The organism is Micromonospora sp. LZ34 (assembly GCF_052981855.1).
Window position 1 is genome coordinate 1 of record NZ_JBRIQN010000004.1, and the last position, 54771, is coordinate 54771.

The window sequence follows — 54771 nt, forward strand, 5'->3', positions numbered from 1 at the left end:
CCCCGGGCGCAGGCCGGCCGACCGCCGACGCGGCCCCGCACGCACCCGCGGGGGCGCCGGCGGAGGCGGCGGCCGTCCCGTCGCCGGAGCCGGCGGCCGAGGTCGTGCCGGTGGCCGTGCCGACCCGGTCCGGCCTGCCGGCGGCCACCGCCGCCGTGGAGGCCCGGTGACCGCCGAGCCGGGTCGCCGTGACAACCGAACGGCCGGCCCGACGCGTCCACTCCTCGTGCGGCGGGACGAACTGGAGCGTGCGGTGCGGGAGAGCCTGACCCGCCAGGTCGCCGTGCCCCGTTCGCTCGCCGTCGACCCGGCCGGGCTGGCGATCCGCCGCGCCGACCGGATCCGCCGCCGGCGCACGGTCGCCGGGCTGGCCCTGGCCACGGTGACCACGGCGCTGCTCACCACCGGGATGGCGCAGCTCGGCGAGGAACCCGGGCCGCCCACCAACCCGACCGTGGTGCTCGGTGACCCGTACGCCTCGCCGCTGCCGGAACCGACCCCGGCCGCGACCGCGCCGGTCGGCCAGGACCGCGGCGAGGTGGACCTGATCGTCGGGACCACCCTCGCCGCCGCCGACGGCGGACGGACGCCGTTGCTCGAGGTCGGCCCGGCCGAGCGGGCGCAGCGGCTGCCCGACGGCGGCGGCTGGCTGGTGGTCGGCGCCCCGACCGCGGCCGGCCGGTCCCTCTGGCTGGTGCCGCCCCGCGGCGCGGCGCAGGTGCTGCTGGCCGGCGCGGAGCAGATCACGCTCAGCGACGACGCGCGCCAGGTCGCCTGGCGGGAAGGTGCGGAGCTGGTGGCGGCCGGCATCGTCGGCGGCCAGCTCGTCGCCACCGTCCGCACGCCGGTGCCGGCAGCGGTGGAACCGGTGCGGTTCGTCGGCGACAGCGTGCTCGCTCGCCTCGACCCGGCCCGGCCCGGACACGCCCTGTGGCGACCGGGCAGCGAAGCGCTCGTCCCCGCCACCGAGGACACCAGCACGCACGTCTACGGCAGCCTGCCCGACGGCCGGCTGGTCGCCCAGGTCACCGCCGGCACGCCGCGCCGACCCTGTCTCGCCCTGCTCGACCCGGGGCTCACGCCGCTGCGTACCGCCTGCGGGCCGACCCTGGCCGCCGACGGACGCGGCGCGGTCTCCGCCGACGGCCGGTGGCTGGTGGTCAACGGACGGGCCGGGGGCGCGGACACCGCGCTCCTGGTCGACCTGGGCGGGCTCGGCTCCGGGGCGGTGACCGCCCGACCGGCCGGGCCGCCGCTGGCCGGGGCGGTGGCCTGGACACCGGGGCGGACCGCGGTCTACCCCGACGCCAAGGGCGGCCTGGTGCGGGCGGCGGTGGACGCGGTGCTCGCCGGCGAGCGGGCCACCCCGGTCCCGGTCCCCGGCGTGCGGTCCGGGGAACGGCCGGTGGTGGTCACCGGGTGACCGGGTCGGGCCGGCCCGGGTAGCGTCGGGCGGTGAGTTCCCGCCCGCGGATCGACCTGCACACCCACTCCACCGCCAGCGACGGCACCCTCGGCCCCGCCGAGCTGGTGCGGGCGGCCGCCGACGCCGGGCTGGACGTCGTGGCGCTCACCGACCACGACACCACCGCCGGCTGGGACCCGGCGCTGCGGGCGCTGCCGTCCGGGCTTCGCCTGGTCCGCGGCGCCGAACTCTCCTGCCGCTGGTACGACGCCGAGCCGGCGGTGCCGCTGCACCTGCTGGCGTACCTCTTCGACCCGGACTCCCCGGCGCTCGCCGCCGAGCTGGCCCGGGTGCGGCTCGCCCGGGAGGTGCGCGCCGAGCGGATCGTGGCGCTGCTGCGGGCCGACGGCGTCGACGTGAGCTGGCCGGAGATCCTCGCCGCAGCGGCCGGTGGCACGGTGGGCCGGCCGCACATCGCCCAGGCGCTGATCCGGGCCGGCCTGGTGGCGAGCACCACGGAGGCGTTCGGGCCGGACTGGCTGGGGGAGCGCTACCGCCTGCCCAAGGAGGACATCGACGTCTTCCACGCGGTGCGGCTGGTCCGGGCGGCCGGTGGCGTGCCGGTCTTCGCCCACCCCCGGGCCACCCGGCGGGGGCGGATCGTGCCGGACGAGCTGATCGCCGACCTGGCCGCGGCCGGCCTCGCCGGCCTGGAGGCCGACCACGAGGACCACTCGCCGGCCGAGCGGGCGCACGTGCGCGCCCTCGCCGCCGAGCTGGGCCTGCTGGTGACCGGGTCGTCGGATTTCCACGGCACGCACAAGACGGTCCGGCTCGGCGCGTTCAGCACCGACCCCGAGGCGTACGAGCGGATCTTCGCCGAGGCGTCCGGGGTGACCGAGGTCGCTTCCGGCTGATCCGCGTTTTCGCCTCCGGCGCCACGGCTACCTTGATCGCGTGGATGTCAAGCTGTTCGGCGAGGTCTTCGTGACCCTGCTGGTGATCGTCGACCCGCCGGGCATGATGCCCATCTTCCTCGCGCTGACCGGCCCACTGCCGGCCCGCGACCGCAACCGCGCGGCGTGGCAGGCGGTCGCGCTGGCGCTCGGCGTGATCGTCGTCTTCGCGGTGGCCGGGCAGACCATCCTCGACTACCTGCACGTGGACCTGCCCGCGTTGCAGGCGGCCGGCGGCCTGCTGCTGATCCTGGTCGCGCTGGAGCTGCTGACCGGCAAGACCGACGACCCGAGCCAGCAGACCACCTCGAACATCGCCCTGGTGCCGCTGGGCACGCCGCTGCTGGCCGGACCGGGTGCGATCGTGGCGACCATGCTCTTCGTGCAGCAGGCCGACGGGGCGACGGACTACACGGCCGTGGCCGCCGGAATCGTGGCGGTGATGCTCGCCGTGTGGATCGTGCTCCGGTTCTCCGGCGGCATCGTCAAGATCCTGCGGCCGGGCGGGATCGAGGTGCTCACCCGGATCGCCGGCCTGCTGCTCGCCGCCATCGCGGTGCAGCTCATCGCGGACGCGGTGGCCGCCTTCGTGACCCAGTACACGACCATGGGCTGACCGCCGTACCGGTTCTGTCGGGGCCGGGTGGCAGGATCCGGGTGTGCGACGAGCCTCTTCAGCCGGACGACCCGCCGCGGGCGGCCGGGCGCCCCGACCGCGCGACGCCCAGCCCGAGCAGCTCGGCTTCGACGGCATGCCGGAGCGGCTTTTCGTCTGCACCCCGAGCAAGCTCGGCGCCTACGCCGACTGCCCCCGGCGCTACCGCTACTCCTACGTCGACCGTCCCGCCCCGCCCAAGGGGCCGCCCTGGGCGCACAACTCGCTCGGCGCCAGCGTGCACACCGCCCTGCGCAACTGGTACGCGTTGCCAGCCGAGCGACGCCGGCCGGAGGCGCTGGCCGCCCTGCTCAAGGGCACCTGGGTCCGCGAGGGCTACCGCGACGACGAGCAGGAGCGGTCCGCCTACCGGCGGGCGCTGAGCTGGCTGGAGTCCTACGTGGCGAGCCTCGACCCGGCGGACGAGCCGCTCGGCGTGGAACGGGTGGTCGCGGTGAAGACGGCGGTGCTGGCCCTCAACGGTCGGGCCGATCGGATCGACTCCCGCCCGGGGCCGGACGGCCCGGAGCTGGTCATCGTGGACTACAAGACCGGCCGCACCGGGCTGGACGCCGACGACGCCCGCGGCTCGCAGGCGCTGGCCCTCTACGCGTACGCGGCCGAGCGGGTGTTCCGCCGGCCGTGCCGCCGGGTGGAACTGCACCACCTGCCCACCGGCACCGTCGCCGGGCACGACCACACCGTCGAGTCGCTCGCCCGGCAGGTGTCCCGGGCCGAGGAGACCGCGCGGGACATCATGGCCGCCGAGCGGGCCGTCGCCGACGGCGGCGATCCCGACGAGGCTTTCCCGACCACCCCGGGCCCCCGCTGCGGATGGTGCGACTACCGGCGCAGCTGCCCCGCCGGCGCACAGGCCCCGGGCAAGGAGCCGTGGGCGGCCGTCGAGCGCGCCGCCGACCCGCTCCCCGGCCAGGGCTGACCCTGTCCGCCCGGCGCCCCGGAGTGGACCGTGGTGGTCGGGAGCCGATCAGCCGGCCACCGAGGTGCCGGTGAGCCGGGCGGCCCGCTCCTTGGCCGCCTGCTGCATCGGCCCCTCTCGGTAGCGGCGGGGCAGCGCGGCCAGGGCGAGGCGTAGCGCCCGCACCGTCAGGTCCGCCGAGAGCGCGGTGGTCGGCAGGCCGAGCCCGCCGTACATCCGCCGGGCCCAGGCCGGCAGCAGCGCGAGCGCGGTGCCGGCGATCCCGAGGTACGCCCACCGGGGCGGGCCGAGGTTGAGCCCGACCCGGACGGGCAGGCTGAGCTTCCACGGCAGCGGTGGCGCGGTGAGGAAGAGCGCGGTCTCCGCCGCCTCCCGGGTCATCCGCAGCTCCGGCCGGATCCGCCGGTAGTACTCGGCCACCTCGGCGGCGGTGCCCGGCACGGTCTCCGGGTCGAGGCCGACCAGGGCGGCGGCCCGCCGCTGCTCGGTGTAGTAGCCGTCCACCTCGTCGTCGGTCAGCGGCAGCCCGGCCCGGCGTGCGGTGTCGAGGAACGACTCGACCTCGGTGACGTGCACCCAGCGCAGCAGGGCCGGGTCGTCGACGCGGAACTCCTCCCCGGTGGTCGGGTCGGTGGCCCGCAGCCGGGCGTGCAGTCGGCGCAGCCGCAGCCCCGCCGCCTCGGCCTCGGCGGTGGTGCCGTAGATGGTGGTGCCCACGTAGTTGGCGGTGCGGACCAGACGGCCCCAGGCGTCGGTGCGGTAGTTGCTGTTCTGCGCCACCCCGGCCATCGCCCGCGGGTGCAGCGCCTGGAGGTAGAGCGAGCGCAGGCCGGCGACGAGCAGGATCGGCTCCTCGTGCACCTTCCAGGTGACCGAGCCGGGACCGAACAGGCCGACGTCATCGGAGTCCACCGACCAAGAGTGCCATGCCACCGGGACGGGCCGGCGCCGCGCCGAGAGGGCGGGTCAGTCGTCGGCGGACCGGCGGGCCTGGCAGGTCGGGCAGAGGCCCCAGAAGGTCACTTCCGCCTCGTCCACCTCGAAGCCGTGGGCGACGACCGGGTCGAGGCAGGGTGCGGAGCCGACCGCGCAGTCGACGTCGGCGATCTCGCCACAGCCCCGGCAGACCACGTGGTGGTGGTTGTCGCCGACCCGGGCCTCGTACCGGGCGGGGCTGCCGGCCGGCTCGATCCGGCGGGACAGGCCGGCCCGGGACAGCGCGCCGAGGACGTCGTAGACGGCCTGGGTGGAGACCGAGTCGAGGCGCTCGCGCACCCGCCGGGTGATCTCGTCCACCTCGAGGTGGCCGCCGGCGGCCAGTACGTCGAGCACGGCGAGGCGCGGCCGGGTGACCCGTAGGCCCCTCGACCGGAGCAGCTCCTCGCCACCGGACATGTGCCAATGACAGCACGGGCGGGAGGGACCGACAACCGAGGCCGACCCGAGGTGGCCCCGGCCACAGCCCGGTGACCAGCGTTGATCTTTCGAGGAAGATCGTCGCGGGTCCGGTGAACCGGACCCGTCGGGCGTGCGTGTGACCCGGTGAGGAGTCCAGGGCGGGTCGACCGGCGCACTACGCTGGCATCCCGCGACCGCGAACTGCCCCGGAGGTTGTCGATGTTCTTGAAGGTGCTGGGTCTTCCAGTACACACGCTGGTGGTGCACGCGGTCGTGGTTTTCGTGCCCCTGCTGGCGCTGCTCTCCGCCGCGTACGTGGCGCTGCCCCGGTTCCGGCCGCGGCTGGACTGGGCGGTGGCCGTGCTGGCCGTGATCGCGCCGCTGACCGCGTGGGTGGCCGTCCAGTCGGGGGAGGTGCTCACCGACCACCAGGTGGCCCGGGGCTTCCAGGGCGAGATCCTCGACAAGATCTTCGAGCACTCGAAGTACGGCGACCTGCTGTTCCGCTACACCCTGCCGCTCGGCGTGGGTGCCCTGCTGCTGGTGGCGCTGACCAGCGGGCATCCCCGGGTGCCGCGACTGCCGAACTGGGCCGTGCCGGCGCTGTCGGTGGTGGTGGTCGCGCTCGGGGCGGCGTCCCTGGTCTACGTCTACCTGACCGGGCACTCCGGGGCCGACGCCGTCTGGGGCAACACCTTCTGACCCGGGTCAGAAGAGGACGCGCGAGCAGAGCAGGCAGGACAGCACCACCAGCACCACCCCGGCGACCACGCCCACGCTCCAGGTGACCCGCTGCGCCCGCTGCTCCGCCGCGTCGAGCCCGACCATGTCCTGCGCAGGCAGCGGCCGGGGCGGTGGCGGTTGCAGGTGCACCGGCGGCCGCCAGCCGGCCGGGGGCGGGACGGTCGGCGGGGGACCGGCGTACCCGCCCGCGGCGGGGGCCGCCGGCCCGGGCGCGGTCCATGCCGGTCCGCCCGGCGTTGCCGGTGGCGGGGTTGCTGCCGGTCCGTTCGGCGTCGCTGCTGGCGGGCTCGGTGCCGGTCCGCCCGGCGCAGCCCACGCTGCCTCGCCCGGCGCCGGCGGTGCCGCCGTGCCGGCAGGTTCACCCTGGGCTGGCGGGGTGCGGCTCGGTTCATCCTTGGCGGGAGGGGTGGGGCTCGGTCCGACCGCGGCGGCCGAGGGCTGGGTCGGCGATCCCTCCGCGCCGGCGTCGGGTCGTCGCCAGTAGTCGTCCGGGGAGTCGCCGGAGCTGGGGGTCGTCACGCCGTCCGACGCTACCAACGCACCGGCCCCGCGGCCGGCGGACGCGGCCGGTCGCGCCGGCTCGGTGGCGGTCGACCAAGACGCGGTTGCGTTAGTCTTGCCGCTCGTGAGCACCGAGGACCCCGGGACGGTACGCGGCGACGACGACCGCACGGTCGACCTGAGCGACGACTTCGTGGTGCTGCCCGAGCAGACCGCCGACGACACCGACCGGGGCTGGGGCGAGCGGACCGGCGGCACCGACGACTGGCTGCTCGCCGAGCGCCCACCGCACTGGGACTGACCCGCCCGGCGGAGCGCCCACCGCATTGACCCGCCCGGCATGGTTGGGGGGCGCCGGTGGCGGCGTTCGTCGGAGATCGACACCGTGTCGGCGATATCGGGGTGTCGCCGCCGCTCGGTGACCGCCATATCGGCGACACGGAGTCGATCAACCTCGGCCCGTCGGCCACGCGTCGTGAACCCGGCGCCGGGTGGCAGCCGATCAACCTGGGCCGGCCGACCCCGCGCAGTGGACGTGGCGATGCGCCGGGCGGACGCGGACACCGGCGACCGGGCGCGGGCGGCGGCCACTGGGCGCGGGTTGCGGCGACCCCATGTGGCAGGCGGCCAGGTGCTGGTCATTCGCGTACCACGATGGCGAAGCGGCTGCCCTCGGGCTGGCTGACGGCGCGGCGGGCCTGGTCGGGCGGGAGCGCGAGGTAGAGCGCCGCGCCGGCGTCGAGCGCGTCCGCACCGACCACGTCGAGCACCAGCGCCCGGGAGGCGAGCAGGGTCCCCGCCCCGCCGGCCGCCGGCACGGCGAGCAGGTCGACCCGGGCCCCCGGACGCAGCACCGCGAGCGCGGCCGGCTCGGCCAGCCGGACCGGCACGCCGACCGCGCCGCTGGGCACCGGGAGGGGCGCCGGCCGCCCGCCCGGGGCGGCGCCCTCGTCGCCCCATGGCCCCGGCCCGCCGGGGCGGCCTGCGCCTCCGGGCGCCGTCCCGCCGGACCGGTCTTCGCCCGGTGACGCCGGTGGCGGGCTGGCGTCGCCGCGCGCCGGCCCCGTGGACCCGTCACCGCGTCCGGCCCCCGGCCCGTCCGCGCCCGAGGTATCGGCGCCGGCGGCCGGCCCGCCGGCTGAGCCGGCCGGTAGGCCGGTGGGCGCTGGCCGGGATCCCGGCGCCGCGGGTGGACAACCGGCCGGGGTGTGCAGGACGGCCGCCGCCAGGCCGAGCAGCGCGGCGGCCAGCCCGGCCCGGAGCAGCGTGTGGCGTCGCGGCAGCCGGGGCCGGCGCAGCGGACGTAGCGCTCTCGCCGAGACCGCGCCGCCGGTCGCCATGGCCGCCTCCCCCGCCTGGACCAGGCGCCGGTTCCGGCACCCGTGGGCAGCAGGTTAGGCGGCGGAACGCCGACCGGCGGGTCCACCGCCGGCAGCCTGTGGACAACCCGACGGCCTGTGGACAACGCCCGCGCGACGGTCCGTTCTGCTAGGCCCCCGACCCCGACCTGACCGTTGCGCGATCGTGGTCCGGCAGGTCACGGTGTGCCTGAGCCGCCGGTCGGGTCATCGTGCCGCCCGCGCCCCGGTCAGCCGCCGGGGCCGGCCGGCCGCCGACCACCAGCCCGGTCGGCGGATGCCGCGACCTGCGGCACACCGAGTCGATCAGCCAGCCACGGTGGCGGACGGCCGCCGCCGAGCCCGGTCGGTCAGGACGAGGCGGCGGTGCTGGCGGCCGGGGCCTTGCTGGTCGACCCGCCGTTGGACGAACCGGACGAGCTGGACGAGCCGTTCGACGCCGACGTGCTCGAACCGTTCGACGAGCCGGAGTCGCCCGAGGAGGACGAGTCGCTCTTCGCCGGCTTGCTGGCGCCGTTGCTGGCCGTGTCCGAGCCGGACGAGCGGGAGTCGGTGCGGTAGAAGCCGGAGCCCTTGAAGACGATGCCGACCGAGTTGAAGACCTTCCGCAGCCGCCCCTCACACGCCGGGCACTCGGTCAGCGGCTCGTCAGAGAAGGACTGCACCGCCTCGAGCTGGTGGCCGCACGCGGTGCAGGCGTACTGGTACGTGGGCACGTTCTCCTCCGGATCTGGCACGGCCGGTTGGCACTCGACGTATTCGAGTGCCAATGGTGCGTCATGCCCCCCGGATTCGTCCAGCGGAAGTGTGGGGCGCGACACCTGGCTCGATGCCTGACGCGGCGTCCAGCGTACGCAGGCCGCCGGTCGGGGTGACCACCGCGCGTACCGGGCGGTCGTGCGGCTCGGCGGGGACCGCCTCGACCAGCTCGCCGTCGTGCAGCGGCACCACGGTCAGCGCGGTCGCCGGCACCCGGGCCAGTGCCCGGTCGTACGAGCCGCCGCCCCGGCCCAGCCGCAGCCCCCGGCGGTCCACCGCCAGCGCGGGCACCACCACCAGCTCCGCCCCGGCGACCGCCGTCACGCCGAGCCGTGGCCCGGCCGGCTCCCGCATCCCCCGCCCCGCCGCGACGAGCGCGTCCGGGCCGGTCCAGGCCGCCCAGTCCAGGTCCAGGTCCGCCCGCAGCACCGGCAGCAGGAGCTCACCCCCCGGCGGCAGCGCCGCGGCGAGCACCGCGGGCAGCTCCGGCCCGCCCGGCTCGCTCCCCACCGGCACGTACGCGGTCATCCGGCGCGGGCGCAGCCGGCGTACCAGGGAGACCAGCTCGGCCTGGACGCGCGCCGCGGCGGCGGCCCGCTGCGGCCCGGTCAGCGCCCGGCGGTGGGCGAGCAGCGCGGTGCGGGCGTCCCGCTTGGCCACATGTGCCACATCGGCCGCTTCCGCTCCATCAGAAAAATCCACCACGCAACACTCCTGACGCAACGCCTGTCACCTGGTCGCTCTGTGTCAGCATCGCAGCATCGGAGGCGGAACTTCCGGGGGGACCGAGTGACGCTACGCGGGCGGTTGACCACAGCCTTCCTGGCGGTGGTGCTCGGCCCGGTCCTGCTCGGGGCGTTCTTCGTCGCCTCGACGGTGGCGTCCGTCGACCGCAGCCGCTCCACCGAGCGCCTCGCCGTGGCGGCGGCGACCGTGCGTACCGCGGTCGACGCCCTCTGCCAGCAGCTGCGGGCCGCGGCCGACGCGGTCGCCCTCACCCCCGACCACGCCGGCGCCGCCGGCCAGGTGGTCAGCCGCGGCCTCGCCGCCGGGGTGCGGGTCACCGACGTGGCCGGCCGGGTCACCTACGCGACGCCGGGCGCTCCGCCGGCCCCCTGGCGGGACTGCGCGGGGACGGGCCCGGCGTTCGGGCCGGTGTCGGCCCTCGCCGTACGGGTGGACCTGCGCGACCCGGCCGGCACCGCGCTGGGCGCGGTCGCCGCCGCGCAGCCGGTGGACCCGGCCTTCGTGGCCCGGCTGGCCGCGGTCACCGGCGTGGCGGTCACCCTGCTCGACGGGGCCGCGGCCCCCGCCCGGGTCGCCCACACCACCGAGGCCACCGGGGTACGCGACGCCGTGCTGGCCGCCGCCGGCACGGTCGACGGCGAGCGGGTCACCGAGACCGCCGAGGGCCGGTACGTCCGCCGGGTCGGCCCGGCCTCCGGGCAGCCGCTGCCGCTGGTGCTCTCGGTGCCCAGCGACCAGCCGCCCGGCCTGCACGTCGCGCTGGTCGGCGCGGTGCTGCTGGCCGCCCTGCTGGCGGTGGCCGCCGCCTGGCGACTGACCCGGGTGACCACCCGGCCGCTGGTGGAGCTGGCCGGCGCGGTGGACCGGGTCGCCGGCGGCGACCTCGGCACCCGGGTCCCGGTGCGCAGCCGCGACGAGATCGGCCGGCTGGCCGGCGCGTTCAACCGGATGACCCGGGAGACCGGCAGCTACGTGGCGGCGTTGACCAGCAGCCGGGACCAGCTGCGCGGGCACCTGGCGGTGCTCGGCGACACCCTGGCCAGCACCCACGACCTGCAACGCATCCTGCGGGTCATCCTGCACAGCGCGATCGCGGCGACCGGCGCCCGGGCCGGCGCCGTGCTGCTGCTGGACTCCGGCGGTGTGCTCGTCGCGCAGTGCACCGAAGGGCTGGACGAGCGCTGGCCGGCGGACGACCCGCCCGGTTCGGCGCCGCTGCGGGTGCCGGTGGGCACCGGGGTGGTCGGCACGGTCGCGGCGACCGGCGAGCCCCGGCGCGGCCGGGTCGAGCCTTCCGCCGTCCCGGTGGGGGAGCCGCGCTGCCAGACGTACGTCGCGGTGCCGTTCGCGGCTCCCGGCGCCGCACCGGCCGAGCCGCCCGGACGCGGCGCGGAGACCGCCGCCCGCCCCGGCGACCCGGCCGCGCGCCCGGGCCCCGAGCCGGCGCCCGCGACCGGCGCGCTCGGCGTGCTGGTCCTCTACGACCGGGTGGGCGCGGACGAGTTCGACGACGACGACCTGACCACCCTGCGCACCTTCGCCGGGCACGCGGCGGTGGCGGTGGACAACGTGCGGGTGCACGAGGAGGCGCAGCGGCTCTCCCTCACCGACCCGCTCACCGGGCTGTGGAACTACCGCTACCTGCGCGAATCGATGCGCCGGGAGGTGGAGCGGGCCAGCCGGTTCGGCCGGATGCTCAGCGTCCTCGCCCTCGACCTCGACCGCTTCAAGCAGGTCAACGACACCTACGGGCACCCGGCCGGGGACACCGTGCTGGCCGAGTTCGCCCGCCGGGTGCGCGGCGAGATCCGCGAGGTGGACCTCGCCTTCCGCCAGGGTGGCGAGGAGTTCGTGGTGCTGCTGCCGGAGACCGACGCGCGCGGGGCGGCGATCGTGGCGGAACGGCTCGGCGCGGCGATCCGCGGCACCCCGATCGCGGTGCACGGGCACGGCGGCACCCCGGTGTCCATCGGGGTCACCGTCTCGATCGGCATCGCCGTCTACCCCGACCACGCCAGCACCGGGCAGCAGGTGCTGGACGCCGCCGACGACGCCCTCTACGCGGCCAAGGACGCCGGCCGGGACACCTGGCGGATCGCCACCGCGCGTAACGCGCCGCCGGTGCGGGAGATCCCGGTCCCGGCGGCGGCGGTCAGCCCGCCGGACGGGTTTCCCCGGGCCGGCGCCGGCCCGCTGCCGGCTCGGTCGGCCGTCGAGCCGGCGCCCGGGGAGCCCGAGCCGTGCGCCGCCGCCCCGGACGCCGGGGCGGCCACCGGCCGGACCGGACCGCCCGGCGGCGCGTCTTCCGGGCCACACCCGCCAAGGCAGACCCGTGGCCGATAGTCTCGCGACATGTCGGAGCACTCAGCGAAGCCCTCCACGGCGACCGCCGCAACCGGTCGCTCCCGCGCGGTCAAGGCCGTCATCCCGGCCGCCGGTCTGGCCACCCGGTTCCTGCCGGCCACCAAGGCGGTGCCCAAGGAGCTGCTCCCGGTGGTCGACCGGCCGGTGCTGCAGTACATCGTCGAGGAGGCCACCCAGGCCGGCATGAACGACGTCCTGCTGATCACCGGTCGGGGCAAGACGTCGATGGTGGACCACTTCGACCGCCGCCCCGACCTGGAGGCCCGGCTGGAGAAGAAGCCGGACATCCTGGCCGCGGTGCAGCGCCCCAGTGAGCTGGCCGACATCTACACCGTCCGGCAGCCCGAGCAGCTCGGCCTCGGCCACGCCGTCGGGTACGCCGAGTCGCACGTCGGCGACCAGCCCTTCGCGGTGCTGCTCGGCGACGAGTTCGTCAAGCTCGACCAGCCGCTGCTGCCGGCCATGCTGGAACTGCAGGCCCGCACCGGCGGCGTGGTGCTGGCCTTCTTCGAGGTCGACCCGGCCGAGACCAGCCGGTACGGGATCGCCTCGGTCGCGCCGGCCGAGGCGGAGCTGACCGACATCGGCGAGGTCGTCAAGGTCACCGGCATGGTCGAGAAGCCCAAGCCGGAGGACGCGCCGAGCAACCTCGCGGTGCTCGGCCGCTACGTGCTCCCCGGCGCGATCTTCGACGCGATCCGGCGTACCGAGCCCGGCAGCGGCGGCGAGATCCAGCTGACCGACGCGATGGAGATCCTGCGCAACGAGGGCGTCCCGGTGCACGCGATCGTCTACCGGGGCACCCGCTACGACACCGGCATGCCGCTGGGCTACCTGCAGACGGTGGTGCAGATCGCCGTCGAGCGGGAGGACCTCGGCGCCGAGTTCCGCAAGTGGCTGGTCGAGTTCGTCAACGCCGACACGGCGGGCGGATCTGGTACATGACAGCGACGGCCGACGCCGAGGCGGCCGCCAACGAGTTGACGCCGCTCGCCGACTACCTGGGCAGTGTGCTGCGCAGGTTGCGCGCGCTGCCCCCGCTCGACCTCGACCTCACCCAGGCGCACGGCAACGTCCTCGCCGAGGACGTGGTCGCGCCACACGCCTTCCCGGCCTTCGACCAGGCGGCGGTGGACGGCTACGCGGCCCGCTGGGAGGACATCGCCGGGGGTGGCCGCGGCGCCGGCTACGTACCCGCCCAGGCCGGGTCGCCGGGCGGGCGGAACGTGCGGCTCAACGTGGTCGGCGACCTCGGCGCGGCCAGCTGGCGGCCGGTCCGGCTCACCCCGGGCTCGTGCTTCTCGGTCGCCGCCGGGGCGCCGCTGCCCATCGCGGCCGACGTGGTGGTCCCGGTGGAGTGGACCGACCAGGGCATGGCCGCCGTCGAGATCTTCCGCGTCCCCAAGCGGGGGTACGGGGTGCGCCGGGCCGGTGAGGAACTGCCGGCCGGCGCCCTGCTCGCCCGGGCCGGCACCTACGTCTCGCCCGCCCTGGTCGCGGTCTTCGCCGCCACCGGCATCGGGCACGTGGTGGTCCGGCCCAGCCCCCGGGTGGTCATCGTGGCCACCGGCGACGAACTGGTCGACGTCGGCCGGGGCAGCCAGCCCGGTCAGGTGGTGGACGCCAACTCGCACGCGCTGACCGCCGCCGCGGCCGAGGCGGGCGCGCTGGCGTACCGGGTGGGCATCTGCGACGACGACCCGGAGGGGCTGCGCGGGCTACTGGAGGACCAGACCCTGCGCGCCGACCTGATCATCACCACCGGTGGCACCGGCACCGGGCCGGGCGACATGGTCCGCCGGATCCTGTCCCGTCGGGACGGCGGCCGGGCCGGGCCGGTGACCTTCACCGAGGTGGCGCTCTATCCCGGCACCGCGCTCGGCTTCGGCACCGTGGGCGCCGAGGAGGTCCCGGTGGTCTGCCTGCCCGGCGACCCGGGCGCGGCGCTGATCGGCTTCGAGGTGCTGGCCCGCCCGGCGATCAACCTGCTGGCCGGTGCGGAGCCGGTGTTCCGGCCCAGCGTCCGCGCGCATCTGCTGGAGACCATCTCCTCCCCGGCCGGGCTGCGCGAGTTCCGGCCCGCGCACGTCGCCGAGCGGCGCGGCGGCGGCTACACCGTGCAGCCGCTCAGCGGCGGGCCGTTCACCCTCTCCGGGCTGGCCGAGGCGAACGGGCTGATGGTGCTCGGCGAGCGGGTCACCACGGCGGCCGCCGGCTCCACCGTGGACGTGCTGTTACTGGATCGACGTCGGTGAGCCTGCGGCGTGCCCTTCCGAGGCCCGCGCTCGCGGGCGTAGGGTCCGCCCGGTGAGTCTCTTCAACCCCGGACGGGCGCCCGGCTGGCCGGCCGTGCTGGTCGACGGTCCGGTGCTGCTGCGGCCGTACCGGCGCTCCGACGCGGCCGCCTGGTCGGAGGTGCGCCGGGCCAACCAGGCCTGGCTGGCGCCCTGGGAGTCGTCGCTGCCCGGCGGCTGGGACGAGCTGAACTCGCCGGCCGCGTTCCGCTGGGTGTACCGGGACCAGCGGCGCTCGGCGCGCACCGGCGAGGGGATGCCGTTCGCGGTCTGCCTGCGCGAGGGCGGGCGGGAACGGCTGGTCGGCCACCTCAACGTGGGCAGCATCGTCCGGCGGGCGTTCTGCTCCGGCTACGTCGGCTACTGGGTGGACTCCAGAGTGGCCGGTCAAGGGATCATCCCGACCGCGTTGGCACTCGCCGTCGACCACGCGTTCGGCCCCGGTGGACTGCACCGGGTGGAGGTGAACATCCGGCCGGAGAACGGGCCGTCGCGCCGGGTGGTGGAGAAGCTGGGCTTCCGCGAGGAGGCGTACCACGTGCGCTACATGCACATCGACGGGACCTGGCGCGACCACATCGGATACGCGATGACCAGCGAGGAGATCGCCGCCGAGGGCGGGCTGCTGGCCCGCTGGCACCGGATCCGCGCCGCCGCCGGGTGAGCCGTCCCACGCACGGGATCGGCGCGGCGCGTCAGCATCGGGGCAGGTGGCCCGTAACCTCAAGTAACTGCAAGCTATGGCAAGCGCTGTCCGCCCGTACGATCCACGCACCCGAGCCCGATCGGCGGAAGATCCTGCGGTCGGTCAACGGTTGCTCCGAACTCGGTGACGGGAGGGGTGAGGGTGCCGACGTCGGTGCTCCTCGCCGTCCTCGCCGCCGCCGGCCTGCTCGCCCTCGCGCCGGCGCTGGTCCGCCGGTACGACGCCACCGAGCGGCTGGTGGCGGAGCGGGCGCAGTCGACGGCGCGGGTGCTCCAGCGCCGCCGGCGGCGCCGTACTGTCCCGGGCCGGCGGCCGGTCAACCCGTCCCGCAGCCTCGTCGTCACCCTCAGTGAGAGTGCCGCCACGGGTGGCCTCAGCGCCCCGGTCTCCGGGCCGCCGGCGTCCCGCCGGTCCAACCGGCTGCGCGCCGTCCCACCCGCGCCGAAACGGGCCCGCCGCCGGCCGCCGCCGCGCCGGCAGCACACCCCGGCCGTCTACCGGCGCCGCCGGGTGCTCGCCGCGCTGCTGCTGCTCAACTTCGTCGAGCTGATCGGCGTGATCGTGGTCAGCCCCGGCTTCTGGATCAGCTTCTCGGTGACGGCCGCCCTGCTGGTCGCGTACGTCGTACACCTGCGCAGCCGGGCGGTGGCGGACCGTCGGCGGCGGCGGGCGCGGGCCCGGGAGGCGGCCTGGCTGGCCGCCCGGCAGGCCGAGGTGCGGCGGGAGCAGGCCCGCCGGGCGGCGGCCCGCCGGGAGGCGCAGCGCCGGCTGGCGGCCCAGCGCGAGGTGGTACGCCGCGCCGCGATGGGCCTGGACCGCCCGGCCGACCTCCCGGCGGCGGCCAGCGGGGGCTCGGTCTCCTACCGGCGGGCCGGTGGCCTGCGCGGCCGCCCCTACCAGTCCGGCCGCGGCTCCCACTCCGCCTGACCGGTTCGTCCCCTTCTGGGGCGGGCCGGCTGGCTGGCTCGCTCGATGCCGGTCGCCATATCGGCGATGTGGGGGTGTCCTGGGGCTGCGGATACCCCCACATAGCCGAACCGGAGTCGATCAAGGGCGCGGCGCGCCGGGGGTGATTCGCGGTTGAGGCCGGCGACCTGTTAGCCTTGTCGCCGGCCCGCCCGGTGTCAGCCGGGTGGGACCTCGCCGGTCCGCCGGCGGAGGGGCTGTGGCGCAGACCGGTAGCGCACCTCGTTCGCATCGAGGGGGTCAGGGGTTCAAATCCCCTCAGCTCCACCCCAGGTCAAAGGCCGTCTCCGTTCGTCGGAGACGGCCTTTTTCGATCATGTACAGCAGTGAAGTACAGCAGTCGTCGGCCGCAGGGTCGATGGGGCTGGCCGCGAGCTAATCCGGCAGCGGCGTTGGATGCATCGTGAGGTAGATCAGACCCTGCTCCTCGTGCACCGTGCAGCTCAGTTCGTAGGACTCGGCAGCGCCGATGCGGAAGACGAGGGTGACTCGATCCCGCACGAATCTCTCTCTGCCGGTGGGCTCGCCGAAGACGCCGGTGATCTCTTGCTGGTCCAGCCCTGCCTGCAGGGGGAGCCGGAGCGCGTCCGTCATGCTCTGGACCGTTGACTCCGGCAGGGTGATGAGGTCGATCGCTACCGAACGCGTTACCTCGGGAGCCGACTCAAGACGCAGCCACTCCGTGAAGCCCGACGCCTCGCCGACCCAGCAACGCTCCAAGTACTCCCAGCTGCGAAGCTGCTCAAGGTGCTCCGCCGCTATGACGTCGGCGAGGCGAAGCCGACCGAAGGCGTCATGCGGGATCCCCAACGGCTCCACCCTGGCACTCCTTGAGTTGATCGAGACCCGTGACAGTACAGCAGCTCACAGGAACTGCTCGCCGAGCCGGGTGAGAGCTGTCTCGGTCGCCTCCGAGGCGACCTGGGCGTAGATGTTCATGGTCACGGCGATCTGGCTGTGTCGGAGAATCCGCATCATGACCCGGGGGTGGACGTCGAGCGTCACCAGCAGGGTGGCGCAGGTGCGCCGGGTGGTGTGCACAGAGATTTCCCGGACGCCGGCCTTGCGGCAGCGGGTCTTGAACTCCCGGTGGAAGTTCCTCGGCTCGATCGGCGTGCCGAGCCGGGTGGTGAAGACCAGGCCGTTGTCCTGCCATGCCCGACCGGCATGCTCCTGGTGCCGCTTCTGATCCTCCCGACGAGAGTGCAGGGCAGTGGCGCAGATGGCCGGCAGGGGCAGGGTCGCGTCCGACGCTTCGGTCTTGGTTTCGCGGTGCAGGAGCTGCCGGCGGATGCGCTGGAGCTGGTAGGCCACCGACAGCTCGTTGGCGGCCAGGTCGACGTCCTTCCACCGCAGGCCCAGTACCTCACCCCGGCGCAGTCCGAGCACGAGGATCAGCACGTACGCGGCGTAGAGCGGGTCGCCGTCGGCGCGGGCCGACTCCAGGAACTGGCGGACCTCGTCGACGGACCACGGCTTGTCTGTGCGTGGGCGGGGCTTGGCCACCCGGAGCAGCGCCGCCGGGTTGCGGGTCAGCAGCTCGTCGCGGACGGCGTTGTTCAGGGCGGCACGGAGCGTCATCCAGGCATCGCGGGCGGTCCGTTCGGAGACGGTCCGCTGGCAGCAGCGGCCGGCAGCGCAGCACTTCCGTTTGCCGTCCGGCCGGGCGGCGTCCTTGCCCTGTAGGCAGCACTGGCAGGCGGAGCGGAGCTGATTGAGCCAGGTCTGCACGTCCCGCACCGTCAGCTTGTCGAGGCGGCGGGAGCCCAGCTCCGGCGCGATGTAGAGGCGGACGAACATGTCATAGTTGGCCGCTGTGGCGGGGGCCAGGTTCGGCTCGACGACGTCACGGAGCCACGAGTCGAGGTAGCCGGCGAGGGTGGGTAGGCGCGTGACAACCGGACCGGCCTTGGCCTGCTGGTGCAGCCTGATCCACTTGTCGTGGACAGCCTCGCGGGTCTGTCCGTAGACGTACTTGCGGGTGCGCTTGCCGTCGGGCTTGGTGACCCAGACGTAGGCGGCGTAGCCGTTGCGGTAGGGGAAGATCGAGCCTTCGCCGTTGGCCCGTGCGCGTCCCGACATCAAGCGGGCTCCTGGCGTTCGACCTGTTCGCGGATGTAGTCGTCGACCCATTCGGGGAGGATGCGGCGGTACTTGCCGTCCTTGATGGAGCGCAGCTCGCCGGTGGCGATCTTCATCTTGACCTTGGAGATGCCGAAGCCGAGCAGGACGGCGACCTCGGCGGGGGAGTACCAGCGGGGGGTGAGTTGTCGGCTCATGCGGCGGCTCCGGTGAGCCAGGCTTCGTGGGCGAGTTCTTCCCGTCCGATGCGTCTGCTCTCGCGTCGCTGTCTTGCGGCGGTGTTGGCGAGCAGGGCGTCACCTTCGGTGAGCCAGCCGGATCCGATGTAGGTGAGGGTGCCGACAGTGATGGTTTCGGTGGTGTCGGCGTCTTCTGTGCGGCGGTAGGTCGCGCGGGTGTCCCGTAGCAGGCCGAAGGTGACGGAGTAGCGGCGGGCTTTGGTCAGGAAGTGACCGCCGAAGCCGAGCATGTGCGCCCAGCGGCGCAACCCGGCGTAGGCGTTCGGTTTGGTGTCAAGGCTGCCTTGACGGCCGTCGGACGTTGCGGCGCCGCTGGCGGTGTCGGTGCCGGTGGGCCGTCCGAGGTGCCAGCAGGCGTCGATGAGGCGGGCGAGATAGTCGCCTTCCGGATCGGCGTAGCCGTCGACGGTGGCGGGGGTGAGTCGGGTGGATTGGTGGCCGGTGACTTCGGTCGCTTTGGTGGCGTACTTGGCGAGGTAGGCGGCCACCTTGTCGTCGGTCAGCTGACCGCTGGCGCTGTTGATGCGCCGGACGTCGACCTGTTCGCCCCAGGCCACCACCCAGCCGCGTTGCTGGTCGGCGTGCGAGGGTGTGGTGACGGTGATTTGGCGAGCGGCGGCGTGGACGGCTGCCTCCAGGTCGTCGGCGGCGGCACGAGCGCGTTCGGGTCGTCGGGGGCGACGCCGTCGAGGCGCAGCAGGACGTGGAAGTGAATGGCTGCCCGGCGCTGCATCTCGGCGACCTTGCTGTGCGATACCCGGACCGGCGGAACCCAGCGGACCTTGCCGGCAGCGGTGACGACCCGGACCTTGGGGATGCCGCGTCGACGGCAGAGCGCGGCGAGGTGGCGGTCAACGGCTTGCTTGGTGCGCCTCCACAGCTCCCTTGAGAAGTAGTTCCAGACGACCTGGTGGCCGTGGTCGTAGCAGTCCAGGCACAACGGCTGCCCGAGCCGCGGATCGTCGGCGTCGTGACGGGCGAAGCACGCCGCGGGCTTCCCGTGCTGGCAGGTGCCGGCGGTGCTGCGGGCGCGGCAGGTAGCGGGGCGGCAGTCGCAGCGCTTGCGGGTGGCGCAGGTGTGGCGGGGGACGTGCCGGTGGTGGACTGCGCCGAAGGACGGCGCGGTGAAGGTGGCGAAAACGACCGGGTGCCGGCCAACCGAGGCGGGGACGCCCTTGCCGCCGGTCAGGCCGCAGCGCACGACCTGGTAGGCGTCGCCCTGGTAGACCCAGGCGCAGTCGGGGCAGTGCGATTCGCGGCGGTTGCCGCACGCCTTGTAGAGCGCCTGGTCGGGCAGCTCGTCGGTGTGCTGCTCGCCCAGGACCCGGCCGGTGTCTCGCTCGACAGCGGCGAGGGAGCCGGTAAGGCGGATCGGGCGGGCGCAGCCGCCGGCGGTGCGGGTGTGCTCCAGCCAGCCGGAGAAGTCCGGCGTGGCGGCGCGGTGCAGGGCTTGGGCGTCGCGGCCGGCGGCGACGCCGGGCCGGTACAGGTCGAGCGGGGTGGACAGGACATCCTCCTCACGGGGGTGGCAGGACGAAAGACGAAGCACCGCCAGCCGTGGACGCATGTCCGCTGGTGGTGTTCGTCGTGTCTCCTGGCACCGCCGAGAGGGCGGCTGACGCCGGAGGGCGGAGTCGTGGTCGTGCCACTTTCCGCCGATGGGTCGTGTCCTTTCGCGGTCGTGGACGTCACGGGGCCGGCACGGGTGGGGAGCCTGGGATGTCGGCATCCGGCGGGTTGCCGCAGGCTGCCCCCACCCGTGGAGGTGATTGGCGGGGTCATCGGACCGTGGACCGCTCCCAGGTCTCAGCGCCGGTCGGCCGAGGGCCCTGAAGATGTCTCCAGCACTCGGTACGAGCAAGCTTCACCCATTCCGGGTGAGGTCGAACCGCAGGTCAAGGGCGTAGCGTCCGGCTCATGGTGCTGGAGCGTCCCACCCCGGCCAATCCAACGCCGGCCAAGCCGCAGGACCCGGCGCGCCCTGGCGCGCAGGCGCGGGCCCTGCCTCCGGAGCTGGGCTCGAACGCGATCGCCGTGGTCAGCGGTGCGACCTTCATGTACTCGGATCCGGTCGGCGACGTGCCGGCCGGCACGATCGGCGGCCTGGTGCACCGAGACAGCCGCGTGCTCAACCACTGGGTGCTCACCATCGACGGCCACCGCCTGCTCGTGCTGCGCTCCCTCGTGGTCGACCACTACTCGGCGCAGTTCTTCCTGACCAATCCGGCGTTGCCCGACCTGCCGGCAAACACCATCGCTGTCCGGCGGCTGCGCTACCTGAGCGACGGGTTGCACGAGCGGATCGAAGTCGGCTCCTTCGCCGGCGAGCGGGTCCGGTTGGAGTTGCGCCTCGAGGTGGGCAACGACTTCGCCGACATCCTCGAGATCAAGACCAACGTCCGCGACCGGTCGGAGCGGATCCAGCGGCGGCACGCGCGAGACGGCTCGCAGCTGGTGTTCAGCTACGAGCAGGACGGCTTCACCGCGGACACCCGGGTCTGGTCGACCCGCCCGCCGCAGCGGCTGGAGGGCGACCACCTGGTCTGGGCGATCGACCTCGGACCGCGCGACCAGTGGCAGGTCGACCTCAAGGTGCCGGTGCCGCCCGGCCTTGGGGTGACCGAGCCGGTCCGAGGCGATATCGCCGACGTCTTCCACCACCGGGTGGAGGATCCGGCCGCCCGGTGGCTCGCCCGCGCCGCCGAGCTGACCAGCGACCACCTGGTGCTGGAGCGGGCGACCGCGCAGACCCGCTCCGACATGTCCGCGCTGCGGCTGGAGATGGAGGTGGGGGAGGAACGGATCAGCCTGCCAGCCGCCGGCATGCCCTGGTTCCTCACCATCTTCGGCCGGGACACCCTGATCACCTCGTACCAGGCGCTCACCTTCGGGCCCCGGATGGCCAAGGGAACCCTGCTGGCGCTGGCACATCACCAGGGCCGGCAGTGCGAGGACTTCACCGACGAGGAGCCCGGCAAGATCCTGCACGAGGTCCGCTTCGGTGAGCTCACCCAGCAGGGACTCATGCCGTACAACCCCAACTACGGCAACGCCGACGCCACCCAGCTCTGGCTGGTCCTGCTGTCGGAGTACTGGCGCTGGACCCGTGACGACGATCTGGTCCGGTCGCTCCGGGACAACGCGCTGGCGGCGTTGAACTGGATCGACCGGTACGGCGACCGGGACGGCGACGGCTACGTCGAGTACGCCACCCGCTCCCCCGAGGGGCTGGGCAACCAGTGCTGGCGAGACTCCTGGGACGGGGTGCGCTTCGCCGACGGACGGATGCCGGTGCTACCGATCGCCACTTGCGAGATCCAGGGCTACACCTACGACGCAAAGCTACGCCTGGCGGAACTCGCCGACGGGCCGCTGGCGGACCCGGCCCTGGCGGACCGGCTGCGCGCCGAGGCGAACCGGCTGCGCGAGAGGTTCAACCGGGACTTCTGGATCGAGGAGCGGGGCGGCTACTACGCCGTCGGCCTCGACGGCGACAAGAACAAGATCGACTCCATGACGTCCAACCTGGGGCACCTGCTGTGGAGCGGCATCGTCCCGCAGGAACGCGCCGCCGCGCTCGCCCGGCAACTGCTCGCCGAGGACATGTTCAGCGGTTGGGGGATCCGGACGCTGTCCCGGGCCGACGCGCCGTACAACGCGCTCGGGTACCACCTCGGCACGGTCTGGCCGCACGACAGCTCGATCAGCGTGCTCGGCCTGGCCCGATACGGCTTCCGCGACGAGGCTAACCGAGTGGCCCTCGCCCTGCTCGACGCCGCCGCCGAGTTCGGCGACCGACTGCCCGAGGCGATCGCCGGCTTCGAGCGCGAGCGGACCCTTGCCGCCATCCCATACCCGACCGCATGCAGTCCGCAGGCCTGGGCGTCCGGCGCCCCACTGAACCTGATCCGCGCCATGCTGGGGCTCCACCCGGTCGACGGCCAGCTCGTCGTCGACCCAGCGCTGCCGCACGAGGTCGGCCGGATCCACATCCGCGGCATCTCCGCATTCGGCCACCGCTGGAACGTCGAGGCCGTCGGCTCCGAGGGGTACGTGCGGCTGGCCGCCGAATGAGCACCCCGACTCGCACGGTTGCCTCGGTGTCGGCGAAAACGGCACCCGGCATGACGAAGCCTCGTGTGGTGATTGTGGGGGCCGCGCTCGCCAGCTACCACGACGGGAGTCAGCAGTGAGTCAGCAAACGGCTGGCTACGCGACGACAACGGGCGGAAGAAGCAAGACAGCCGTCGTGCATGAGAGCACGAGACGACGCTGATTGACACCCGCTGACTACCACGACCAGGCTCCCCCAGCGGGGATCGAAGCTCCGTCTCGACCTGGTTGTCGGACAGCACCGAAGTCCCGCTTAACGGGCCATCACAGCCACGAGGATAGCGAAGAAGGCAACCAGGCCGATGATGCCGCTAAATGTGACGTACGGCGACCACTCTCAGGTGTGCCGCCGTTGCAGCGGGAGAGGCTGGGTTGGCTGGTTCCAGGCCGGAGGCAGTGCCACCGCATCCTGGCGGTCGGGCCACAGCGGCGGCGCGGTGCGGCGAGTCGATCTAGCCATCATGGGATGCCCTCCGACGGCGTCCTGGTGTGTTGTTCGGACTTGGGACCGGGCGGGGCTGCGGGGGGTCGGGGGCGAGTCCCGCCCGGTCGTGGAGGCCGCGCACCCGGCCTTCCACCTTCACAGGCGTCAGGCGTCCGGCGTGCGTTACATCCTTCGAATTCCGGCATGCCGGATTTCAGGTGAGGCCCGGATGGGGTGCGTCCTGCTCTGGCATGTATCCGTCATCCGCTATCAACTGGCCCGGCTCCGAAAGACGGGCCGTCACGGCGGGCGCTGCGGATGCCGTGCACGGGACGGTGGTTTCCCTGGTCAGAGGCCTGGGTACGGTGTCCGCAGCCAGCCGCCCCTCGCCGGTTGCTTGATTCATGGGAGAACAGAAATGACGACCGCCGAGATGCCCCCTCCGGTCGCGGATCACGCCGAGGACCAACTCAGCCGGGACTTGGACGACCTGCACGTGCGCGCGCGGCATGCAGCAGAGCAACTGGCCGACATCCAGGCCCGCCTAGCGCTGCTAGAGAAGCAGATCCAACAGCATCAGCAACGCCGATAGAGGGGTGGAGGCGAAGCAGCAAGAAGGCAGCGCAAGCCTCGATCAGCGCCAGTCCGGGATATCACGGGATGTTGGCCCCGGGCTGCATGCCGACTTCGGTTGGTACTGTCCAGCACCCGTCAGCAGCCTGTAACCGCATCCCCCCAGTGGTGGTCGGCCCGGGTCGCCGGCGGAGCGGCTGTCGACAGCAACGCTGACAGCAACGCCGCCGGACGGCGACACACTGACGAGCGCTGGCATGGACGAGGCTCCGAGCGTGCAGCCATTGCCAGACGCGTGCGGACGCAACGCACAGAGCTTGTAAACGAGAAGTCGCCAGCGGGGATCCATGTCGACCACAACCGCGTCACCTGATCACACCACGTAGTCAACCGCTTGCGCGGCAAGGCTCACTCGGAGGAGCCGTGAAGAGCGAGACCGACCCTGGGATGGTCTTGAGCGCGGGGTCGCGCCCTCGGTGTGTGTGGCGGGTCCCAGCGGGTAATGGTCCCCGGCACGCCGACCGTCGACACAGCGACTAGGAGCGAGCGATGGGCACACGACACGCCTCGGCCGATGACCTCGCTTCCGTAGGCTTCTCGGTCCTGCGCTCCGCACTGGCGACGAACATCTTGTGGATCGGTGCGCTCAAATTCAAGCAGTACGAGGTCGAAAACGACGAGCCCCTGGTCACCTCGAGTCCGCTGCTCTCGCGGTTCCGAGAGAAGCTGGGCGCACAAAAGCTCAACCGACTCATCGGTGTCACGGAGATCACCGTGGGCTCTCTGATCGCCGCGAAGCCGTTTGCGCCCAAAGCGTCGGCGATCGGTAGCTTCGGGGCGGTGGGGATGTTCCTCACCACGCTCAGTTTCCTGGCCACCGCGCCCGGGACTCGGCAGGAAGGGCAGGGGAGGTTCAGCCTTTCTCAGCTGGGGCAATTCCTGTTGAAGGACACAGTGCTCCTCGGTGCCGCTCTCCTGACAGCTGCCGAGTCGCTGCGCGTCGCCCGCCACCGATAATGCCCGGCAGGGCGCTCGGAGCGGACGCGTACGACAATGACAGCGCCTGGGCCGACGCAGGGCGACGAGCAGCCAAGCGAGCAGCCAAACCAGCGACCGCCGGCGGACGATCGCGGACCGGCACGCCCAGCTGTGCGCGGCGAGCACCCAATGGAGCATCGGCGGGGAGCCGACTCGTAATGCGTCGGTCAGCGGCCGACGCGGATGCGGTCGGCGGCGTACAGCTCACGGGAGCCGTCAGCGCGGAAGATGACGATGACTGGGACGCCCTCGCCGATCTCCAGCTCGCGTCGCTCCGCCGGCGTCGGCATCCGGGAAGAGGCGGTATCGCCCTTGAGGAGAGTCACCGTCTCGGTCGGCTCCAAGGCGCGGACGAAGGTGCCGCGCGGCGGTTCCACGATCACGAGCCCTTCCGACCGAAGTAGCGCTATCGCCTGTCGGACGCTCGTTCGGCTCAGCCCGTACTCCTGAGCTAGCCGCAGCTCGCTCGGCAGCGATGCGCCGGGCGCAAGGTCGCCAGACGTGATCCGGTCTCGCAGAAGGTCTGCGAGCTGCCGGAACACGGCGCGGTCTGCGCTCGGGTCGATCACGGCTGTGACGCTACGTGTCCAACAGCTCTACATCTTATTGTATCTACAGTCCTACGTCGTTACGGTGATCTGTGGCCGATCCGGGCGTCAGCTCCGGACCGGATGCCCTGCCATCGACTTCATGCTCCAGGGGGTCCAGTGCCGCGCGTCTCGTACGACGGATACCTGTTCGCCGTCGCCCTGACTTTGGCCCGACGGCATCGGCCGGTCTGGTCATGGCGGCACTGGCGACGCATCTGCCGCTGCGGCGCGGACCTGCCGTGCCGCAGCCGTCACCGCATCCCGATAAACCGCGGCCACTGGCCCAGCCAGGGCGGCGGCCGATGACCACTCACCACCCGATCACGCCGGCCTGGACGTGCGGCGGCTGCGGTGCCGACTGGCCCTGCCAGACTCGAAGGCGGGAGCTGCGAGCGGAGTACGACAGAGCCCAGGTATCCCTCGCCCTCTACCTGGCCGCCCAGCTCGTCAACGCCGCCCAGGACCTGGCCCACGTCCCCGCCGGCCATCTGCACCACCGCTTCCTCGGCTGGACCCGATGAGCATCCTCCGACCCGGCGACGAGAAGTTCCACTACAGCGACGGCTCCCACAAGTGGATCCCGCCGGACCCGGACTACGACCAGGAGGTCTGGAACGAGCAGGTCCGCCAGCACAAGCAAGGCCACCTCAGAAACGAGCGCCCGAAGGTCCGCATCCAACGCCTCGCCTAACGCCAGCAGTACAGCAGCGAAGTACAGCAACCGTGCCAGCCGAACCAGTCCGAGCCCGGCGTCAGCAGAGCTTGCGACTTCGCTAGCAGCCCGACCCGACCACGATGCAGCCAGTTCGCATCGAGGGGGTCAAAGGTTCAAATCCCCTCAGCTCCACCCCAGGTCAAAGGCCGTCTCCGCTCGTCGGAGACGGCCTTTTTCAATCTTGCGCAGCAGCGAAGTGCAGCGGTTGCCGGCGGCGGTGTCGAGAATCCATGGCTGGCTCCGTCCCCGGGGTGAACGTGACCAGAATGGGTCCACGCCAGCATCGAGGAGAATCACGATGGCTAAGTACCTGCTGCTTAAGCACTACCGGGGCGCTCCGGCTGCGGTCAACGACGTGCCGATGGACCAGTGGACGCCGGAGGAGATTTCGGCGCACGTGCAGTACATGCGCGACTTCGCGGCCCGGCTCGAGGGGACCGGGGAGTTCGTCGACGGTCAGGCGCTCGCCCCCGAGGGGACGTTCGTCCGGTACGACGGTGAGGGGCGCCCGCCGGTCACCGACGGCCCGTTCGCCGAGACCAAGGACCTCATCGCCGGCTGGATGGTGATCGACGTCGACAGCTACGAGCGCGCCATCGAGCTGGCCGGGGAGCTGTCGGCCGCCCCTGGGGCGGGCGGGAAGCCGATCCACGAGTGGCTCGAGGTGCGCCCGTTCCTGGCCGAGCCGCCCACCATCACGGAGTGACCTGATGGACGAGGCACTGCTCCGGAGCCTCACGCCGAGCGTGCTCGGGATCCTCGTCCGCCGCGGAGCCGACTTCGCGGCGGCCGAGGACGCCGTGCAGGACGCGCTGGTCGAGGCGGTCCGCGTCTGGCCGGCCGACCCGCCGCGGGATCCGAAGGGCTGGCTGGTCACCGTGGCCTGGCGCCGGTTCCTCGACGCGACCCGGGCGGACGACGCCCGCCGCCGGCGTGAGGACCTCCTCAACGAGGAGCCGGCGCCCGGGCCCGCGTCCGCGGTGGACGACACGCTCCAGCTCTACTTCCTGTGCGCCCACCCGTCGCTGACGCCGTCGTCCGCGGTCGCGCTCACGCTGCGCGCCGTCGGCGGGCTGACCACCCGCCAGATCGCCCAGGCCTACCTGGTGCCCGAGGCGACCATGGCGCAGCGCATCAGCCGGGCCAAGCGCACCGTCTCCGGCGTGCGGTTCGACCAGTCCGGCGACGTCGCCACCGTGCTGCGCGTCCTCTACCTGGTCTTCAACGAGGGCTACTCCGGCGACGTCGACCTGGCCGCCGAGGCCATCCGGCTCACCCGGCAGCTCGCGGCCGCGATCGACCACCCCGAGGTGGCGGGGCTGCTCGCCCTCATGCTGATCCACCACGCCCGGCGCGCCACCCGGACGGCGCCCGACGGCAGCCTGGTGCCGCTCGCCGAGCAGGACCGCGGCCGGTGGGACACTCAGTCGATCGCCGAGGGCGTCGAGATCCTGCAGGCGGCCCTCGCCCGCGACCGGCTGGGCGAGTTCCAGGCCCAGGCCGCCATCGCGGCACTCCACGCGGACGCGCCCACCACCGAGGAGACCGACTGGGTGCAGATCGTCGAGTGGTACGACGAACTCACCCGCCTGACCGACAGCCCGGTCGTCCGGCTCAACCGCGCGGTGGCCGTCGGCGAGGCCGACGGACCGCGCGCCGGACTGGCGGCCCTCGCCGGGCTGGACGACTCACTGCCCCGCCACACGGCGGTGGCGGCGTACCTCCACGAACGCGACGGCGACCTGGCCACGGCGGCACGGCTGTACGCCGAGGCGGCCCGAAAAGCCCCCAACCTCGCCGAGCGCGACCACCTGACCCGCCAGGCCGCCCGGCTCAACGCCCGCCGGTGTCGCTGACGGGTCGCGACCCCACCGGGTAGGACGCAGGTGGCGGCGTACCTCAGGCGTCCTTGATCGGTGTCCGGCCGTCCTGAGCCGAGAAGTGCAACGGAGCTAGCGCTGCCTTCACGGGTATCTCAACCTCGGACCCGTTCCCGAGTACAACGTCGATCGTCGTCAGCCCTTGCACCGCGCTCCGAGCGAGGAACTCCCAGTCGTCCCGCGCTGAGCTGGTCCTTCCTCCCTCAGCCGCCAGGTTTTTCACGGGGATCCGCCATCTTGCTGATGACCCCGCCTCCAGCCGGTGGGGAAACCCCGGCCCGTCGTAGGTGTAGGCGGACAGAGACGTTCTCAACTGCTGTGCGGGTCCATGGTCATCGAATTCTGGACTCCGGCGCACCAGCCTCAGCCGGTCGACATTGACCGGCGCCAGCCCAGAGTTGTGGAGCCTCACGAAGATCGTCAGCGGCTTATCGACCGGGGGGACAAACGTGGCATCCCCCACCACTGCTGGCCCAGCACGCTTGAACGTCTCCTGGGCGACCCTCAGCGAGGATCGTGCCGTCACGAGCGAGACAACTCCCACGACCAGTGCGGCAAGGGCCACCGACGGCGACGCGACCGCGAGCCATGTTGGGACCGATGTCATGCTGACAGGATCGCGCCCAGCAGCCGTGGCGGCGATCCCCCGGGCGGCCACGGGGCAGCAGCTGCGACGGTGGCTGTCTCGACCGGCAGCAGCCGCCGGGTGTCTCAGGTGTCGATCGGGAAGGCAGCGCGAACCACCGCCGTACCGGAAGAGTTGAGCGGGGAAGGCGGCGAGCCTGCCGTCTAGAAGGCCGGGTTCGTCTGCGGTCCTGGTCGGTGGACGAGCCCGTCGTAGACGGCGATCCCGGTCAGGATCAACGCTGCGGCGACGGCCGCGGCGATCGGCGGGAGGAGCAGCGTGATCGGCGCCACCACGGCCAGTATCAATACCCCGACGTAGAGCGCCGGGCAGCGCCGCTCGGTCCGGGTCGGCTGATCGAGGGAGGACCGCCCGATCAGGAAGAGGGCCGGTCCGCCGAAGATGACGGCCACCAGCGCCCAGTCGATCGGCGGTTCCGGGTCCTCGACGACCTGCCCGAAGCCGACCGCGGTGCAGATGACCCCGCCGACGATCAGCAGCAGGCCGAAGCTCGACCACTCGGAGAGCCGCATGGCCGCCTCGGTGGGGCGGCCGGAGGTTGCCCGCTCACGGGGCCCGCCGTGGTAGAAGTAGATCCGCCAGAACGCCACGACGGCCAGGAAGGCGGCGACGAGCACGGCGGTCCGTTTGACGGAGAAGCCCGGGAAACCGATGGCGGCGCCGGTTTCGAGCACCACCTCGGCGAGGGCGATCATGAAGAACTGGTTGTACCGCTCGGCGAGGTGATCGAACGAGACCATCGTGTAGTTCGGCCGGGCCATGCCGAGTCGGGGTGCGGGCCAGCTCAGGGCGTAGCCGATGATCTCGATGGCGAGGGCGATGGTCCAGAAGACGCCGCGGCCGAGGCCGCCGCTGATGCCGCCGGCGATCCAGAACACGCCGGAGAGCACGTGCCAGCTCAGCACCCGGGCCGGTGCCCGCCACTGCGGATCCCCACGCAGGGACAGTGTCAGGTAGAGCGGACGGCCGACCTGGATGATGACGTACGTGTAGGAGAAGATCACCCCACGCTCGCCGAACGCCTGCGGCAACGAGACCGCCAGCACCAGCGTGCCGAACATCGACGCCAGCAACAGGATCTGGATGTCGGGGCGGCGTGGGTCGTAGGTGCTGGTCATCAGCGCGTTGAGTGACCAGACCATCCACATCGCCGCGAAGAACAGCACCGTCTGGCCCGCCTCGGAGAGGAGCGCGTGCCGCAGGAAGGTGAGGTCGTCGGCGACCCGTCCGGCGAGCCGGGCGAGCGCGAAGACGTAGACGATGTCGAAGAGCAGTTCCAGGACCGTCGCCGAGCGAGGGACGGTGGCCTCTCCGAGCCGGCCCGCCCCGCCGCGCGTCAACATGTCCGGCTTAGGATGATTCGCACCCTCATCGCGAATAGTTCTACCACGGCCACTCGCGCGCTCGCGTCGACACGGAAAACCGCAGCGTGGGTGCCCGGCGCCGCAGGCAGGGCATTGGCCTCCCCGTTGAACCCCGGCTCGCGCGACAGCGGCGGGGGCCTTGGCCGTACGACCGCCGCCCACGCCGCTGCCGGCGCCCGCTCAGCCCCAGACCTGCGGCGCCGGCTGGCGGGTGGTGGCGTTCAACCGGTTGAAGAAGTTGGTGGTGGCGAGCCAGAGCACCACCGCGGCCAGTTCCTTCTCGTCGAAGTGCCGGGCGGCCTCGTCCCAGATCTCGTCGGGCACCGGGTCGGCCCGGTCGGCGAGCCGGGTCGCGGCCTCGGCGAGCGCGAGCGCGGCCCGCTCGGCGTCGGTGAAGTACGGCGTCTCCCGCCAGGCGGCCAGCGCGAACAGCCGCTCCTCGCTCTCGCCGGCCTTCCGGGCGCTGCGGGCGCCGGAGTCGACGCAGGCGCTGCACCCGTTGATCTGGCTGGCTCGCAGGTGGACCAGCTCCAGCGTGCTGGTGGGGACACCGGCGGAGTGGGCCGCCTTGTAGAGCAGGTTGATCGCCTTCACCGCGTCGGGGAGCAGCGCTGCGGGGTTCTGCATGCGGGCCTGCATGGTCATCTCGTCCGGTCCTTCCTGTTACGCTCGCCGGCGTTCGTTGCCGCGGCGTTCTCGTCCGTCACCGTGATGTCGACGGTGGGACGGCCGGCGTGACAGATGTGACTGCGGTCACGTGCAGGCCGGACGTCGGCCAGGATTGCGATGCCATGACCGACCCCGACCTGCTGGCCCAGCAATTCGAGGAGCAGCGTCCCCGGCTGCGCTCCGTGGCCCTGCGGATGCTCGGCTCCGGGGCCGAGGCCGACGACGCGGTCCAGGACACCTGGCTGCGGCTCAGCCGCGCCGACGTCGACGGGATCGACAACCTGCCGGGCTGGCTCACCACCACCGTCGGGCGGGTATGCCTCGACCGGCTCGGCTCGAGTGCCGCCCGGCACGGCCGCTCCGCCGACGTGGCCGCGGACGAGCCGACCACCGGGCCGGACGAGGTCGATCCGGAGCGGGAGGCGCTGCTCACCGAGTCGGTCAGCCGGGCGATGGACGTGGTGCTGCGCACCCTCGGCCCCACCGAGCGGCTGGTCTTCGTGCTGCACGACATGTTCGCGGTCTCCTACGACGAACTCGCGCCCGTCGTCGACCGCAGCCCGGCGGCCGTACGACAGATCGCCAGTCGGGCCCGCCGCCGGGTGCAGAGCGGACCGCCGACGCCGGAGACGGACCGGGCCCGGCAGCGCGGCGTGGTCGAGGCGTTCCTCGCCGCGTCCCGGGAGGGGCGTTTCGACGACCTTCTGACCCTGCTCGACCCGCACGTCGTCCTGCGTGGCGACGCCGCCGCCGTCCAGCTGGGCGGAACCGGCGAGGCGCACGGCTCCTCGGTCGTGGCCGCCTTCTTCTCCGGGCGCGCGCAGGCCGCCGTGCCGGCGTTCGTCGACGGGGCGCCGGGTGCGGTCGTGGTCGTCGGCGGCCGTACCCGCATCGTGATCAGCTTCGTGGTCACCGACCGGATCGTCGGCGTCGAGGTGGTCGCCGATCCCGACCAGATCGCCGCCCTCGACCTGGCCGTCGACTGACCCGACGCGCACCGGCGCCGCGCGCACGCCGACAGGCGAGGGCCGTTTCCCGAGGTGGGGAAACGGCCCTTGCCCGTCGTCGGCCCGGTCAGCCGGTGAAGTCCTCCCGGACGTCCCGGGCGTCCTCCTGGACGTGCTCGCCGGGCTGTCCGCCCCGGATCTCGTCCCGTTTCATCGCCCGTTCCGCCTGCGACCGCTCGGTCCGGTTCATGTCGCCCAGCTGCGCCTTCGCGGGGCCGGCCACCTGCTCGACCTTGTCGTTGGCCCTCTCCACGCTCATGTCGCCTCCCTGTCGTGCGGCGGACCGGGGCTCGTCCGCCCCTCCCGCCCCGCGTCCCCACCAACCGTGGACGGAAACCCGTGGCCAGACCGGGCAGCCCGAGGAAATCGCCGCCCGGCGGGCGGCGACCGTTTTGACCACCGCCGGGTGGGAAGCAACCGGCGTGGCGGAGTCGAGGCGGCGGCAACTGGCGGAAGACGACCTGTTGAAGGGGTTCGACCGGACGGGTCCGACCGGAGGAAGGCTCGGCGGGTTCTTCGCCATCACCATCGGCGCGTCCCTGTACGCGTGGGATGTCGCTTTCACCGCCGGCGCGTACCGCACGATCCTCTACCCGTATCGGCAGCAACTCTTCGTCGTGGCGTTTGTCGTGCTGCTCGGCGGGCTGATCATGCGCCGTCGGGCGCGGATCCACCCCGGGCTGCTGGCCCTGTTCGCGCCTCCGCTGCTGCTCACCCTGATGCGGCTGGTCTTTCCGGCCGACGAGTCAGGTGCCCTTGCCCGGGTCGTGGAGCATGTTCTGCTCGTCGCCACCGTGGCGGCGTTCCCGATCATCGGCTGGGTCGTCGCGCGGTTGCTCGCACCGGGCTACTTCAGCCTGCCCGACCGGCGAGCCAGGATCGCGGTGGTAGTGATCGTCACCGCGGTGGCGGTCGGCGGCTATACCATCGGCCGGTTCAACGATCGCTTCCTGACCTGTGGAAACTTCCAGGTCGCCGGCGACGACCTGCCCAAGAACTGCGCCCACGTGCGCGATCGGTAGCGGGTCGGCGGTCGGGGGGAGATCAACTCCACTTCAGCCGGGCGATTTCCCGCCTGAACTGCGCCAGCGTGAACGCGCCACCCTCTCTCGGCATCAGCCGAAGGGAGTAGGTCACGTCGCCGGCTTCCCACCACACCGTCCACCACTGCCCCGTACTGCCGGTGATGGCGCCCTGGTGGGAGCCGATCCGGACGACCGCCTCCGGCGCCGGACGACCGACCGCGGCCGTGGGCTGCGCGCTCACCACCAGCCCGGAGCCGTCGGGGCCGTTGTAGCCCTGGTGCCAGGCCTCGTCGGTGGACATCCAGTTCGTCGAGTACGGGCTCCACCGCTCGTCCGCGCCGAGATCCGGCAGGTCGCGTTCGAAGTAGGTCGGATGCGACTGCCCGGTGGCGGCGTCGCGCAGCGTCCGCTCGCCGAGCGGCTTGCCGAGCGACACGGCGAGCGGTACGGCCGTACCGCTGACGGCGCAGTCGACCGAATCGATGACGCGAGCCCGCACGGCGACGACCACCTGGGCGGGCTCCTGCTCGGTGGCTGTGACGCGGGGCTGCCAGAGCTCCTTGCACGTCGTCTCGCCCGGGCCGGTGTACACCGTGACGTCGGTGCCGTTGCGGCCGACCATGGCCGACACCCACGGCAGCGTGGCGGTCCCGTCCGGCGTCGCCGCCGCGGCGGCCGGTTCGCCGGGAGTCGACTGGTCGGGGGCCCGTTGGCTGAGCAGGAAGCCGCCGACGAGGCCCAGGGCGACGGTGGCCGCCACGGCCACCACCGCACGGCGCCGACGAGCGGGCGGGCGGGTCGACCGGTGTCCGTCCGGCAGGTCGCCGGCCACCGTGATCTCACGCTCGCGGGCCGCGTCGTCGATCGCCATGAACCCGTCCTCCCCGTCCGGACGCACCGGCTCCGGATCGTACGCCGAAACCCCCGGCCGCTCGGTCCGCCGTTGCGCGCCGGCCACAGCGAGCGGGAGCGGGCGGGTTGCCACGGCGGCCGCCGGTGCTGGAGATTGGCCCGATGAGCGACGCGTGGACCATGACGTTCGACAGCGCGCACCCGCCCACCCTGGCCGCGTTCTGGAAGGTCGCACTCGGCTACGTCGACGCGTCCCCGCCGCAGGGCTTCGCGAGCTGGGACGAGTTCTTCCGGCACTACGACGTGCCGGAGGACGAGCGGAACGACGCCGCCTACCTGCAGGACCCGTCCGGGCGCGGCCCGCGGATCTCCTTCCTCCGGGTGCCCGAGCCGAAGGTGGCGAAGAACCGGATCCACCTGGACATCCAGGCCGGCGGCGGGCGTGGGCAGCCGTGGGAGGTCCGGGCACCGCAGGTGCGGGCGGTCGTGGCACGGCTGGTGGCCGCAGGCGCGACGGTGCTGCGCGAGGATCTCGTCGATGGCCGCCTCGACCACGTGGTGCTGGCCGACCCGGAGGGCAACGAGTTCTGCGTGGTCTGACGGCCGCCTGATCCTGGCCCGACCGGCGCGCCGCTACGGCCGGAGAGCCGCTGCCGCCGACGAACACGGCCGGTGCCGCCGACCCGGCCACGAATACCGGAGGCCGGCCCCACACCAGGGCCGGCCTCCGGTACGGATCATCGCCGGACTACGGCTTCCAGGAACCCGCGGTCTCGAACTTGTGCTGGTACTCCAGCGCGCCGTTCTTGTCGGCCACGTCGAACACCACGGTGCCCGTCCGCTTGCTGCCGGCCCGCAGGTTGTTGCCCGAGCTGAGCGTGTCGCCGCAACCGGAGAGGGCGCTGGCCAGGCCGTTGACCGTGGTGCCGTCGTTCGCCACCCACTCGAAGTAGAACGGGTTGATCGAGCCCTTGCCCTTGGTGACGGTGGCGGTGACGTGCGCGATCAGGTAGAGGCCCTTGTCGGGCTTCGGGGCGTAGGAGCGGCAACCCTTGGTCGCGGTGGTGAACTTCGTGACGGTGATCTCGACGGTGCCGTCGTTGTCGGAGAGGACCAGCGTGTCACCCGGCTTCATGTTGAACGTCTCGCCGTCGGTCTCGGTCCCGCCGGTGGGGCTGGGCAGGCCGGTCGGCGCGTCGGGCGCGGTGGTGGTCACCGGGGTGGGCAACGCGTCGGCCACCTCGTCCGCGGCCTTGTCGGCGCCGGCGATGACCGCGACGATGCCGCCGACGCAGCAGAGCAGCGTCAGCACGACCGCCGCGATGGCGATGAACAGCACCGTCTTCTTCTTGCCGCCGCCGTTCGGCGCGACCGGCTGCGGGGCGCCGAGCGGGTAGCCGGGCGCACCGGGCATGGGGGCCCCGTACCCCGGGGTGGGCGGCTGCGGGGCGCCGGAGACCGGCGGCCACGGCTGGCCCGACACCGGCGGCTGCGGGGCGCCGGACACCGGCGGCTGGGGCGCGCCCGAGACCGGCGGCTGCGGCGCGGCCCAGGGGTCACCCGACGCCGGGGGCTGCGGCGCGCCGGAGACCGGGGGCAGCGGGGCCCACGGGTCGCCGGCCGGCGGCGCGGCGGGCGGGGGCGGCGGGTAGCCGCCCTGGTCGGCGGGGAACTGCGGCATCGGGGCCGTCGGCGGGTACGGCTGCTGCTGCTCCGGGTTCTGCGGGTGGGGATCCTGCGGCCCGTAAGGGGGCTGGGGGTGGCTCACCGTACTCCTTGGCACCTGACGACGATCGAGAACTGCCTGACGCTACCGTGCGCAAACAACCATGGATCTTTCCGTGTCCGGTGACCGACGGTGGTCCCCTGTTCGGTTCGATGATCCGCCCTGCCGGCCCAGCCGGTTCAGGGCAGCAGCACCGCCGCCGTACGGACCAGCCCGGCGTCCACGGCGAACCGGCCGGTGATGGTCGTCGGGGCGGCCACCGCGGCGGCGTGGACGCGGGCCGGCGCGATGCGGGCGGTGAACGTCCCCGCCTCCGGGTCGATCGTCACCAGGGCGTCGTGGAAGTCCAGCCAGCTGCCGACGATCGGGTGCCAGACCTTGTAGACGGTCTCCTTCGCGCTGAACAGCACCGCCGGCCAGGAGATCCCGGCGGGCAGCCGGGCGCACCGCTCGTCCTCCTCGGGCAGGCAGATCACCCGGCGTACGCCGGGATCGAGTTCCTTGTGCCGCTCGGCGTCCATCCCCACGGAGCGGACCTCGGTGGCCCGGGCCGCCGCGGCGGCGCAGTAGCCCCGGGTGTGGGTGATGGTGCCGACCAGCCCGGCCGGCCAGACCGGCGACCGGTCGGCGGCCGAGGGCACGGCGGCCGGGGCGAGGCCGAGCGCGGCCATGGCCCGTCGCGCGCAGACCCGCCCGGCGGTGAAGTCGCGCCGGCGGGTCTCCACCGCGCGCTCGCCGAGGCAGGCCAGCTCGGCCGGCAGCAGCTGACCGGTCCAGTCCGCCGGCCCGGCCACCGCCACGGCCACCTCCGGCGGCAGCAGGTCACGCATCGCCGGCACCCGCCGGGGCCGCCCGGCCCGGACGCCGCCGACGGGTTTGCCGGGCCAGCTTCCGGCCCGCGATGCGCCCCAACCTCGTCACGACTCGCCAAGCTACCGCAGCCGTGTAACGCGGGAGCGGTCACCGTCGCTTCACGTTTTGTCAACTGGGGAGCTGCCGGTGTCCGTCCGCAATGCACGGTGGGCCGGCGATCAGCGGATCGTCGTCCCCGTACCGGAAAGGACCTGCCGCGATGGACCGTGGTGTGCCCGAGGGTCAGGCTTCGCCCACCGACCACCTGCCGCTGATCCCGGCCTGGAGCTGCGACACCTGCGGCGCCGACTGGCCGTGCGCCACCAAGCGCGCCCGCCTGCTCGAGGAGTACCACGGCGGGGGACCGGCACTCGGCGTGTACCTCGGGTCCTGCCTCGCCGCCGCGGCGCAGGACCTGCGCGGCACGCCGGTGCGGGCCCTGCAGACCCGGTTCACCGGTTGGCTGCCCCGCCAGTCGAGACCCTGGTGACGGCGCCGCTCACCGTTGCGGTCCGGCGCCCACCCGAACCGGGGCGGAGGCCGGTCGGGCCGGTGCGCGGGCGGGACGCGTCCGTGCGGCGGGCGCTGGCCAGGGTGCCAGCCGCGGCCTCCGGTGCGCGCTGAGGTCCTCGACCCAGCCGAGCGCCAGCACCACCCCGAACAGGAGCACCAGCGCCACCGCCAGGTAGCCGACCTTGCCGATCCGCCAGACGTCGACGAGGTCGCCGACCGCGAAGCAGACCGCGATCGCGGCGTTGTGCCACAGGTAGATCGTCAGCGCCCGGCGGTTGAGCGCGGTGACCAGCCGGTCCAGCGGCCGGACCCGGGCCAGCCAGCGCATCGGCGGGGCCGCCCGCAGCAACAGCAACACGAAGCCGAGCGAGTAGAACGCCTGGGCCACCGGTACGTCGTTGAGGTCGAACCCGGTCTCCGGGTGGGTCAGCATCCACCCCACGCCCGCCCCCATGCACAGACCCGCGACGGCCACCAGGACCGCCAGCGGCAGCCGGCGCAGCAGGCCGTCCCGGTGGGCGAAGCCGGCGATCCAGCAGGCGCCGAAGATGGCCAGGTCGGTGACGACCGAGTCGACGGGGCCGGCCGGCAGCGGCTCGGTGGTCTGCAGCATCACCACGGCCGCCAGCGGCAGCAGCACGGTGGGCAGCGGCCACCGGCGGTAGAGGCCGAGCAGCGCGGGGCTGAGCAGCACCAGCCAGAGGTACGTGACGAGGTACCACAGCACCGCGGTCACGTCGGCGGCCCAATCGCTGCCCGGCGGCTGGGCGATGGGGACCAGCCAGGTCAGCAGGGCCGGCCACACCGGCCGGTCCGGCCAGCCGTGCCAGATCATGATCGGCAGGACGACCACGCCCAGCGCCCACAGCGCGGGCAGCAGCCGCCGGAGCCGACTGGGCACGGCACGTTCCGGGGATCGGTCCAGGGACCGGGCCATCAGCGAGCCGCCGAGGGCGAACATCACGCCCATGGCCGGGAAGGCGACGCTCAGCCAGGCGTAGCCGAACATGTGGTAGACGATCACCCGGCCGAGGGCCAGGGCGCGCAGCGCGTCGAACCACCGGTCCCGGCCGCCGCCCGCCGGCTCCGCCGCCGCACCGGCCGGCGGTACGACCGTCCCGTCGATCTGCCGTGCGTGGTGGCCGACCGGGTCGCCGGCCCGCTTCAACTTCCGCCAGCGCAGCCGGGTGCCGCTCAGCGCGGTCACCGTCGAGCGGAGCAGCACCAGGTACATCAGTTGGCGGTAGGCGAACTGCTGGATCGGCAGCGCCAGCAACGGGCCGAGGCGTTCCCGGTCGAGCCGGAACGCGACCAGCGCGGTGAGCGCCTGCACCGCCAGCATCGCCGACCAGGCCACCGCGGTCTCGGTCGCGCCGAGGAAGAAGAGCCCGTAGACGGCCATCAGGTCCAGCACCGGGCCGAGCAGCGGCAGCACCACCCCGAACAGCGCGAGGATCGGCAGGCCGAAGCGGCCGAACCGGCCGGAGGCGCCGCGGTCGAACACCGCCCGGCGGTGCTTCCACATCGCCTGCATGGTGCCGTAGCTCCAGCGGTAGCGTTGCCGCCACAGCTGGCCCAGCGAGGCGGGCGCCTCGGTCCAGGCCCGGGCCCGCTTCTCGTACACCACCCGCCAGCCGGCGCGCAGGACGGCCATGGTGATGTCGGTGTCCTCGGCGAGGGTGTCGTCGCTCATGCCGCCGGCGGAGAGCAACGCGCGCCGGCGGAATGCCGCTATCGCCCCCGGCACGGTCGGCATGCAGCCGAGCGTCTCGTAGAGCCGGCGGTCCAGGTTGAAGCCGATGACGTACTCGATGTGCTGCCACCGCCCGAGCAGGCCCTGCCGGTTCGCCACCTTGACGTTGCCGGCGACCGCGCCGACCGTCGGGTCCGCGAACGGCTGCACCAGCAGGCGGACGGATTCCCGCTCGAACACCGTGTCGCCGTCGACCATGACGATGATCTCGTGCCGGGCGTGCGCGATGCCGGTGTTCAGCGCGCTCGGCTTGCCGCCGTTGGATTGCCGGATCACCCGGACGTTGCGCAGTCCCAGCGACTCCACCAGGTCGGCGGTCCCGTCGGTCGAGCCGTCGTCCACCACGACGACCTCGATCCCGCGATGGTCCCCGTTGGCCAGTGACCGCACGGCGGCGACGATGCCGGCCTGCTCGTTGTAGGCCGGCACGATGACGGACACCGGTTCGGTGAACGGCGGCCCCCAGGACCGCCCGCGGCGCCGCCGGGCCAGCCGCACGGCGAGCACGAGCAGCAGCAGCGTACGGGCCAGCATCAGGGCGCCGACCACGAGGAACAGCACCCGCAGCAGCGCGACGAACAGATCGGCGATGCGGACCGTGAGGACCACCGAGCCGGCCTGCCAGCGTGCGAAACCTGCGACCGGCAGGTTGCCGGGCACCACGGCGGCCTCGTCGTCCCGCGCCAGCAGAGCCCGGTTCGCTCCGTCGGTGACGGTGGTGAAGGTGTATCCCCGCGCCGTCATCGCCGGGATGAAGCGGTCCAGGGCGGCGACCGTCTGCGACCGGTCCCCGCCGGCGTCGTGCAGCAGCACCACCGCTCCCTGCCCGGGCGGCGGGGTCATGTTGCGCACGATGGCGTCCACGCCCGGCCGCGCCCAGTCCCGGCTGTCGGTGTCGTTCACCGCGGTCAGGTAGCCGAGCCGGCCGGCGGCCTGGATCGCCGACCAGGCCTCGTCGTCGATGGCCGACGCGATCGACGAGTACGGGAAGCGCAGCAGGCTGGTCCTGACACCGGCGGCGCTCATGATCGCCTGCTGGGTCTGCGCGTACTCCAGCCGCTGGCGCCAGGCGGGCAGCAGCGTCGCGTCCGGGTGGCTGAAGGTGTGCACGCCCAGTTCGTGCCCCTCGGCCGCGATCCGCGCGGTGAGCCCGGGATGGCGCGCCACCTGGCTGCCGACCGTGAAGAAGGTCGCCCGGGCCCGATGCCGGCGCAGCACGTCGAGCACCCGCGGGGTCCACTCCGGATCGGGGCCGTCGTCGAAGGTGAGGGCGATGGTCCGGGGCGCCATCCGGTACGACGCCATCCGCCCGCCGGTGGTGTCGATCAGCGGCCCGCCCGCGGTGATGGCGGCGGGCACGCTGCTCTGGTCGCCGCCGCGGCGTACGTGGTCGGGCACGAACTCGGCGTTCGCGTACGCCTCCACCAGCAGCACGCTGACCAGGACGGCGACCACCATCCCGCAGACCACCGAGCCGGTCGAGAGCCGGAACCGTCCTGGACGTCGCGCGGCGGGTGGGGCGGAGGGCGCCGGGCGCCTCGTCGACGAGCGCATCAGGTCGGGTACTCCCAGTCCAGCAGCGTGATGGCGGGTGCGGTCGGCGGTGCGGTGGTCGGCGTCGCGCTCGGGGTCGGGGTCGGACCGGGCGGCGACGTCGGTGGGGTGGGGTCGACGGTGGTGGGGGTCGGCAGCGGGAGTCCGCCACCCGGCCCGGGCGGCAGCGGCTCGGGACGCCGGCCGGTCACCGGGTCGGCCACCCGCGGCCCGGGCTCGACGGCGTCGACCGGTGGCTCCGCCGCCGGTTCGCCCTCGGCGTCGTCGGCGGCCGGCGGGAACGGTGGCGCCGCCGGGTCGACCATTTCGGGCGGGGCGGCGGGCTGGTGGCCCATCGCCAGGCCGGGCGCGTCGTCGCGCGGCGCGGACCCGGGAGCCGGGACCGTCGGTCCGGACAGGACGGCCAGCGCGACGAGCGGGAGGTAGACGAGGGATCCGCCGCCCAGGAGCAGGCCGCAGCGGCGGACCAGTCGACATCGTCGGCCGGTGACATCGACGAAGACGGGGGCACCGGCGGAGACAACTCCCGTGCGGACGGTCGGGGGTTCGCCGTCGTGATTGTGAACGACCACCCGACCGAGGCTAGGTGCCCGATAAACCCCTTATGTACGGGTTGCTCCTCCCGCCCAGTGGGGCAGATTTGCAGTAGGTGAACGACTGGATGGATCGTACTTGACGTCCACAAAAAGGATGAACACGCCGTAGAGCCCGAAAGGTCGCAGACGGGCACGGGGGTGCATATCAAGCAGAAATGACGGCATCGGATGGCAGGTACGGAAACCGCCACGAAGGGCACCCGATAGGACGTCCGGCGCAAACAGCGGCAGGAGTGCCGAGGCCGGCACGATCTTCCGGAGGCACCGACACCGCTGGGACGGAGGCGGCGGGGGCGTGCCGGCCGGGCCCACCTCGGCGCCTCGACCGAGCTTGATCGGTGTGGCTCGATGCCCGCCGGAAACGAGGGGCGGCAAGGTAGCCCAATCACGGCGAAAAGCCCCGGAGTGCCGACTGTCGGATGTAAACCATGTGTCCGGCGGCGCATCCGTCGGAAATCTGACCCAAGTCGACCCGTTGTGCCGGTGGTGCGCGGTGGTTAAGCTCTTCATGCGCGCCCCAATCGCCCGCTTCCCCCGTGGCAGGCGATCGGGGCGCGCATCTATGTGCGGGGCGTGTTTCCCGTGGTCACGGGCCGTGTCCGGGCCCGGCCGCCGGTCAGATCCAGCGGCCGTCCAGCCACATCCGCGCCGACCACTCCGCGTACGTCATCAGGCGGCCGACGAAGATCGGGTAGAAGTACGCGAAGCAGAGCGCGACCAGCAGCACGTACCCGCCGGCGACCACGCCGCCCACCAGCCGGCGGTCCCGCCCGGCCTCGGGATCGACGGCCACCTGGCCGCCGGGCGGGCCGGCCGGCGTGACGATCGCGCCGAGCACGTAGGTCACCGCCAGGACCAGGAACGGCAGGGCCGGCGCGGTGTAGAAGGAAAACATCGTCCGGCCGTCGAGGGCGAACCAGAACCAGGGCAGCAGCCCGGCGGCCACGCAGAGCAGGATCGCCCCGGCCCGCCAGTCCCGCCGGGCCAGGCCCAGCCAGACCAGCGCCACCAGGGCGGGCAGGAACGACCACCAGAGCAGCGGCGTGCCGAGCAGCAGGATCTCCGCGGCGCAGCTCGGCGCCCCGCACGCCCCGTCGCCCGACCAGTAGAACGCCACCGGGCGGCCCAGCAGCAGCCACTGCCACGGCCACGACTGGTACTTGTGCGCGTCGTCCAGGCCGGTGTGGAAGCCGTACGCGGCCTTGTGGTACTGGAACAGGTTGTTCAGCGCCCCGAGGACCGGGGTGTCGCTGAGCGGGGCGTCCGGGTAGCGCTCGGCGAGCCGGTAGTAGCCGTCGTCGCTGAGGAACCAGCCCGTCCAGGTGGCCAGGTAGGTGGCCACCATCAGCACCCCGGCCAGCACCAGCCAGGGCAGCTCGTCGAGCAGGGTGTCCCGCCAGGGTCGGCGTACCCCGGCGGAGCGGCGTACGCCAACCTCCCAGAGCAGCACCAGCAGCGCGAACGCCGGCAGGAAGTACAGCGCGCTCCACTTCACCGCGCAGGCGCAGCCGAGCAGCACCCCGGCGGCCAGCCGCCACCACGGCCAGTCCCGCCAGCCGGTGTCCGGCCGCCCGGCCCGGCCGGGCCGGGTCGGGTCCAGCCCGGCGTCCAGCGCCCGGGCCCAGCGGCGGCGCCGGGCGTCCCGGTCGAGCACCAGGGCGCCGAACGCGGCCAGCACGAAGAAGAGCAGGAATATGTCGAGCAGCGCGGTGCGGGACAGCACCAGGTGGAAGCCGTCCAGGGCGAGCAGCAGGCCGGCGGCGCAACCGAGCGCGGTCGACCGGAACAGCCGCCGGCCGATCCGCACCAGCAGCAGCACGGAGAGCGTGCCGACCAGCGCCGCGGAGAAGCGCCAGCCGAACTCCGGCGCGGTGGTGACCAGGTGCCCGGGGACCGAGATGTTGTGCTCGGCGTCGGAGTAGCCGAAGGCCCACTCGCCGAGCCCGATCAGCCACTTGCCCAGCGGCGGGTGGACCACGTACGACGGGCCGCCGTCCTTGTAGTTCCACTCGACGCCCTTGTCGACCAGGGCCCAGCCGTCGCGGGCGTAGTAGATCTCGTCGAAGATCTTGCCGTTCGGGCCGCTCAGGCCGACGAACCGGAGGATCGCCGCGACCGCCACCACCACCGCGGTGGCCAGCCAGGAGCGTCCGTCCAGCCGGGCGTCGACCGTGGCCAGCCGCCGGCGCACGATGCCGGGGACGCCGCCGCCGTCGGCCTCGGCCGCCGGGGACGCCCGGCCGACGTCGCCGCCGGCCGCGGTGCGCTCCGTCTCCGCCTGACCCGCGCTCTGTGCTGTCGACGCACTCGTCACCCGGCGATCGTAGGCTCCGAAGGTGCCCGGTGGCGTCCGTCGTCTCCAATACCGGCACCGCCGTCTATGAAGGAGCAGCAATCGTGGGTGAAATGTCCGACACCGGGCGCCTGGTTCTGCTCGGCGCGCCGCTCGGCAACCCCGCCGACGCCTCCGCCCGGTTCCGCGAGGTGCTCGGCGCCGCCGACGTGGTCGCCGCGGAGGACACCCGCCGGCTGACCCGGCTGGCCCGCGACCTCGACGTCACCGTGCCGGGGCGGATCGTCTCCTACTTCGAGGGCAACGAGGAACGGCGTACCCCGGAACTGGTCGACGTGCTCGCCGCCGGCTACCTGGTCGCCCTGGTCACCGACGGCGGCATGCCGAGCGTCTCCGACCCCGGCTACCGGCTGGTCCGGGCCGCCCTGGACGCCGGCGTCCCGGTCACCGCGGCCCCCGGGCCCAGCGCGGTGACCACCGCCCTGGCGCTGTCCGGCCTGCCCAGCGACCGGTTCTGCTTCGAGGGGTTCCTGCCGCGCACGCCGGCCGCCCGCCGGTCCCGGCTGCGCGGGCTGGCCGGCGAACAGCGCACGCTGGTGCTGTTCGAGGCGCCGCACCGGATCGCCGGGGCCCTGGCCGACCTGGCCGCGGCGTTCGGCCCCGACCGGCCGGCGGCGCTCTGCCGGGAGCTGACCAAGACGTACGAGGAGGTGGTCCGCCGCCCGCTCGGCGACCTGGCCCGGTGGGCCGCCGAGGAGAAGCCCCGCGGTGAGATCACCCTGGTGGTGGGGGGCGCCCCCGAGGTGGCCCCGGAACGCCCGGACGACGACACGCTGCGCGCTGCGGTGGCCGCCCGGGAGGCCACCGGCCTGACCCGGCGGGACGCGATCACCGAGGTGGCCACCGAGTTCGGCCTGCGCCGCCGCGACGTCTACACGGTCGTGCACGCCTGAGCGCGGCTCACCAGGCGGCGACGAGGAAGCCCACCGTGATCAGCGCGGGTCCGACCGCCGCGGCGGCCACCGCCCAGCGGCGGTGCCGGGGGTCGGCGAGCCGGGTGGCCCCGGCCCACCGGGCGATCCCGGCGGCGCAGCCGGCCACCGCCAGCAGCCCGAGCAGCCAGCGCAGGTGACCGCCGACGCCGCCGTCGGCGTACGCGGTGCCGCCGTCCGGGCCGGTCATCCGCGCGGCGAGGGTGGAGCCCGGCGCGGTGCGCCCGGCCGGCACCCCGCTGACCCGCACGCCGTGCGCGACGTACCGCCCCTGCGCCGCGGTGAAGATGCCCCGGCAGCGCTGGCCCATCCCGCCGCCGGTGCAGTCGACCACCACCACGGTGCCCGGCGTGGCGTGCCCGACCGCCACCCAGAACGGGCCGGCGCTGACCCAGGCGAAGAAGGCCGCCGCCAGGCTCAGCACCAGCAGCACGGCCAGCCCCCGCGGCGGGTCGGGCGGGCCCGGGGCGCGGCCGGCCCGGCGGGGTCGGGTCGGGCCGGCCCCCGACGACCGGTCCCGGGGCGGCTCCTCCCGGATCGGCGTGCCGTCCCAGTGCACCTCCTCGATCGGCGGCCAGAATCCGTCGTCGTCGCCGTCCGGCGTACCCCCGTCGGGCAGCCGCCCGCGGCGGCGTCGGCCCCGGTCCGGCTGCCGGAGCGGGACGCGGCGCGGGACGGCGTCCACCGGCGCCCCGGTGGTGGGTTCGACCTCGACGGCCGGCCCGGCCGCCGACTCGGTGGCGGGGGCCGGCGGGGTCGCCTCGGGCCGGGGATGCGGCGCGACGGCGCCGGCGCGCGGCGGCCCGACCGAGTCCCGGCGGGCGTCGCCGACGGCCGGGCCGGACGGGCGGTCGTCGCGGTCGCGGGCCGTTCGTCTGCCAGTCACGACGTTCATTGGACACCGGTGCCGGAGGACACTTCGGCAGCTCAGGGTGCGTGTCGGGGACAAATCGGACCAAGGGCCGAGGCGGGTCGGCCGGAACGCCGATCCGCCGAGCCCTATTGGTTCGCGACCGCCCCGCGCGGGTCACTAGGCTTGCTGGTCATGAGTCACGTTCTCGCGGCGGTAGCCTGGCCGTACGCCAACGGCCCGCGCCACATCGGCCACGTCTCCGGTTTCGGCGTTCCCTCCGACGTCTTCAGCCGGTACATGCGGATGGCCGGCCACGACGTGCTCATGGTCTCCGGCACGGACGAGCACGGCACCCCGATCCAGGTGCAGGCCGACGCCGAGGGGGTCACCCCGCGCGAGCTGGCCGACCGGTACAACCGGGTGATCGTGGAGGACCTGCACGGCCTCGGGCTCTCCTACGACCTGTTCACCCGCACCACCACCGGCAACCACTACGCCGTGGTGCAGGAGCTGTTCGAGGGGATGCACCGCAACGGCTACATCGTGCCGAAGACCACCATGGGGGCGATCTCCCCGTCCACCGGCCGGACCCTGCCCGACCGCTACATCGAGGGCACCTGCCCGATCTGCGGCTACCCCAGCGCCCGCGGCGACCAGTGCGACAACTGCGGCAACCAGCTCGACCCGATCGACCTGATCAACCCCAAGTCCAAGATCAACGGCGAGACGCCGGAGTTCGTGGAGACCGAGCACTTCTTCCTGGACCTGCCGGCCCTGGCCGACGTGCTGCGGCAGTGGCTGGACACCCGGGAGGGCTGGCGCCCCAACGTGCTGCGGTTCTCCCGCAACCTGCTCGACGACCTCCAGCCGCGGGCGATCACCCGGGACCTGGAGTGGGGCGTGCCGATCCCGCTGGACGGCTGGCGTGACCGCACGGACAAGCGGATCTACGTCTGGTTCGACGCGGTGATCGGCTACCTCTCCGCCTCCATCGAGTGGGCCCGCCGCTCCGGCGACCCGGACGCCTGGCGGAAGTACTGGAATTCGAAGGACGGGGAGGGCAGGGTCCCGTCTGCCGACGGGGTCGGCGGTGACGCCCGCGCCTACTACTTCATGGGCAAGGACAACATCGTCTTCCACTCGGTGATCTGGCCGGCGCTGCTCGCCGGCTACTCCGGTGAGGGGTCGCGCGACGGCGAGCCCGGCCGGCTGGGGCGGCTCAACCTGCCCACCGAGGTGGTCTCCAGCGAATACCTCACCATGGAGGGGCGGAAGTTCTCCTCGTCCCGGCGGGTGGTCATCTACGTCCGGGACTTCCTGGAGCGCTACGACGCCGACGCGCTGCGCTACTTCATCGCCGCCGCCGGCCCGGAGAGCAACGACACCGACTTCACCTGGGCCGAGTTCCTCCGCCGCAACAACGACGAGCTGGTCGCCGGCTGGGGCAACCTGGTCAACCGGTCCATCTCGATGGCGGCGAAGAACTTCGGCGCGATCCCGCCGGTCGACCCGGCCGGGCTCACCGAGGCCGACGAGGCGCTGCTCGCCACCGCCCGGGCCGGCTTCGCCACGGTCGGCGACCTGATCGCCCGGCACCGGCAGAAGCAGGCCATCGGCGAGGCGATGCGGGTGGTCGCGGAGGCGAACCGGTACCTGTCGGAGCAGGCCCCGTGGAAGCTCAAGGACGAGGCCGACAAGCCCCGGATGGGCACCATCCTGCACGTCGCCCTCCAGGTGGTCAGCGACGCCAACACGCTGCTCACCCCGTTCCTGCCGCACTCCGCGCAGAAGGTGCACGAGCTGCTCGGCGGCACCGGCGTGCACGCCCCGATGCCGGTCATCGAGGAGGTCGAGGATCTCGACGGCGGGCCGGCGTACCCGGTGCTCACCGGTGACTACACGGTCGGCGCGCGCTGGGAGTCGGTGCCGCTGGAGGCGGGCCGGCCGCTGGCCGCCCCGAAGCCGGTCTTCCGCAAGCTCGACCCCTCGATCGTCGACGAGGAGCTGGCCCGGCTCGCCGGCTGAGCCCGACGTACGCGATCGCGGCCCCGGGGAACCCCCGGGGCCGCGCCGCGCTCGGCAGTCAGACGCGGGCCATCGCCGGCGCGCCGATGAACTCCAGGATCGCGCGGTTGACGTCGGCCGCGTTCGTCCACGGCGTGCCGTGCGGGGCGCCCTTCAAGGTGATCAACTGGCTGCCCGGCAGCATCGGCTGCAACCGCTGCCCGGTCTTCGGGTACGGCAGCACCGCGTCCTTGTCGCCCTGCACGATCAGCACCGGCACGTCGATCCGGGACACGTCACCCCGGAAGTCGGTCAGCCAGGCGTCCACGCAGTCGTGCATGCCCTTCGCCGAACACCGCGCGCCGATCTCCCAGTGCGCCCGGAACGCCTCCTCGCTGACCAGCTTGCCCTTGTTCTCCTGGTAGTTGAAGAAGTTGTTGCAGAACTCGGTCAGGAAGGCGAAGCGGTCCATCCTGATGGCCTGCTGGAAGCCCTGGAAGAGGCTCCGGTCGACGCCCTCCGGGTTGTCCGAGGTCTTCATCAGGAACGGCGCCAGCGGGGCCAGCAGCACCGCCCGGCTCACCCGGTCCGAGCCGTACACGCCGAGATAGCGGGTCACCTCGCCGGTGCCCATCGAGTGGCCGACCAGGATCGTGTCCCGCAGGTTCAGCTCGCTCATCAGCACGTCGAGATCGGCGGCGAAGGTGTCGTAGTCGTACCCGACGGCCGGCTGCGCCGAGTTGCCGAAACCGCGCCGGTCGTACGTGATGACCCGGTAACCGGCGTCCAGCAGCGGACCGGTCTGTTTCTCCCAGGTCGCCCCGCTGAACGGGAAACCGTGGATGAGCACGATCGGCTGACCACTGCCGTGATCCTCGTAGTACAGGTCGATGGGGGCGGAGTTCTCCGTTCCCACGGTGATGAAGGGCATGCTCACTCCTGAAGTCCGGCTCGGTCGTCAACTCGCCGGGCCGCATTCCCGCACCGCGGGCCGGTATTCCGGCTACAGCTGGTAGGGCAGGTCCACCACCCGGTCGTCGGCGACCTCGGCGGCCGGCGCCCAGGTCTCGTAGACGCCCCGTTCCTGGCACTGCGCCCCGGTCGCGGTCACCGCGTCCGGGTCCGGCCGGCGCAGCCGTACCCGCAGCCAGCCCGCCTCCTCCCGAAGCACCAGGCAGGGCACCCCCCGCCACTGCGCGTGGCGCAGCCGCCGGGCCACCGCGTCCACCGGGTAGCGGGCGGCCCGGGTCATCGCCAGCACCCGGAACCCGCCGGGCAGGTCCGCCACCGCCTCGTACTCGCCGCCGCCGTGAGCGCCGACCAGCTGGGTGGAGCGGGGCACCTCCCCGGTCGGCAGGTACTCCTGGTCGGGGGAGAGCCCCGGCACCGCGGCGAGCAGGTGCCGCCACTGCGGGCCGACCATCCGCAGCCAGCCCCGCTGCTCCGCCTGATAGCTGTAGAGCACCACCTCCACCCCCTCGGCGGGGTAGGCGAGCAGGGTGGCGTTCGCCGGCATCGGCAGGTCGGCGAAGTCCCGGGTGACGAACTCCGGGACGAGCTGGCTGCCGCTGGGCACGAACCCGGTGCCCAGCACCGGCGGGCCCAGCCGGTCCCGGGGCGGCAACGCCGTCAGCCCCCGGTGCGCCGTGCCGACCGGCGCGTCGTAGTCACCCGGGTCGGCCGCCCGCCAGCGCAGCGCGTACGTCACGTCGAGCGGGCCGCTGTCGCCGTCGGTACGCAGCACCGCCGTGGCCGGCACGCTGCGCAGGTGCGCCACGTCGTGCTGCCGGTAGCAGAAACCGTGCGGCAGCCGGCCCCGCAGGTATCCGGCAACCTGCCGCGCCGAGAGCACCTTCACCATCCGGGTGCCCCGCCGCACCACCGCCGAGCCCCGCACCGCGGCGAGCACCCGATCGCCGGCCGCGGCCGGCTGCTGGCTCAACTGCTGCACGTACGCCCAGCCGCGCTCCCGGTGCGCCGGCAGCATCAGCGGCGCCTCGGGCTCCTCGGCCGGCACCGGCGCCCCGTACACCGCGCTCACCTCGGTGACGTGCACGAACCGGCGCCACGGCAGGGCGCTGCCCGGCCGCGGGGACCGCTCGAAACCGGTCACCTCGTCCGCGCTGAACAACTCGTACGCCGCGCCCCGGGCGATCTCCTCGGCCGGGTACACCGCGCCGGCGTACCCCACCCGCAGCCCGGTCCGCTCGCCGGCGGCGCCGCCGGCCCGAGGGGTGACGCTCACCCGGTCACCTCGCTGCCACGGTTCGCTCAGTCATTCGGCGACCGTAGAGTCGCCCTGGGTAGCCGAGGTGAACATCAGGTGGCGGTCGGGTGGACCCGGCCGGTGTGTGATCCTTTGGGTGATGACCGAGCCAACCGAACAGACGACCGAGCGCACCGGGTCCCGCCGCGCCCGGGCGGCCCGGCGGGCCGGGGAGTTCCCGCCCGCGCCCGAACCGCTGCCCAGCCCGGTGCTGGACAGCCACACCCACCTCGACATCACCGTCAGCGAGGCCGGCGCACCCGGCGGCGGGCCCGCCGACGACCCGGTAGCCGCGGCCGTCGCGGTCGCCGCCGCGGTCGGCGTCGACCGGCTGGTGCAGGTGGGGGTCGACGTGGACTCCTCCCGCTGGGGCGCGGAGACCGCCGACCGGTACCCGGCGGTGCTGGCCACCGTGGCGCTGCACCCCAACGAGGCGCCCCGGCTGGCCGACCTGGACGAGGCGCTGCGCGAGATCGAGGCGCTGGCCGCCCGGGACCGGGTCCGCGGCGTCGGCGAGACCGGGATGGACTTCTACCGCACCGGCGACGAGGGCCGCGCCGCCCAGGAGGAGAGCTTCCGGGCGCACATCGCGATCGCCAAGCGGTACGGCAAGGCGCTGGTCATCCACGACCGGGACGCGCACGCCGACGTCCTGCGCATCCTCGACGACGAGGGCGCGCCGGACACCGTGGTGCTGCACTGCTTCTCCGGCGACGCCGACTTCGCCGCCGAGTGCGTCCGCCGCGGCTACCTGCTCAGCTTCGCCGGCACGGTCACCTTCGGCAGCGCCGGCGCGCTCCGCGCGGCCGCCGCGCTGACCCCGCTGGACCAGATCCTGGTGGAGACCGACGCCCCCTACCTCACGCCGATGCCGCACCGGGGCCGCCCCAACGCCTCGTACCTCGTCCCGTTGACCGTCCGGTCGCTCGCCGCGACCACCGGCGCCGACCTGGACGAACTCTGCGCGGCGATCTCCGCCACCGGCGACCGGGTCTTCGGCCCGTGGTGAGCGCGTCCCCGGCCGGACCGGACGGCGTCGAGCCGCCGCGCGCCGGCCTGCTCGGCCCGGCGGAGATCCGGGAACTCGCCGCCCGGCTGGGCGTCACGCCCACCAAGAAGCTCGGCCAGAACTTCGTGCACGACCCGAACACCGTCCGCCGCATCGTCACCGCCGCCGGGCTGACCCCGGACGACGTGGCGCTGGAGGTCGGCCCCGGCCTCGGCTCGCTCACCCTGGCCCTGCTCCCGGTCGCCGCGCACGTGCACGCCGTCGAGATCGACCGGGCGCTGGCCGGGGCGCTGCCGGAGACCGCCGCCCGGCACGCCGGCCCGGACGCCGGCCGGCTCACCGTGCACCAGGCCGACGCCCTGCGCATCGGCGCCGCCGAGCTGGCCGACCCCGCGCCGACCGCGCTGGTGGCGAACCTGCCGTACAACGTGGCCGTGCCGGTGGTGCTGCACCTGCTCGCCGAGCTGCCCAGCCTGCGGCACGGCCTGGTGATGGTGCAGAAGGAGGTCGCCGACCGGCTGGTCGCCGGCCCCGGCTCCAAGGTGTACGGCGTCCCGTCGGTCAAGCTCGCCTGGTACGCCCGGGCCCGGGCGGCCGGCAAGGTGCCGCCGAACGTGTTCTGGCCGGTGCCGAACGTGGACTCCGGGCTGGTCGCCTTCACCCGCCGCGAGCCGCCCCGCCCCGACGTGCCCCGGGAACGGGTCTTCGCGGTGGTGGACGCGGCCTTCGCGCAGCGCCGCAAGACCCTGCGCGCCGCGCTCGCCGGCTGGGCCGGGGGCGCCGACCGGGCCGCCGCCGCGCTCACCGCGGCCGGCGTCGATCCCGGCGCGCGCGGCGAGTCACTCACCGTCGAGCAGTTCGCCGCCATCGCCGCGTCGGCTCCGGCCGCCGCGCCCGCCGCCCGTTAGGCTGGCGCCGGGTCCGCCGAGGACCGGTGCACGTGTGTCCGTACCACCCGGTCGACGGCCGGCACGAGCCCGGCCGCCACTGGAGTCGAGGAGCAGATCGTGGAGAAGCGCGACGTCCGCCCGCGCCACCGGGACGACGCCCCGTGACCGAGGCGTGGCGACCGGAGGACGAGGACGAGCAGCGGCGCGGCGCCAGCGGGCCGGTCCGGGTACGGGTGCCCGCCAAGGTCAACCTGCACCTCGGGGTGGGCCCGCTGCGCCGGGACGGCTACCACGAGCTGAACACCGTCTATCACGCCATCTCGATCCACGACGAGCTGACCGCCCGCCGGGGCGACACGCTCACCCTCACCATGGAGGGCGAAGGCACCGGCGAGCTGGCCCTGGACGACTCCAACCTGGTGATCCGGGCGGCCCACGCGCTCGCCGGGTACGCCGGCGTCCTCCCACACGCCCGGCTGCACCTGCGCAAGCAGATCCCGCTCGCCGGCGGGCTGGCCGGCGGCAGCGCCGACGCCGCCGCCGCGCTGGTCGCCTGCGACGCGCTCTGGGGCACCGGGCTGTCCCGCGACGAACTCGCCGGCATCGCCGCCGACCTCGGCTCGGACGTGCCCTTCCTGATCCACGGCGGCACCGCGCTGGGCACCGGCCGGGGCGAGGCGGTCAGCCCGGTGCTGGCCCGCCCCACCTCCTGGCACTGGGTGGTGGCCATCGCCGACGGCGGGCTCTCCACCCCGGCCGCCTACCGGGAACTCGACCGGCTCCGCGAGGCCGGCGCCGCCCGCCCGCCGCTGGGCAGCACCGACGCGCTCCTCGCCGCGCTGCGCCAGCGCGACCCCCGGGTGCTCGCCGCCGCCCTCGGCAACGACCTGCAGGACGCCGCCCTCGCCATGCGCCCGTCCCTGGCCGCCACCCTGAAGGCCGGCGAGGCGGCCGGCGCGCTCGCCGGGATCGTCTCCGGCTCCGGGCCGACCTGCGTCTTCCTCGCCACCGACGAGGCGCACGCCGGGCGGATCGCCGCCGACCTGGAGGTGGCCGGGGTGTGCCGGGCGGCCCGGGTCGCGCACGGGCCGGTGGCCGGCGCGCGGATCGTCTGAGCCGACTTCCAAGATCCACTCCGGTTCGCCGGCGGTGTCCGGGCGCCGCGCCACCGCTGCGGCCCGAGTTGATCACGTCGTCGGCGCGCCGCGCGGGCGGTCGGTGACGCCGCGTACCCTTGGAAGCCAGGCGTCCCGTGCCCGCCGGCACCGGACGCCTTGATCATGGAAGGTGGGTCGTGGCCAACATCGTCAACCTGGACCGGGTGTCCAAGGGCTACGGCGCCGCCGGGCCGCTGCTCACCGACGTCTCGCTCGGCCTGGACGACGCCGACCGGATCGGCGTCGTCGGGCTCAACGGCGCCGGCAAGTCCACCCTGCTGCGGCTGCTCACCAAGCAGGAGGAGCCGGACGACGGGCGGGTCACCCACCGCCGCGACCTGCGGGTCGCCTGGCTGCCGCAGAGCCTCCAGCTCACCCCGGACGCCACCGTGCGGGACGTGGTCCTCGGCACCGCCTGGCTCGGCGAGGGCATGGGCGCCGAGCACGAGTGGGCCGGCGACGCCGGCGTCCGCGCCATCCTCGACGGGCTCGGCATGCCGCACCTCGGCCTCGACCAGCCGGTCGGCCCGATGTCCGGCGGCGAGCGCCGCCGGGTCGCCCTGGCCGCGCTGCTGGTGCGCGACTCCGACCTGCTGATCCTCGACGAGCCCACCAACCACCTCGACGTCGGCGGCGTCGACTGGCTGGCCCGGCACCTGGTCGGCCGCAAGGGGGCGCTGGTCGTCGTCACCCACGACCGGTGGTTCCTGGACGCCGTCTGCACCACCACCTGGGAGGTCGCCGACCAGACCGTCCGCGCCTACGAGGGCGGCTTCGCCGCCTGGACGCTGGCCCGCGCCGAGCGGGAACGCGTCGCCGCGGCCACCGAAGCGCGCCGGCAGAACCTGCTCCGCAAGGAGATCGCCTGGCTGCGCCGCGGCCCGCCGGCCCGCACCTCCAAGCCGCGGTTCCGGATCGACGCGGCCAACGCCCTGATCGCCGACGTCCCGCCGCCGCGCGACACCATGTCGCTGCAGAAGCTCGCCACCGCCCGGCTCGGCAAGCAGGTGTACGACCTGGAGCAGATCACCCTGCACGCCGGCCCGAAGATCATCCTCGACGACGTCACCTGGCAGGTCGGCCCGGGCGACCGGATCGCCATTCTCGGCGCCAACGGGGCCGGCAAGACCACCCTGCTGCGGATGCTCGCCGGCGTCACCCGCCCCGACGGCGGCCGCTTCGCCACCGGCTCCACCGTGCGGCCGGCGTTCCTCTCCCAGGAACTCGCCGAACTCCCCGGCCAGCTGCGGGTGCTCGAAGCGGTCGAGGAGGTCGCCCGGCGGGTGCAGCTCGGCGACCGGGAGATTTCCGCCGCCCAGCTCGCCGAGATCTTCGGCTTCGACGACCGGCGGCTCTGGACCCCGGTCGGCGACCTCTCCGGCGGCGAGCGGCGCCGGCTGCAGATGCTCCGGCTGCTCGCCGCCGAGCCCAACGTGCTGCTCTTCGACGAGCCCACCAACGACCTGGACACCGACACCCTGGCCGCGCTGGAGGACCTGCTCGACTCCTGGCCAGGCACGATCGTGGTGGCCAGCCACGACCGCTACCTCATCGAGCGGGTCACCGACTCGGCGTACGGGATGTTCGGCGACGGCCGGCTGGTGCACCTGCCCGGCGGCGTCGACGAGTACCTGGCCCGCGCCACCGGCCGCCCCGCACCGGCCGAGACCGCGGCGCCCGCCCAGCCGAAGGCCCCCGCGGCCACCGGCATGTCCGCCGCCGAGGCCCGGCAGGCCCGCAAGGAGCTGGCCCGGCTGGAACGGCAGGTCGCCAAGCTGGAGCAGAAGGAGGCGGCGCTGCTCGACCAGCTCGCCGCGCACGCCACCGACTACGCCAAGGTCGCCGAACTCGACGCCCAGCTCAAGGAGCTGCGGGCCGAGCGGGAGCAGACCGAGGAGGCGTGGCTGACCCTCGCCGACGAGATCCCGGCGAGCTGACCGACCACGCCGCACGCGGGCGCCCGGCACACCGGCACCCGTGTGCGGCGTCACACCTCCACGTGCGGGACAATCGTCGGCGAACCCTCACCCAAACGGCGTTGGAGACTCAGACATGGCCCACACCCCCGTCAACCACCCCGCGCGGCCGATCTACCGGGCGATCGGCGGGCTCACCGGTCTGTACCTGGTCGTCTTCGGCGTGCTCGGCATTGTCACGAGCGCCGGCAACGAGGTCCTCGCCCAGGACGACACGCAGGTCCTCGGGCAGGGCACCAACCTCGGCTTCTCGCTGGCCAGCGTCCTGCTCGGGCTGGCCGTGCTGGCCGGCACCGCGATCGGCCGCAACGTGGACGTGGTGATCAACCAGTGGCTGGCGTACCTGCTGATGGTGATCAGCCTGGGCGGGCTCGCGTTCATCCAGACCGAGGCGAACATCTTCAACTTCAGCATCACCACGGTGATCGTGCTGATGGTGCTCAGCCTGGTGCTGCTGATGGTCGGGATGTACGGCAAGGTCGGCACGGACGACGAGAAGGAAGCCTGGCAGAAGGCTCGGCTCGTGCTCTGAGCCCCCTGTCTGGTTGCGAAAACCTTCTGTGGTCCCGCTTCGGGTCGGCCTTGTGCCGGGCCGGGCGGGACCTCTGTCGTTTCCGGCGCGCGGGTGTGGCTGACGGTTCGGGGGACAGATGCCGGTGGTCGGGGTGACAATCGTCCTGGATTGTTGAGATTCGGGACGGAGGATGGGTCGATGGTGCACTTTCCGATAAACCATCCGGCGCGGCCGATCTACCGGGTCCTCGCCGGCCTGGTAGGGCTCTACATCCTGGTGTTCGGGGTCTGGGGCGTCGCCCTGACCTGGAGCGAACCGCTCTTCGGCCGGAACGGCGACTGGGTGCTCGGGCTCCGCACCAACCTCGCGTTCGCGCTGGCCTCGGTGGTCTTCGGAATCGTGCTGATCATCGGCGCGTCACGGCGCGGGAACCTCGGCCACTACATGAACCTGACCGCCGGGATCGTGTTCCTGGTGACCAGCATCCTCATGATGTCCGTGCTGCAGACCGAGGCCAACTTCCTCAACTTCTCGATGTCCACGGTCCTGGTGTCGATGATCTTCGGCCTCATCCTGCTCGGCACCGGCCTGTACGACAAGGTCGGCACCGACGAGCACGCCGAGGAGGCGCGGCAGCACCGCAGCCACCCGGTCCACGAGGCGCACCTGCGCCGACCCTGACGGCGGTCAGCGCTTCCGAACGGTGATCAGCCCCGGCTTGGCCTCCAGGTGCGACAACCCGTTCCAGGCCAGGTTCACCAGGTGCGCGGCCACCGTCTCCTTGCGCGGCTTGCGCACCTCCAGCCACCAGCG

Annotated in this window: 54 protein-coding genes, 1 tRNA gene and 1 pseudogene (1 of these 56 only partly in view); 31 read left to right on the forward strand and 25 right to left on the reverse strand. The window is 73.5% G+C overall.

What is annotated here, in order from left to right; translation table 11 throughout:
- Positions 1 to 226: 226 nt before the first annotated feature.
- The 4 genes from ACVCAH_RS06105 to ACVCAH_RS06120 all read left to right on the forward strand — a co-directional run bounded on the left by ACVCAH_RS06105 (position 227) and on the right by ACVCAH_RS06120 (position 3956).
- Entirely contained in the window at positions 227 to 1423 is a 1197-nt protein-coding gene (locus tag ACVCAH_RS06105) for a hypothetical protein (RefSeq protein ID WP_447135053.1), read from the forward strand.
- Between the two features lie 32 nt (positions 1424 to 1455).
- Complete coding sequence (locus ACVCAH_RS06110) at positions 1456 to 2322, forward strand: PHP domain-containing protein (RefSeq protein ID WP_447135054.1); 867 nt, start codon at positions 1456 to 1458, stop codon at positions 2320 to 2322.
- A 40-nt stretch (positions 2323 to 2362) separates the two neighbouring features.
- Complete coding sequence (locus tag ACVCAH_RS06115) at positions 2363 to 2977, forward strand: MarC family protein (RefSeq protein ID WP_447135055.1); 615 nt, start codon at positions 2363 to 2365, stop codon at positions 2975 to 2977.
- A gap of 136 nt (positions 2978 to 3113) precedes the next feature.
- The gene (locus tag ACVCAH_RS06120; protein WP_447135331.1) at positions 3114 to 3956 is read left to right on the forward strand and encodes a RecB family exonuclease; all 843 of its coding nucleotides are present in this window, start codon (positions 3114 to 3116) and stop codon (positions 3954 to 3956) included.
- Positions 3957 to 4004: 48 nt separating this feature from the next.
- On the opposite strand, the gene ACVCAH_RS06125 is transcribed toward ACVCAH_RS06120, so the two are convergent.
- Positions 4005 to 4868 (reverse strand): oxygenase MpaB family protein, encoded by an 864-nt coding sequence (locus ACVCAH_RS06125; protein WP_447135056.1) that lies wholly within the window; start codon positions 4866 to 4868, stop codon positions 4005 to 4007.
- Between the two features lie 54 nt (positions 4869 to 4922).
- Complete coding sequence (locus ACVCAH_RS06130) at positions 4923 to 5351, reverse strand: Fur family transcriptional regulator (RefSeq protein ID WP_447135057.1); 429 nt, start codon at positions 5349 to 5351, stop codon at positions 4923 to 4925.
- 222 nt (positions 5352 to 5573) lie between these two features.
- On the opposite strand from ACVCAH_RS06130, the gene ACVCAH_RS06135 reads away from it, so the two are divergent.
- On the forward strand, positions 5574 to 6056 hold the full coding sequence (locus ACVCAH_RS06135; RefSeq protein WP_447135058.1) for a DUF2231 domain-containing protein: 483 nt from the start codon (positions 5574 to 5576) through the stop codon (positions 6054 to 6056).
- Positions 6057 to 6062: 6 nt separating this feature from the next.
- On the opposite strand, the gene ACVCAH_RS06140 is transcribed toward ACVCAH_RS06135, so the two are convergent.
- A complete protein-coding gene (locus tag ACVCAH_RS06140; protein WP_447135059.1) occupies positions 6063 to 6227 on the reverse strand; it encodes a hypothetical protein in 165 nt (54 codons plus the stop codon).
- A 496-nt stretch (positions 6228 to 6723) separates the two neighbouring features.
- On the opposite strand from ACVCAH_RS06140, the gene ACVCAH_RS06145 reads away from it, so the two are divergent.
- A complete protein-coding gene (locus ACVCAH_RS06145) occupies positions 6724 to 6900 on the forward strand; it encodes a hypothetical protein (RefSeq protein WP_447135060.1) in 177 nt (58 codons plus the stop codon).
- Between the two features lie 337 nt (positions 6901 to 7237).
- Here the strand turns inward: ACVCAH_RS06145 and ACVCAH_RS06150 are convergent, their stop codons facing one another.
- The 3 genes from ACVCAH_RS06150 to ACVCAH_RS06160 form a co-directional block, all read right to left on the reverse strand.
- Positions 7238 to 7939, reverse strand: coding sequence for a hypothetical protein (locus ACVCAH_RS06150; protein WP_447135061.1), 702 nt, complete (start codon positions 7937 to 7939; stop codon positions 7238 to 7240).
- A gap of 368 nt (positions 7940 to 8307) precedes the next feature.
- Entirely contained in the window at positions 8308 to 8694 is a 387-nt protein-coding gene (locus ACVCAH_RS06155; protein ID WP_447135062.1) for an FmdB family zinc ribbon protein, read from the reverse strand.
- A gap of 40 nt (positions 8695 to 8734) precedes the next feature.
- Entirely contained in the window at positions 8735 to 9385 is a 651-nt protein-coding gene (locus ACVCAH_RS06160; RefSeq protein WP_447135063.1) for a 5-formyltetrahydrofolate cyclo-ligase, read from the reverse strand.
- 120 nt (positions 9386 to 9505) lie between these two features.
- Between ACVCAH_RS06160 and ACVCAH_RS06165 the strand changes: the two genes are divergently transcribed.
- The 6 genes from ACVCAH_RS06165 to ACVCAH_RS06190 all read left to right on the forward strand — a co-directional run bounded on the left by ACVCAH_RS06165 (position 9506) and on the right by ACVCAH_RS06190 (position 16060).
- Positions 9506 to 11806 (forward strand): diguanylate cyclase, encoded by a 2301-nt coding sequence (locus ACVCAH_RS06165; RefSeq protein WP_447135064.1) that lies wholly within the window; start codon positions 9506 to 9508, stop codon positions 11804 to 11806.
- 9 nt (positions 11807 to 11815) lie between these two features.
- A complete protein-coding gene (locus tag ACVCAH_RS06170; protein ID WP_447135065.1) occupies positions 11816 to 12772 on the forward strand; it encodes a UTP--glucose-1-phosphate uridylyltransferase in 957 nt (318 codons plus the stop codon).
- On the forward strand, positions 12769 to 14082 hold the full coding sequence (locus ACVCAH_RS06175; protein ID WP_447135066.1) for a molybdopterin molybdotransferase MoeA: 1314 nt from the start codon (positions 12769 to 12771) through the stop codon (positions 14080 to 14082). The genes ACVCAH_RS06170 and ACVCAH_RS06175 overlap by 4 nt, the downstream gene beginning before the upstream one ends.
- Positions 14083 to 14176: 94 nt before the next feature.
- Complete coding sequence (locus ACVCAH_RS06180; protein WP_447135332.1) at positions 14177 to 14785, forward strand: GNAT family N-acetyltransferase; 609 nt, start codon at positions 14177 to 14179, stop codon at positions 14783 to 14785.
- A 177-nt stretch (positions 14786 to 14962) separates the two neighbouring features.
- Positions 14963 to 15754 (forward strand): divisome protein SepX/GlpR, encoded by a 792-nt coding sequence (sepX, locus tag ACVCAH_RS06185; protein WP_447135067.1) that lies wholly within the window; start codon positions 14963 to 14965, stop codon positions 15752 to 15754.
- Positions 15755 to 15986: 232 nt separating this feature from the next.
- Positions 15987 to 16060, forward strand: a tRNA-Ala gene (locus tag ACVCAH_RS06190).
- 108 nt (positions 16061 to 16168) lie between these two features.
- Here the strand turns inward: ACVCAH_RS06190 and ACVCAH_RS06195 are convergent.
- From ACVCAH_RS06195 to ACVCAH_RS06210, 4 genes and pseudogenes are all read right to left on the reverse strand, one after another.
- Positions 16169 to 16612, reverse strand: coding sequence for a hypothetical protein (locus tag ACVCAH_RS06195; protein WP_447135068.1), 444 nt, complete (start codon positions 16610 to 16612; stop codon positions 16169 to 16171).
- A 45-nt stretch (positions 16613 to 16657) separates the two neighbouring features.
- Positions 16658 to 17875 carry a tyrosine-type recombinase/integrase gene (locus tag ACVCAH_RS06200; protein ID WP_447135069.1) on the reverse strand — a complete coding sequence of 406 codons (1218 nt, stop codon included), beginning with the start codon at positions 17873 to 17875 and terminating at the stop codon, positions 16658 to 16660.
- Positions 17875 to 18072: an excisionase family DNA-binding protein gene (locus tag ACVCAH_RS06205; protein WP_447135070.1), complete on the reverse strand. Its 198-nt coding sequence runs from the start codon at positions 18070 to 18072 to the stop codon at positions 17875 to 17877. The genes ACVCAH_RS06200 and ACVCAH_RS06205 overlap by 1 nt, the downstream gene beginning before the upstream one ends.
- Positions 18069 to 19843, reverse strand: a pseudogene (locus ACVCAH_RS06210) (replication initiator). The gene ACVCAH_RS06205 and the pseudogene ACVCAH_RS06210 overlap by 4 nt, the downstream one beginning before the upstream one ends.
- 188 nt (positions 19844 to 20031) lie before the next feature.
- Between ACVCAH_RS06210 and ACVCAH_RS06215 the strand changes: the two are divergent.
- The 3 genes from ACVCAH_RS06215 (at position 20032) to ACVCAH_RS06225 (ending at position 24241) form a co-directional block, all read left to right on the forward strand.
- Positions 20032 to 22188, forward strand: coding sequence for an amylo-alpha-1,6-glucosidase (locus tag ACVCAH_RS06215; protein ID WP_447135071.1), 2157 nt, complete (start codon positions 20032 to 20034; stop codon positions 22186 to 22188).
- A gap of 881 nt (positions 22189 to 23069) precedes the next feature.
- On the forward strand, positions 23070 to 23243 hold the full coding sequence (locus tag ACVCAH_RS06220) for a hypothetical protein (RefSeq protein WP_447135072.1): 174 nt from the start codon (positions 23070 to 23072) through the stop codon (positions 23241 to 23243).
- 530 nt (positions 23244 to 23773) lie between these two features.
- Entirely contained in the window at positions 23774 to 24241 is a 468-nt protein-coding gene (locus ACVCAH_RS06225) for a YkgB family protein (protein WP_447135073.1), read from the forward strand.
- A 188-nt stretch (positions 24242 to 24429) separates the two neighbouring features.
- Here ACVCAH_RS06225 and ACVCAH_RS06230 read toward each other — a convergent pair whose 3' ends face one another.
- Positions 24430 to 24831 (reverse strand): GntR family transcriptional regulator, encoded by a 402-nt coding sequence (locus ACVCAH_RS06230; protein ID WP_447135074.1) that lies wholly within the window; start codon positions 24829 to 24831, stop codon positions 24430 to 24432.
- Between the two features lie 323 nt (positions 24832 to 25154).
- Between ACVCAH_RS06230 and ACVCAH_RS06235 the strand changes: the two genes are divergently transcribed.
- The 4 genes from ACVCAH_RS06235 (at position 25155) to ACVCAH_RS06250 (ending at position 27423) form a co-directional block, all read left to right on the forward strand.
- Entirely contained in the window at positions 25155 to 25373 is a 219-nt protein-coding gene (locus tag ACVCAH_RS06235) for a flavin reductase (protein WP_447135075.1), read from the forward strand.
- Entirely contained in the window at positions 25370 to 25543 is a 174-nt protein-coding gene (locus ACVCAH_RS06240) for a hypothetical protein (protein WP_199236089.1), read from the forward strand. The genes ACVCAH_RS06235 and ACVCAH_RS06240 overlap by 4 nt, the downstream gene beginning before the upstream one ends.
- A 322-nt stretch (positions 25544 to 25865) precedes the next feature.
- Entirely contained in the window at positions 25866 to 26273 is a 408-nt protein-coding gene (locus ACVCAH_RS06245; RefSeq protein WP_350710608.1) for a YciI family protein, read from the forward strand.
- Between the two features lie 4 nt (positions 26274 to 26277).
- A complete protein-coding gene (locus tag ACVCAH_RS06250; protein WP_447135076.1) occupies positions 26278 to 27423 on the forward strand; it encodes an RNA polymerase sigma factor in 1146 nt (381 codons plus the stop codon).
- Positions 27424 to 27466: 43 nt separating this feature from the next.
- On the opposite strand, the gene ACVCAH_RS06255 is transcribed toward ACVCAH_RS06250, so the two are convergent.
- The 3 genes from ACVCAH_RS06255 to ACVCAH_RS06265 all read right to left on the reverse strand — a co-directional run bounded on the left by ACVCAH_RS06255 (position 27467) and on the right by ACVCAH_RS06265 (position 30096).
- Positions 27467 to 28054, reverse strand: a complete 588-nt coding sequence (locus tag ACVCAH_RS06255; protein WP_447135077.1) for a hypothetical protein — start codon at positions 28052 to 28054, stop codon at positions 27467 to 27469.
- Positions 28055 to 28236: 182 nt separating this feature from the next.
- A complete protein-coding gene (locus tag ACVCAH_RS06260) occupies positions 28237 to 29436 on the reverse strand; it encodes a low temperature requirement protein A (RefSeq protein WP_447135078.1) in 1200 nt (399 codons plus the stop codon).
- 201 nt (positions 29437 to 29637) lie between these two features.
- The gene (locus tag ACVCAH_RS06265; protein ID WP_447135333.1) at positions 29638 to 30096 is read right to left on the reverse strand and encodes a carboxymuconolactone decarboxylase family protein; all 459 of its coding nucleotides are present in this window, start codon (positions 30094 to 30096) and stop codon (positions 29638 to 29640) included.
- A gap of 152 nt (positions 30097 to 30248) precedes the next feature.
- On the opposite strand from ACVCAH_RS06265, the gene ACVCAH_RS06270 reads away from it, so the two are divergent.
- Positions 30249 to 31112, forward strand: a complete 864-nt coding sequence (locus ACVCAH_RS06270; RefSeq protein ID WP_447135079.1) for a sigma-70 family RNA polymerase sigma factor — start codon at positions 30249 to 30251, stop codon at positions 31110 to 31112.
- An 88-nt stretch (positions 31113 to 31200) separates the two neighbouring features.
- Here the strand turns inward: ACVCAH_RS06270 and ACVCAH_RS06275 are convergent, their stop codons facing one another.
- Entirely contained in the window at positions 31201 to 31392 is a 192-nt protein-coding gene (locus ACVCAH_RS06275) for a general stress protein CsbD (RefSeq protein ID WP_447135080.1), read from the reverse strand.
- 133 nt (positions 31393 to 31525) lie between these two features.
- Here ACVCAH_RS06275 and ACVCAH_RS06280 point away from each other — a divergent pair, with 133 nt between their 5' ends.
- Positions 31526 to 32155: a hypothetical protein gene (locus tag ACVCAH_RS06280; RefSeq protein ID WP_447135081.1), complete on the forward strand. Its 630-nt coding sequence runs from the start codon at positions 31526 to 31528 to the stop codon at positions 32153 to 32155.
- Between the two features lie 22 nt (positions 32156 to 32177).
- Here ACVCAH_RS06280 and ACVCAH_RS06285 read toward each other — a convergent pair whose 3' ends face one another.
- The gene (locus tag ACVCAH_RS06285) at positions 32178 to 33029 is read right to left on the reverse strand and encodes a hypothetical protein (RefSeq protein ID WP_447135082.1); all 852 of its coding nucleotides are present in this window, start codon (positions 33027 to 33029) and stop codon (positions 32178 to 32180) included.
- A 143-nt stretch (positions 33030 to 33172) separates the two neighbouring features.
- Between ACVCAH_RS06285 and ACVCAH_RS06290 the strand changes: the two genes are divergently transcribed.
- The gene (locus tag ACVCAH_RS06290; RefSeq protein ID WP_447135083.1) at positions 33173 to 33610 is read left to right on the forward strand and encodes a VOC family protein; all 438 of its coding nucleotides are present in this window, start codon (positions 33173 to 33175) and stop codon (positions 33608 to 33610) included.
- 148 nt (positions 33611 to 33758) lie between these two features.
- On the opposite strand, the gene ACVCAH_RS06295 is transcribed toward ACVCAH_RS06290, so the two are convergent.
- Both ACVCAH_RS06295 and ACVCAH_RS06300 read right to left on the reverse strand, forming a co-directional pair.
- Positions 33759 to 34778: a DUF4352 domain-containing protein gene (locus ACVCAH_RS06295; protein WP_447135084.1), complete on the reverse strand. Its 1020-nt coding sequence runs from the start codon at positions 34776 to 34778 to the stop codon at positions 33759 to 33761.
- A gap of 137 nt (positions 34779 to 34915) precedes the next feature.
- Positions 34916 to 35566, reverse strand: a complete 651-nt coding sequence (locus ACVCAH_RS06300) for a 4'-phosphopantetheinyl transferase family protein (protein ID WP_447135085.1) — start codon at positions 35564 to 35566, stop codon at positions 34916 to 34918.
- Between the two features lie 242 nt (positions 35567 to 35808).
- On the opposite strand from ACVCAH_RS06300, the gene ACVCAH_RS06305 reads away from it, so the two are divergent.
- On the forward strand, positions 35809 to 36078 hold the full coding sequence (locus ACVCAH_RS06305; protein WP_447135086.1) for a hypothetical protein: 270 nt from the start codon (positions 35809 to 35811) through the stop codon (positions 36076 to 36078).
- 9 nt (positions 36079 to 36087) lie between these two features.
- On the opposite strand, the gene ACVCAH_RS06310 is transcribed toward ACVCAH_RS06305, so the two are convergent.
- The 3 genes from ACVCAH_RS06310 to ACVCAH_RS06320 form a co-directional block, all read right to left on the reverse strand.
- The gene (locus ACVCAH_RS06310) at positions 36088 to 39312 is read right to left on the reverse strand and encodes a glycosyltransferase (RefSeq protein ID WP_447135087.1); all 3225 of its coding nucleotides are present in this window, start codon (positions 39310 to 39312) and stop codon (positions 36088 to 36090) included.
- 95 nt (positions 39313 to 39407) lie between these two features.
- Positions 39408 to 39980 carry a hypothetical protein gene (locus ACVCAH_RS06315; protein ID WP_447135088.1) on the reverse strand — a complete coding sequence of 191 codons (573 nt, stop codon included), beginning with the start codon at positions 39978 to 39980 and terminating at the stop codon, positions 39408 to 39410.
- Positions 39981 to 40620: 640 nt separating this feature from the next.
- Positions 40621 to 42318, reverse strand: coding sequence for a dolichyl-phosphate-mannose--protein mannosyltransferase (locus ACVCAH_RS06320; RefSeq protein ID WP_447135089.1), 1698 nt, complete (start codon positions 42316 to 42318; stop codon positions 40621 to 40623).
- Between the two features lie 92 nt (positions 42319 to 42410).
- On the opposite strand from ACVCAH_RS06320, the gene rsmI reads away from it, so the two are divergent.
- Entirely contained in the window at positions 42411 to 43250 is an 840-nt protein-coding gene (gene rsmI, locus ACVCAH_RS06325) for a 16S rRNA (cytidine(1402)-2'-O)-methyltransferase (RefSeq protein WP_447135334.1), read from the forward strand.
- A gap of 7 nt (positions 43251 to 43257) precedes the next feature.
- Here the strand turns inward: rsmI and ACVCAH_RS06330 are convergent, their stop codons facing one another.
- A complete protein-coding gene (locus ACVCAH_RS06330) occupies positions 43258 to 44184 on the reverse strand; it encodes a hypothetical protein (RefSeq protein WP_447135090.1) in 927 nt (308 codons plus the stop codon).
- 150 nt (positions 44185 to 44334) lie between these two features.
- On the opposite strand from ACVCAH_RS06330, the gene metG reads away from it, so the two are divergent.
- Positions 44335 to 46167, forward strand: coding sequence for a methionine--tRNA ligase (metG, locus tag ACVCAH_RS06335; protein ID WP_447135091.1), 1833 nt, complete (start codon positions 44335 to 44337; stop codon positions 46165 to 46167).
- Positions 46168 to 46225: 58 nt separating this feature from the next.
- Here the strand turns inward: metG and ACVCAH_RS06340 are convergent, their stop codons facing one another.
- Both ACVCAH_RS06340 and ACVCAH_RS06345 read right to left on the reverse strand, forming a co-directional pair.
- Entirely contained in the window at positions 46226 to 47077 is an 852-nt protein-coding gene (locus ACVCAH_RS06340; protein WP_447135092.1) for an alpha/beta fold hydrolase, read from the reverse strand.
- 72 nt (positions 47078 to 47149) lie between these two features.
- Positions 47150 to 48391 (reverse strand): hypothetical protein, encoded by a 1242-nt coding sequence (locus tag ACVCAH_RS06345; protein ID WP_447135093.1) that lies wholly within the window; start codon positions 48389 to 48391, stop codon positions 47150 to 47152.
- Positions 48392 to 48512: 121 nt separating this feature from the next.
- On the opposite strand from ACVCAH_RS06345, the gene ACVCAH_RS06350 reads away from it, so the two are divergent.
- From ACVCAH_RS06350 to ACVCAH_RS06375, 6 genes are all read left to right on the forward strand, one after another.
- Complete coding sequence (locus ACVCAH_RS06350; RefSeq protein ID WP_447135094.1) at positions 48513 to 49421, forward strand: TatD family hydrolase; 909 nt, start codon at positions 48513 to 48515, stop codon at positions 49419 to 49421.
- Positions 49418 to 50329, forward strand: coding sequence for a 16S rRNA (adenine(1518)-N(6)/adenine(1519)-N(6))-dimethyltransferase RsmA (gene rsmA / locus ACVCAH_RS06355; RefSeq protein WP_447135095.1), 912 nt, complete (start codon positions 49418 to 49420; stop codon positions 50327 to 50329). Before ACVCAH_RS06350 ends, rsmA begins: the two co-directional genes overlap by 4 nt.
- Positions 50330 to 50472: 143 nt before the next feature.
- Positions 50473 to 51426 carry a 4-(cytidine 5'-diphospho)-2-C-methyl-D-erythritol kinase gene (locus tag ACVCAH_RS06360; RefSeq protein WP_447135096.1) on the forward strand — a complete coding sequence of 318 codons (954 nt, stop codon included), beginning with the start codon at positions 50473 to 50475 and terminating at the stop codon, positions 51424 to 51426.
- 179 nt (positions 51427 to 51605) lie between these two features.
- Positions 51606 to 53405, forward strand: a complete 1800-nt coding sequence (locus ACVCAH_RS06365; RefSeq protein WP_447135097.1) for an ABC-F family ATP-binding cassette domain-containing protein — start codon at positions 51606 to 51608, stop codon at positions 53403 to 53405.
- Positions 53406 to 53520: 115 nt separating this feature from the next.
- Positions 53521 to 53976, forward strand: a complete 456-nt coding sequence (locus tag ACVCAH_RS06370; protein ID WP_447135098.1) for a DUF4383 domain-containing protein — start codon at positions 53521 to 53523, stop codon at positions 53974 to 53976.
- Between the two features lie 180 nt (positions 53977 to 54156).
- A complete protein-coding gene (locus ACVCAH_RS06375; protein ID WP_447135099.1) occupies positions 54157 to 54639 on the forward strand; it encodes a DUF4383 domain-containing protein in 483 nt (160 codons plus the stop codon).
- A 6-nt stretch (positions 54640 to 54645) separates the two neighbouring features.
- On the opposite strand, the gene ACVCAH_RS06380 is transcribed toward ACVCAH_RS06375, so the two are convergent.
- Positions 54646 to 54771 carry the 3' portion of a TetR family transcriptional regulator gene (locus ACVCAH_RS06380; protein WP_447135100.1) on the reverse strand. The gene runs 564 nt beyond the window's last position, so 126 of the gene's 690 nt are visible here — the last part of the coding sequence; the start codon falls outside the window, past its right edge; its stop codon occupies positions 54646 to 54648.

Excerpts from the sequence above, each read along its gene's own strand:
- ACVCAH_RS06175 (WP_447135066.1), top strand. The coding sequence starts at position 12,769 with ATGACAGCGACGGCCGACGCCGAGGCGGCCGCCAACGAGTTGACGCCG.
- ACVCAH_RS06330 (WP_447135090.1), bottom strand. The coding sequence starts at position 44,184 with ATGAACGTCGTGACTGGCAGACGAACGGCCCGCGACCGCGACGACCGC.
- ACVCAH_RS06250 (WP_447135076.1), top strand. The coding sequence starts at position 26,278 with ATGGACGAGGCACTGCTCCGGAGCCTCACGCCGAGCGTGCTCGGGATC.
- ACVCAH_RS06170 (WP_447135065.1), top strand. The coding sequence starts at position 11,816 with ATGTCGGAGCACTCAGCGAAGCCCTCCACGGCGACCGCCGCAACCGGT.
- rsmI (WP_447135334.1), top strand. The coding sequence starts at position 42,411 with ATGTCCGACACCGGGCGCCTGGTTCTGCTCGGCGCGCCGCTCGGCAAC.
- ACVCAH_RS06305 (WP_447135086.1), top strand. The coding sequence starts at position 35,809 with ATGGACCGTGGTGTGCCCGAGGGTCAGGCTTCGCCCACCGACCACCTG.
- ACVCAH_RS06120 (WP_447135331.1), top strand. The coding sequence starts at position 3,114 with ATGCCGGAGCGGCTTTTCGTCTGCACCCCGAGCAAGCTCGGCGCCTAC.
- ACVCAH_RS06310 (WP_447135087.1), bottom strand. The coding sequence starts at position 39,312 with ATGGTGGTCGCCGTCCTGGTCAGCGTGCTGCTGGTGGAGGCGTACGCG.
- ACVCAH_RS06130 (WP_447135057.1), bottom strand. The coding sequence starts at position 5,351 with ATGTCCGGTGGCGAGGAGCTGCTCCGGTCGAGGGGCCTACGGGTCACC.
- ACVCAH_RS06205 (WP_447135070.1), bottom strand. The coding sequence starts at position 18,072 with ATGAGCCGACAACTCACCCCCCGCTGGTACTCCCCCGCCGAGGTCGCC.
- ACVCAH_RS06215 (WP_447135071.1), top strand. The coding sequence starts at position 20,032 with ATGGTGCTGGAGCGTCCCACCCCGGCCAATCCAACGCCGGCCAAGCCG.
- ACVCAH_RS06220 (WP_447135072.1), top strand. The coding sequence starts at position 23,070 with ATGACGACCGCCGAGATGCCCCCTCCGGTCGCGGATCACGCCGAGGAC.
- ACVCAH_RS06375 (WP_447135099.1), top strand. The coding sequence starts at position 54,157 with ATGGTGCACTTTCCGATAAACCATCCGGCGCGGCCGATCTACCGGGTC.
- ACVCAH_RS06265 (WP_447135333.1), bottom strand. The coding sequence starts at position 30,096 with ATGCAGGCCCGCATGCAGAACCCCGCAGCGCTGCTCCCCGACGCGGTG.
- ACVCAH_RS06270 (WP_447135079.1), top strand. The coding sequence starts at position 30,249 with ATGACCGACCCCGACCTGCTGGCCCAGCAATTCGAGGAGCAGCGTCCC.
- ACVCAH_RS06150 (WP_447135061.1), bottom strand. The coding sequence starts at position 7,939 with ATGGCGACCGGCGGCGCGGTCTCGGCGAGAGCGCTACGTCCGCTGCGC.
- ACVCAH_RS06290 (WP_447135083.1), top strand. The coding sequence starts at position 33,173 with ATGAGCGACGCGTGGACCATGACGTTCGACAGCGCGCACCCGCCCACC.
- ACVCAH_RS06200 (WP_447135069.1), bottom strand. The coding sequence starts at position 17,875 with ATGTCGGGACGCGCACGGGCCAACGGCGAAGGCTCGATCTTCCCCTAC.
- ACVCAH_RS06275 (WP_447135080.1), bottom strand. The coding sequence starts at position 31,392 with ATGAGCGTGGAGAGGGCCAACGACAAGGTCGAGCAGGTGGCCGGCCCC.
- ACVCAH_RS06235 (WP_447135075.1), top strand. The coding sequence starts at position 25,155 with ATGACCACTCACCACCCGATCACGCCGGCCTGGACGTGCGGCGGCTGC.
- metG (WP_447135091.1), top strand. The coding sequence starts at position 44,335 with ATGAGTCACGTTCTCGCGGCGGTAGCCTGGCCGTACGCCAACGGCCCG.
- ACVCAH_RS06245 (WP_350710608.1), top strand. The coding sequence starts at position 25,866 with ATGGCTAAGTACCTGCTGCTTAAGCACTACCGGGGCGCTCCGGCTGCG.
- ACVCAH_RS06350 (WP_447135094.1), top strand. The coding sequence starts at position 48,513 with ATGACCGAGCCAACCGAACAGACGACCGAGCGCACCGGGTCCCGCCGC.
- ACVCAH_RS06260 (WP_447135078.1), bottom strand. The coding sequence starts at position 29,436 with ATGTTGACGCGCGGCGGGGCGGGCCGGCTCGGAGAGGCCACCGTCCCT.
- ACVCAH_RS06240 (WP_199236089.1), top strand. The coding sequence starts at position 25,370 with ATGAGCATCCTCCGACCCGGCGACGAGAAGTTCCACTACAGCGACGGC.
- ACVCAH_RS06225 (WP_447135073.1), top strand. The coding sequence starts at position 23,774 with ATGGGCACACGACACGCCTCGGCCGATGACCTCGCTTCCGTAGGCTTC.
- ACVCAH_RS06370 (WP_447135098.1), top strand. The coding sequence starts at position 53,521 with ATGGCCCACACCCCCGTCAACCACCCCGCGCGGCCGATCTACCGGGCG.
- ACVCAH_RS06135 (WP_447135058.1), top strand. The coding sequence starts at position 5,574 with ATGTTCTTGAAGGTGCTGGGTCTTCCAGTACACACGCTGGTGGTGCAC.
- ACVCAH_RS06255 (WP_447135077.1), bottom strand. The coding sequence starts at position 28,054 with ATGACATCGGTCCCAACATGGCTCGCGGTCGCGTCGCCGTCGGTGGCC.
- ACVCAH_RS06285 (WP_447135082.1), bottom strand. The coding sequence starts at position 33,029 with ATGGCGATCGACGACGCGGCCCGCGAGCGTGAGATCACGGTGGCCGGC.
- ACVCAH_RS06300 (WP_447135085.1), bottom strand. The coding sequence starts at position 35,566 with ATGCGTGACCTGCTGCCGCCGGAGGTGGCCGTGGCGGTGGCCGGGCCG.
- ACVCAH_RS06340 (WP_447135092.1), bottom strand. The coding sequence starts at position 47,077 with ATGCCCTTCATCACCGTGGGAACGGAGAACTCCGCCCCCATCGACCTG.